Raw genomic sequence first — 57,671 nt, forward strand, 5'->3', positions numbered from 1 at the left:
GATACTTTTAATTTTATTCCTTGGCCTCGTCAAAGGTATGAAGCGGGGTTTCGTGTTACAGCTTTTTCATATCGTCGGGTTCATTGCAGCTTTTCTGACCGCTGTACTGTACTACGATGACCTTGCTTCAAAACTTACACTATGGGTTCCTTACCCGGAATTTCAGGAGAACGGGGCCTGGGCTATATTTACAGGGGACGTCCCTATGGAAGTGGCATTCTACAATGCAGTAGCTTTCATACTGATATTTGTGGCGGTGAACGTAGTCATACAGATTATCGCTTCGATGCTTGATTTTGTAGCGGAACTTCCGATACTGAAATCTCTCAACCATCTGCTGGGTGGTGCGCTCGGATTTGTGGAGAACTATTTAATTCTTTTCATATTCCTGTATATAGCCGCTTTAACTCCTATCATGTTCCTGCAGAACAGCCTGGATAATTCAGTGCTGGCCCCGCTGATCGTTGAATACACACCTATTATTTCCGGGGAGATAAAGTCACTCTGGATGAAGGAGTTTGCAGGGTTTTTCAAATAAGGAATCTCAGAAGAGCCGCCGTGATTATTAACTGTCATAGCGGCTTTTTATGTATAAAGGAGGAGAGTTTGAGTGAGTCAGATAAACAAAAAAAATGTTATAAAATTACTGGAGGACATAGCGGTGTACCTGGAACTGAAGGGAGAGAACCCGTTCAGGATATCCGCTTATACAAAAGCCGCTCAGGCTCTGGAACGTGATAACCGCTCCCTTACCGAGATTGATGACTTCACTAAAATCAAGGGAATAGGAAAAGGAACTTCCACAGTAATCGAAGAATATATTGAAACCGGAAAGTCTCCTGAACTCGAGGAATTACAGGAAGAAGTCCCTGAAGGGCTGATTCCGCTTCTGGATTTGCCGGGACTTGGTGGTAAGAAACTGGCAAAGCTCTATGAGCAGCTCGGAATCGTGGATAAAGCTACACTGCAGAAGGCATTGGAAGAGGGGGAGGTGGAAAAACTCGAGGGCTTCGGTCAGAAATCAGCTGAAAAAATGCTTCAGTCTCTCCGTGATTTCGGTACCCGGCCCGACAGGCTGCCTATCGCTTACATGCAGCCTTTTGCAAAAAAGGTGGAAGAATACCTGCATAAGCTGGAGACTATTGAACGGTTTTCACTTGCCGGTAGTATGCGGCGTGTGAAAGAAACGATTGGTGACCTCGATTTTATCATTTCCTCGAAAAGCCCCGGGAAGACGAGGGATGAACTGCTGAAGAATCCTGATATACGGGAAGTGATCGCTTCCGGAGAAACGAAAGTCTCTGTAGTGTTACGCGGAGACTGGGATGTGAATGTGGATTTCCGCATAGTGAAAGATAAGGAATTCGCTTCCACCCTGCATCATTTTACAGGTTCAAAAGATCATAATGTCTTAATGCGTCAAATTGCCAAATCCCAGGGAGAGAAGATAAGCGAGTATGGGGTCGAAAACAGTGATTCCGGAAAAATAAAGACTTTCAAAACCGAGAAAGCTTTTTACGAGCATTTCGGTCTTACCTACATTCCTCCGGAAGTAAGAGAGGGAAAAGAGGAAACAAAACTGTTCAGACAGCCTGTGCCGCTTCTTCAGCCTGAAGATATTAAATCTGATCTTCATATGCATACCACCTGGAGTGACGGAGCCCACTCTGTCGAAGAGATGGCCGAACGATGCAAAGAAAAAGGATATGAATATATAGTGATAACCGATCACTCAAAATATCTCAGGGTTGCGAACGGACTTAACGAATCAAGACTCCGGAAGCAGAGAGAGGAAATCGAAAGAGTGAATGATAAGATGACTGATTTTCACATTTTCTGCGGAGTGGAAATGGATATCCTTCCGGATGGAACTCTGGATTTCGATGACGACTTTCTGAAGGAAATGGATGTAGTGATAGCGTCCGTTCATTCCAGGTTTTCCCAGTCAGAAGAAGAAATAATGAAACGTATGAATGCAGCACTTGATAACCCGCACGTCGATATTATTGCTCATCCGACCGGCCGTCTGATCGGAAAAAGGCAAGGATACGCGGTTAATATCGAAAAACTCATTAAAAAAGCTGGAGAAACAGGTACCGTTCTTGAATTGAACGCCAATCCGAACCGTCTTGATTTAATGGCTGATAACATAGAGAAGGCTCAGGAAAACGGAGTAATGATAGCCATCAATACGGATGCTCACAATTTCCCTATGCTTGAGGATATGAAGACGGGCGTCGGTACTGCACGCCGGGGGTACATGAAGAAGGAAAACGTATTAAATACAAAATCTTTGAAAGAATTTAAGAAATGGCTTAACGATACTTCAAAATAAAGGGGCACTACTGCATGAACGAACGAATTTTGGGCGTGCTTGAGTTTGGAAAAATAATCGAAAAACTGACCGGTTATGCGGAGACTTCTCTTGGAAAGGATGCGGCTCAGCGTCTGAAACCTTCCACAGAATTGCCGGAAGTGGTGAAACTCCAAAACGAAACAGATGAAGCCCAGCAGGTACTCCGGCTGAAAGGGCATATTCCGTTCGGAGGCATCAGAAACATTAAACCGCATCTTAAACGCACCTCGATCGGAGGTGTACTCTCGGCGACCGAGTGTGTGGACGTGGCGACCACTATCTATGGCGGTAAAGAATTGAAACGCTTTGTAGAAGAAATGGAAGAGCCTGACATGCCTATTCTGAGAGAACTTGTCGACATCATTCATCCATTACCGATCCTTGAGAGAACGATCAGGAACAGTATCGACGATAACGGGGTGGTCATGGACGGGGCATCTGATACCCTCCGTTCGATCCGCAGCAGAATCAATACGTTAGAAAGCAGGCTCCGGGATAAAATGGAATCTTACACGAAGCAGCAGTCCGAAAAACTGTCGGACGCTATCGTAACGATAAGAAATGAACGGTACGTATTGCCTGTAAAGCAGGAGTATCGGGGAAGTATCAAAGGGATTGTTCATGATCAGTCGTCATCGGGAGCGACACTCTTTATAGAACCCCAGCCTGTAGTCGATATCAACAACGACCTGCAGGAGGCTAGGGTGCAGGAGAAAAGGGAAGTGGACAGGATTCTCGGAGAGCTGTCCGAGGCCATTGAAGAAGATCGTCCTATCCTTGCCGAGAATGTCCGGGTACTTGCTGGACTTGATTTCATTTTTGCGAGAGCAAAACTGGGCAGAAGTATGGGAGCAGCTATGCCCGCGATGAACAATGAAGGCAGAATATTGATGAAGCAGGCAAGACATCCGCTTATCTCAGAGGAAGAGGTAGTGCCGAACGACATCGAGCTTGGTACAGACTTCACTTCCATCATCATTACCGGCCCGAACACCGGAGGTAAAACGGTAACACTGAAACTGGTGGGTCTATGTACATTAATGGCACAGGCTGGACTGCAGATCCCTGCGATGGACGGCTGTGAACTTGCAGTATTCGACAACGTTTATGCGGACATCGGAGATGAGCAGTCCATTGAGCAGAGTCTCTCCACTTTCTCTTCCCACATGACTAATATCGTGGATATTCTGGATAAAGTGGATGACTCCACGCTCGTGCTTTTTGATGAGCTTGGAGCCGGTACGGACCCGCAGGAAGGTGCAGCTCTTGCTATGGCTATCCTGGATGAAGTGGTTGATAAAGACGCAAGGGTCATAGCTACGACCCACTATCCTGAGCTGAAGGCATACGGCTACAACAGGGAAAACGTCGTCAACGCTTCCGTAGAATTCAACATCGAAACGCTTGAGCCGACCTACCGGCTATTAATCGGAGTTCCGGGGAGAAGTAATGCCTTCGAAATATCGAGACGTCTCGGCTTACGGGAAGATGTAATCAGTGCCGCCAAAGAAAGAGTGGGAGTCGACTCGGAAAGTGTCGAATCCATGATAGCTTCTCTCGATGAAGCAAGGAGAGAGGCGGAAGCGGACTATGAGCGGGCTGAAGAGATAAGGCGGGAAGCGGAAGAAATTTACTCGGAGCTTAACAGCGAATGGAAACGGTTCGAGGATCAGAAGGAAAAACTGTATAAGAAAGCCGAAGAAAAAGCGAAACAGTCTGTTGATAAAGCACGGGAGGAAGCACAGGGCATCGTAGACGAACTGAAGCAGATGAAGAACTCCTCCGAACTGAAAGAACATGAGTGGATTGAAGCCAGGAAGATGTTCGATGAAGCTGAGCCGGAGCTTACGAAGAAAGAGAAACAGCCGAAGAACAAGCAGTCGAATGAAACAAAGGAACTTCAGGCAGGCGATGAAGTGAAACTTCTTACGCTGAATCAGCAGGGTGTAATTGTCGAGAAAGGAAGAAACGACGAGTATCAGGTACAGGTAGGATCCATGAAAGTAAAAGCGAAAAGGAAGGACCTCGAATTCGTCAAAACGAAAAAGCCGGAACGGGAGAAACAGATTGCACCGGTAAGAGGGAAAACTTCCCACGTGAAACCTGAGCTTGATCTTAGAGGGGAACGGTATGAAGATGCCTTGAACCGTCTTGAAAAATATCTTGATGATGCCCTTCTCGCTGGTTACCCTCAAGTTTCCATTATCCATGGAAAAGGGACAGGTGCCCTCAGACAGGGAGTCCAGTCGCTGGCAAAACGACACTCCAGAATCAGTACGGCGCGTTCCGGTGGTATGAAAGAAGGAGGAAGCGGCGTTACTGTACTTGAACTTAAATGATTATGCAGGGGGAGAGGTGAAACATGGAAGGGTTCTGGGAAATTTCGATCGTGGACACTGCAGCGAGATTCAGTGTGGTCGTGCTATGTATAGTCGTTTTCCTTGCTTTATTCGAGCTGGTTACTAAGTATGATAACTGGAAAGAAATTAAAGAAGGGAATCTGGCAGTAGCTATGGCCACCGGTGGAAAAATATTCGGTATATCCAACATTTTCCGTTTTTCCATTGAACATAATGATGCTCTGTTTCTCTCCATCGGCTGGGGAGTTTTCGGATTTCTGCTTCTCCTCATCGGTTATTTCATCTTTGAGTTTTTAACTCCATCTTTTCGCATAGATAAAGAGATTGAAGAGGGGAACCGGGCCGTCGGGCTTCTTTCCCTCATTATCTCAGTCGGTTTATCTTACGTAATCGGCGCTACAATTATATAAGGGGAGACAGTCATTGCGTACATTATCCATTGTAATGATCGTAGTAGCGGTATTGTTTATTGCTGCGGGTGTCATTTACTTAATCTGAGTTCCCGGTTATTTCCGTCTTCGCCCGTCTCGAACATGGCGGGGCGGGAAAAACGGGAATTTATTACTAGGTACATATTATTGAAATATTTGAAAAATCATTCATTTTTTCCCTTCCAGCCGTTATAATGGTAGTAACTCATTTTAAGGAGGGGAAGGAATGACCCAGTCCGAAAAGATATGGCATAAGCATTACCCGAACGAAATCGAGGTTGAGAAAGAGTATGAAGAAAAGCCATTGCATGAGTTTTTGAAGCAGAGTGCCCAATCGTACGCAAAAAAGAAAGCGCTTTATTTTATGGGGAAAGAAATGACGTACGAAATGGTTTATGAGGAAGCTTGTCATCTTGCGGGTTATCTGCAGCAGCTTGGAGTTGTGAAAGGAGACCGCGTTTCCATTATGCTGCCGAACACTCCTCAGTCTGTCATCAGTTATTACGCCGTATTAATGGCCGGAGGAATCGTCGTACAGACGAACCCGCTCTATACGGAAAGAGAACTTCAGTATCAGTTGAAGGATTCCGGCGCAAAAATGATTATATGTCTGGACACCCTCTATCCGAAAGCTGCTTCCGTCAAAAAACAGACAGATCTTGAACATATAGTAGTGACGGTGGTTCGGGACTATTTACCTTTTCCTAAAAACACGCTCTATCCTTTTGTCCAGAAGAAAGAATACAAAATGATTGTCAGTCCGGAACATAACGGTGAAACACATGTATGGAAAAACATATTCAAATCGGAAGTACCGGCCGTTACGGAGATCGATATAGATCCGAAAGAAGATCTGGCACTGCTGCAGTACACGGGAGGGACCACGGGTTATCCGAAAGGAGTAATGCTTACCCATTACAACCTTGTAGCCAATACCCGGATGTCCGTGGACTGGATGTATAAGAGCAAAAAAGGGGAAGAAGTCACCCTCGGGATGCTGCCGTTCTTTCATGTATACGGCATGACCTCGGTGATGAACCTATCCATTATGATGGGATTCAAAATTCTTCTTATTCCTAAATTCGAAGTGGAAGAAGTGCTTAAAACGATAGATAAAGAAAGACCTACGCTTTTTCCGGGAGCACCGACTATATATATCGGTCTTTTAAATCATCCGAATATAAATAAATACGATCTGTCATCCATCGATGCCTGTATCAGTGGGTCTGCGCCCCTCCCTGTAGAAGTGATGGAGCGTTTCGAAAACGTGACGGGAGGACGGCTCGTCGAAGGGTATGGTCTGACTGAAACGTCTCCGGTTACCCACTCCAATTTCCTGTGGGGAAGAAGAGTACCCGGAAGTATAGGCGTGCCATGGCCGAACACCGACTCCAAGATTATGGATCTGGCCGGAGAAGGAGAAGCTGAAGTCGGAAGCATAGGTGAAATAGCCGTTAAAGGTCCTCAAGTGATGAAAGGTTACTGGAACAAAGAAGAAGAGACGCGGGAAGTGCTGAGTCCGGACGGATGGTTCAGGACCGGGGATATCGGCTATATGGATGAAGAGGGCTATTTCTACATTGTCGACAGGAAAAAAGATATGATCATCGCCGGCGGATATAATATTTACCCGCGTGAAGTGGAAGAAATCCTTTATGAACACAGTCAGGTTCAGGAAGCCGTTGTAGCCGGAGTGCCGGATCCTTACAGAGGGGAAACGGTCAAAGCTTACGTCGTCCGAAAAGAAGGCAGCAGTCTTACGGAAGAAGAACTGAATGAATTCTGTAAACAGCATCTCGCAGTATACAAAGTTCCTAAACTTTATGAGTTCAGAGAAGAACTTCCGAAAACGGCCGTCGGTAAAATACTGAGGAGAAGTCTGGTGGAGGAAGAAAAAGAAAAGCAGAAGAAGCTCAGTTGACAGAATAAATTTTAGTGGGTAGAATAAGAGATGAATGATGGTTCATTCATTATTTCGAAGGCAGGAGAGCAGAGATGAAACAGACGAAGCCAAAATACAGACAAATCATTGATGCAGCGGTTGAAGTTATTGCCGAGAATGGATATCATTCATCTCAAGTTTCTAAAATAGCTAAACGGGCAGGAGTTGCGGACGGGACGATTTATCTCTATTTCAAGAATAAAGAAGATATCCTCGTTTCGCTCTTCCAGGAAAAAATGGGAGTCTTTATAGAAAGAATCGAAAGTGCAACTACTTCAAGACAGACTCCATCCGAGAAACTGCGTGTACTGGTGGAGACTCATTTCGAACAATTATCTGAAGATCACCATCTGGCTGTGGTGACGCAACTTGAATTGCGCCAATCCAATAAGATGCTCAGAATGAAAATCAATTCCGTACTGAAAAAATACTTAGACGTGATTGATGAGATAGTCGAGGAAGGTATCAGGGAAGAAGTTTTTCGCGATAATATAAATAGAAAACTGGTACGGCAATTGATTTTCGGTACTATCGATGAGGTAGTGACAAACTGGGTTATGAAAGAAGAACGCTATGATATCACTAAGCAGGCGAAAGAAGTACACGAGATGATTGTGGAAGGGCTGCTTAGACGTCCATAGCAGGGGGAGTGGATAGGATGGATACATTAACTTATGAAATCAAAGGTCAGGTGGCTGAGATCACTATAGAAAGTCCGCCTGCCAACGCTTTGTCCAGTACAATTCTGGCAGATCTCAACGAAATTCTGAATGAACTGGATGCAGAGAAGTCTCTTAAAGCTGTCATTTTAAAAGGCGAAGGAAAATTCTTTTCAGCCGGTGCTGACATAAAGGAATTTACTGAGTTTCAGGGCGGCAAAGAAAATATGTCTTTCAAAGGTCAGGCTGTTTTCGACAGAATTGAACAGTTTCACGCCCCTTTCATAGCGGCCATTCATGGAGCTGCATTGGGCGGAGGACTGGAACTTGCCCTTTCCTGTCACATGAGATTCGTTACGAAGAAAGCGAAACTCGGCCTTCCCGAACTGGGACTCGGAATCATACCGGGCTTCGGAGGGACTCAGCGTCTTCCTCGTTACGTAGGAGATGCCAAAGCTTATGAGATGATTTTGACGGCTGAGCCGGTAAGCGGTGAGGAAGCTGTCAAAATAGGGCTTGCCAACGGAGCGGTCGAGGAGGAGGAACTTCTTGATCACGTCAGGAAAGTGGCGGCATCCATAGCGGCTAAAAGCAAACCGTCTGTGGAGCACGTACTCAGACTTGTGCCGAACGTCTATGAATCCACACTGAATGCAGGATTGAAAGACGAAGCTGAACGCTTTGAAGAGGTTTTCCGCACAGATGACGCTGCAGAGGGTGTGCAGGCTTTTATCGAGAAAAGAAAACCCGAGTTCCGTGATAAATAGAAACTGGAGGGAAATGTAATGAATATTTATGTTTTGCTTAAAAGAACTTTTGATACAGAAGAAAAAATTTCTATCAGCAATGGAAAAATCGAAGACGAGGGTGCCGAATATATCATCAACCCTTATGACGAGTACGCTGTGGAAGAAGCTATCAACCTGAAAGATGCACACGGCGGGGAAGTGACCGTAGTTACAGTCGGTGATGAAGAGGCAGAGAAACAGCTTCGTACTGCTCTCGCGATGGGCGCTGACAAGAGTGTTCTCATTAATACCGAAGATGATCTCGAAGAGGGGGATCAGTATACGACGGTTAGAATTCTTGAGGCTTATTTCAAGGAAAACGAACCGGATATCATTTTGGCCGGTAACGTAGCAATCGACGAAGCGAGCGGTCAGGTCGGTCCGAGACTGGCTGAACGGCTGGATATACCATTCGTCACTACGATTACAGACATATCCATCGACGGAGAAACAGTCAATATCGAAAGGGACGTTGAAGGTGACGTGGAAAAAGTGGAAACAACACTCCCGCTTCTCGTTACATGTCAACAGGGCTTGAACGAGCCGAGATATCCTTCCCTTCCCGGGATTATGAAAGCGAAGAAGAAACCTCTCGAAGAAATTGAAATTGACGATCTTGATCTCGAAGAGGACGATGTGGAAGCAAAAACGAAAACACTCGAAATCTTCCTTCCTCCTGAAAAGCAGGCTGGAAAAATCATCGAAGGCGAACCGGATGAGCAGGTAAAAGAACTTGTAAGTCTTTTGAAGAACGAATCCAAGGTACTGTAATCGGACACAGGAAAGGAGAAGGTTAAGAAATGAGTAAAAATATATTAGTAATCGCAGAAGCGAAAGAAGGCGAACTGAGAAATGTCTCTTTTGAAGCTATAGCACTTGGCAAAACTCTCAGCGAAGGTGGAGAAGTCGTAGCCACAATCTGTGGAGAAGGCGATCTCAATTCGATGGCGGAAGAACTTATCAAATATGGAGCGGATCGTGCAGTTACCGTTGCAAACGCTGAATTGAAAACGTATACACCTGAAGGCTTCACTCAGGCGTACAAAGCGGTTATCGACCAGGAGAGTCCGGACGGGATCGTTATGGGGCATACGTCCATCGGTAAAGACGTAACTCCTAAACTGGCCAGCCAGCTTGAAACCGGTCTGATTTCCGATGTGACCGAGGTAGAAGAAGGTGATGACGGCTTTGTCTTCACACGCCCGATCTATTCCGGTAAAGCGTTCGAAAAGAAAGTGGTTACAGAAGGTATTACATTTGTGACGATACGCCCAAACAACATCGCTGCTCTTGAAAAAGATGACAGCAGAAGCGGAGATGTTTCTTCGTTGGACGTGGACGTACAAAATATCCGCACCATTATCAAAGAAGTGATCCGTAAAACTTCCGAAGGGGTGGATCTGTCCGAGGCGAAAGTAATCGTAGCCGGAGGCCGCGCTGTAAAAGGTCCGGAAGGGTTTGAACCGCTTCAGGAACTTGCCGATGAACTCGGCGGGGCTGTAGGGGCTTCCCGTGCAGCCTGTGACGCAGGTTATTGCGACTATTCACTTCAAATCGGTCAGACCGGTAAAGTTGTGACGCCTGACCTGTATATCGCCTGCGGTATCTCGGGCGCTATTCAGCACCTTGCCGGTATGTCAAACTCCAAGGTGATTGTAGCTATCAACAAAGATCCCGAGTCGAACATTTTCAGTATTGCCGATTACGGTCTTGTAGGTGACATTTTCGAAATCGTTCCTAAGCTTACGGAAGAAATCAGAAATATGAAAGTGAATGCGTAACATCTTATCCGGGGGCTCCTGTCCCCGGTTTATTTGTTTGCGGATAAGTCGTTTGCCGGCAGCGAAACCTCAGCATTTAGCCCCGCTGTGAAGAGTAGTGACATGACCGAAAAACAAAATATTAGTCACGTTCCGTACGCAATGATATACTCAGTACAAACATAAGTTGATAGGAGGATTTATTTATGGCAATTGTAAAAGCAAGTGATCAGAACTTTGAACAGGAAACAAATGACGGTCTGGTACTCGCAGACTTCTGGGCACCGTGGTGTGGCCCTTGTAAAATGATTGCACCGGTTCTTGAGGAAATTGATGAAGAGATGAGCGATGAAGTTAAAATCGTTAAGCTTGACGTTGACGAGAACCAGGAAACGGCAAGTAAATTCGGAGTAATGAGCATTCCGACTCTTCTTCTATTCAAAAATGGTGAAGTGGTCGACCAGATAGTCGGTTTCCAACCGAAAGAACAGCTTACAGAAGTTATCAGAAAACACGCGTAAATTATATAAGCCGTGCTGTGAATTGCAGCATGGCTTTTTTTGACCGGTAATCGCGAACCGTGAAAGCCGCAGTCAAAGCAGAATTGGAGTGAATGGGATGAATCATGTGATTAGTGAGAAATTAGCTGTTCTCCCTGATCAGCCCGGATGTTATTTAATGAAGGACCGGCACGGGACGATTATTTACGTCGGAAAATCAAAAGTGCTGAAAAACCGTGTGCGCTCCTATTTCACGGGAGCTCATGACGGGAAAACCCAGCGACTGGTCAGTGAGATAACAGATTTTGAATACATCGTGACTACGTCAGAAATAGAAGCACTTATTCTCGAAATGAACCTCATAAAAAAACACGATCCTAAATATAACGTACTGCTCAAGGACGATAAAACGTACCCTTATTTAAAAATCACAGCTGAAGAACACCCGAGGCTGCTCGTTACGAGAAAACTGAAAAAAGATAAGGGGAAGTATTTCGGTCCTTACCCGAACGTGGTATCGGCAAGAGAAACGAAAAAGTTGCTGGATCGACTTTATCCGCTCAGAAAATGTAATAAAATGCCGGAACGTGTCTGTCTGTATTATCATATGCACCAGTGTCTCGGACCATGCGAATTCCCCGTGTCCCGGGAACAGAACCGGGAAATCGTGCAGCAGATTTCCTCTTTCCTAAGCGGAGGTCACGGAGAAATCAAGAAAGATCTGCAAAACAAAATGTATGAGGCTTCGGAAAAAATGGATTTCGAACGTGCCAAAGAGCTGCGGGATCAGGTGAGCCACATAGAGTCGGTGATGGAACAGCAGAAAATGACGATGAATGACCAGGTGAACCGCGATGTGTTCGGTTATGCCTATGACAAAGGCTGGATGTGCGTGCAGGTGTTCTTCGTGCGTCAGGGGAAACTGATAGAAAGGGACGTTTCCATCTTTCCGTTTTTCGACGATCCCGAGGAGACTTTTCTCTCTTCGATTGCGAGTTTTTATCTGCATCAGAATCATCTTTATCCTAAACAGGTGCTTGTACCCCTCGGTACGGACACAAACGTGCTCGAAGGCGCTATTGACACGGACGTAAACGTTCCGATGAGGGGCCGCAAGAAAGAACTTGTGGAGCTGGCGGAGAAGAATGCCGAAATTGCGCTGGAAGAAAAATTCGCTCTCATTGAAAGAGATGAAGAACGAACGGTGAAAGCCGTGGACACCCTGGGTGAAGTGCTGAATATAGAAGCTCCCCTGCGGATCGAAGCTTTTGACAACTCCAACATACAGGGGACGGATCCTGTATCGGCAATGGTTACCTTTATAGACGGAAAACCGAGTAAAAAAGATTACCGGAAGTTTAAAGTGAAAGATGTAAAAGGGCCCGATGACTACGAAACGATGCGTGAAGTGATCAGGCGCCGGTATAAACGAGTGTTGAGGGAAGAGAAACCGCTCCCTGATCTTATACTGATCGACGGGGGCAGAGGACAGATGTCGGCAGCTCAGGACATTCTTGAAAATGAGCTCGGGCTGGATATACCGATGGCCGGTCTTGCGAAAAACGACAAGCATAAAACAAGTGAACTTCTTTATGGCGATCCACCCGGCCCGGTAGATCTGGACAGGCATTCCCAGGCGTTTTATCTCGTGCAGCGTATACAGGATGAAGTGCACAGATTCGCCATCTCCTTCCACCGACAGCTGCGTGGAAAAGGAGCACTTCAGTCCGAACTGGATGATGTCCCCGGCGTAGGAGAGAAGAGAAGGAAGTTGCTGCTGAAACATTTCAAGTCGATTCCCGCTATACAGGAAGCTGATATAAATGAAATAGTGAAACTCGGGATCCCCGAGCCGGTGGCGCGTACCGTCCAGATTAAATTGAATGAAAAAAAAGAAGAACCGGCAGAATACTGATGCCGGTTCTTCTGGGATTTTAATTATACCTTTTACAGTTTATAAGCGATCAGGGAGATGGAATGATTTTTTTCATTTATTTCATCCCTGCATTCAAATGTTTCGTTTTCCAAATTACTCAGACACTCGGCCAGGAATCCCGCTTCCAGTTTGGCGTTAATTTGAAATTCTTCCTGGGTGAGTCTCTGTTTTACCGCATCTCCGTGCAGGGAGAAGTGAATCTCATTTTTCCCGGATTTCTCTTTTTCAAGCTCTCCCCATCCAAACTCCCGGAAGAATGTGGTGACTTCCTCATTATTTTCATAAGCGGAGTTCCGCGCTATATTCCGTCCCATTATATATAAAATTTGTTCTGCGTCTTCACCGAGCATGTCGGGCAGGGCAAAGTAGCGAAGAATGTCGAATCCTGCTCCGGTGGTAACGAGCGGGGAAATATTGCCGGTGGTAATACGTGCCATGATGTACAGCCTCCTTTTTTTCTGTCTATTATTATCACTTGAAAATCAGGTTTGTGCAACAGCCCGGTGGAAAGATTTCCCTTGATCGGAACACTGCCTTCTTGACGGTGCTGACCTATCGCAGTACAATAAGTATGATACAAATTGTACGGTTCCGGATGATAGGAGGGTGACCCTCTCCTTACGTTTTTTTATATTTTAAAGCGCTTTATTATCCGGGGTTGTGTACATAATTTAATTTTTCATCATATTGAGGGGGGTAAATATGGCAGCAGGATCACGAGGCTATGTGAACAGAAGGTTACATTCATTACTGGGGGTAGTGCCTCTTGGAATATTTCTGTTCCAGCACTTAACTACAAACTTTTTTGCAACACGGGGGCCAGAGGCATTCAATACGGCGGCTCATTTCATAGAAGGATTGCCGTATCGGTATGTACTGGAAATTTTCGTCATCTTTTTACCATTACTTTTTCACGGAATTTACGGAGTTTATATTGCATTCCAGTCCAATTTCAACGTGAACAAGCACGGATACTTCCGTAACTGGATGTTTATGCTGCAGCGGGTCACTGGTGTTCTGACGCTAATATTCGTAGCGTGGCACATCTGGGAGACGAGAGTAGCTGTAGGTTTTGGATGGGAAGAGCTGAACTATCAGTTGATGGAAGATATACTGACACAGCCATTCTTTTTCTGGTTCTACATAGTCGGTGTATTATCAGTAACGTTCCACTTTGCTAACGGTCTATGGTCTTTCTTTGTAAGTTGGGGCATTACGGTTACACCGAAATCCCAGCGTATTATGACTTACGCTACCGTAGTTGTATTCTTAGCACTGGGTTATGTAGGCGTACGTACGCTGATTCAGTTCGCTTACGGCGTCTAGACAATAGATAAAAGCAGTGATTAAGGGAGTGAACATAAATAATGTCGAATAAAAATATAGTCATCATCGGGGGAGGCCTGGCCGGTCTGATGGCGACAATCAAAGCAGCAGAAGAAGGAGTACACGTAGATTTGTTGTCTCTTGTACCCGTAAAACGTTCCCACTCCGTCTGTGCCCAGGGCGGTATCAACGGAGCAGTGGATACGAAGGGTGAAGGAGATTCTCCATGGAAACACTTCGATGACACGGTGTACGGCGGAGACTTTCTAGCTAACCAGCCGCCTGTTAAAGCGATGTGTGATGCCGCGCCCGGAATTATCCACCTGCTTGACCGTATGGGGGTAATGTTCAACCGTACACCTGAAGGGCTGTTGGATTTCCGCCGTTTCGGAGGTACACAGCATCACCGTACAGCGTATGCAGGAGCTACGACCGGTCAGCAGTTGCTTTATGCACTTGATGAGCAGGTTCGCAGACATGAAGTGAACGGTCTTGTTACAAAATACGAAGGCTGGGAATTCCTCTCGGCTATCATTGACGACAAAGGAATAAGCCGTGGAGCAGTCGCTCAGGACATCCACAGTCATGAAATCAGAGACTTTCCTGCCGATGCGATGATCCTGGCAACCGGGGGACCGGGGATTATTTTCGGAAAATCCACGAACTCCATCATCAATACCGGATCTGCTGCCGGTGCTTTATACCAGCAGGGGGTTAAATACGCAAATGGTGAGTTCATCCAGATACACCCTACTGCTATTCCGGGCGATGACAAACTTCGTCTTATGAGTGAATCGGCACGCGGGGAAGGCGGCCGCGTATGGACATACAAAGACGGGGAACCATGGTACTTCCTCGAAGAGAAGTATCCTGCATACGGCAACCTCGTACCACGTGATATCGCGACCCGTGAAATATTCGACGTCTGTGTAAACCAGAAACTCGGAATAAACGGAGAAAACATGGTTTATCTCGATCTTTCTCATAAGGATGCCAAAGAGCTTGATGTCAAACTAGGCGGGATTATCGAGATTTACGAAAAATTCGTCGGTGAAGACCCTCGTAAAGTACCGATGAAAATATTCCCTGCTGTACACTATTCCATGGGCGGAATGTGGGTAGACATCAACCAGATGACTAACATCCCGGGCATTTTCGCAGCCGGAGAATGTGATTTCACGCAGCACGGAGGAAACCGTCTTGGCGCGAACTCTCTGCTATCTTCCATTTATGGAGGAATGGTAGCCGGTCCGAGTGCAGTAAGATATTCCGAAGGTCTTGATGAACATGTGGAAGATATGGACAGAGAAGTGTTCGATAAACACCTTCAAGTAGAACAGGATCGTTTCGAGGAAATTATGAAAATGGACGGAGATGAGAACGCCTACCAGATTCATAAAGAACTCGGCGAATGGATGACAGACTATGTGACTGTGGTCCGGGACAACGAAAACCTTCTGAAAACGGACGAAAAGATCAAAGAACTGATGGAACGTTATAAACGTATCAATATCAACGATACGTCCCGTTGGAGTAACCAGGGAGCCATGTTCACCCGTCAGCTTGATAATATGTTGCAACTGGCAAGAGTGATCACCCTTGGAGCTTATAACCGAAACGAAAGCCGCGGTGCGCACTTCAAACCTGAATTTCCGGACCGTAACGACGAAGATTTCCTCAAGACTACAATCGCAACATATGATAAGGAAAACAACGAGCCGATCATCAGCTATGAAGAGGTGGACACGTCATTAATCGAACCGCGTAAGCGCGATTATTCCAAGAGTTAATAAGGAGGTCCTTCATCGTGAGTGAAGAGAAGAATATTACATTTGTCGTCACAAGACAGGATGAACCTGAAAGTGAACCGTACAAAGAAACATTTGTCGTCCCATACCGCCAGAATATGAACGTCATCTCAGGGTTGATGGAAATCAGAAGAAATCCTGTTAATGCAGACGGAGAAGCTACTACTCCGATATTCTGGGAAATGGGTTGTCTGGAAGAAGTATGTGGTGCCTGTTCCATGATTATCAACGGAGAGCCGAGACAGTCCTGTACGGCACTCGTAGATCAGCTGGAACAGCCTATCCATCTCGAACCTATGAATACATTCCCGGTCACCCGTGACCTTGCCGTCGATCGTAGCCGCATGTTCGACTCTCTGAAGAAAGTCAAAGCATGGGTACCTATTGACGGAACATACGATCTTGGCCCGGGACCGCGGATTGCCGAAACAAAACGTCAGTGGGCGTATGAACTTTCCAAGTGTATGAGTTGCGGTGTATGCCTGGAAGCCTGCCCGAACGTGAACAGTAAGTCCGATTTCATCGGTCCTGCTGCTCTATCTCAGGTTCGCCTGTTCAATTCCCATCCTACCGGGGAGATGCACAAGAGTGAGCGTCTCCAGTCCATTATGGATGAAGAAGGTATCATGGGCTGCGGGAACGCGCAGAACTGCGTAGAGGTTTGTCCTAAGGGAATTCCTTTGACTACGTCACTGGCTGCCCTTTATCGTGACACGGCAGTCGAATCGTTCAAAAGCTTTTTCGGAAGCGATAAATAATTTTTTACTGGAGGCTGTGTCCGAAGTGGACACAGCTTTTCTGTTTTATTAAGATATTGGAAGGGAGGGATCAATGTGTGTAAGCGATGGATGTATTATATATTAGGGCTTGTTCTTATACTTGGCGTCACACTGATGGTTTCTTCGCTTTCCGGTGGATTCTCTACTCTCCCTGAAGAAAGGACGGGGGCGAGGGTTATATTCTATTCGGCTGTACCTTCGTCTTTTTACTATGTCTTTTTCTTTGTAATTATCCCCTCCCTGTATTTTGTGACTACCGTAATGATCAGTGCATTTATTCATCGCCGTATAACGGACACTTTTTCCATACGGTTGCTGATAGCTTTTCTTCTGACACTGGCGCTTGGTTACGTCAGCGCAGGCGGAGCAGTACAGGGACTCGCTTTCAGTACAATGGTAAACTCTTCGGCATTTATCAGTGCCCCGGTTATATTCATACACTTCCTGTATAAATACTTTGCAGAGATAAAAGTTTATTTTTTCACTAAAAGGATATATCAGACGGGCTACGTGGTGCTTTCCGTATCGCTTATGATGGATGTTTACCGGTTTGTGAACAGAGAGTCTTTTTTCTGGATAGATCAGGTCCAGTATTTCGTACTTCTGACTTTTTATATATTCATTTTTATTGTAGTCTGCAGAGGAGCTTTTCGACTTCGGACTTCCTCCTACAGGTCCTTCTTCAAGTACATAAGTTTCGGGGTAGCGCTTTCGTTCGCTCCCTACCTGATTTTTTATCTCATTCCTAAACTGTTTACAGGCATACCGATAATCGGAATTGAAATAGCTGTGTTTTTCCTTATAGCGCTTCCGATAACTTTTCTTTATTTATTATCGAAACAGAAATTGATCGATATTAACTTTATTATCCGCAGGTTGAGGCATCACGCCTTTCTTTCTCTGCTGCCGAGTCTTCTTATAGCTATCATGGCAAACCTTATAATAGACTGGACATTCTCCCTCGAACCCTTTCTGCAGCTTTTGTTCGCAGGAGTAGTGGTACTTACACTCATTATGACGTTTGCAGAGGTTATGGATTTCCGGATGCAGAGCGGGCTGTTTTCCGACAGAGGTAATTTCCAGGAAAGTCTGCACAAGCTGATGAAGAACTTCAAAGATCAATACAGCGTAGGTGACTTGATGAATGAAGTGTGCCATGAGATTACGAAAACGCTGAAATTAACTTATACCAACGCCTACTCCTATCACACGAAAGACGGCATGTTCTGTGTGAATGAACCGATTCCTGAAAATCTGCTCCGGCATCTGAAAAACAGCATGCATAACAGAAAGCTTGCAGTAGGAGAAATAGTGGAGACGAGGAGAGGGTTCGGTTTCGTAATAGCTGAGTCCCTTAACAAAGTAACCGTCATTTATAGTACCGGGAAACAGGATTTCACTTCTCTCAACCGGGAGGAAAGGGAGTATCTTCAAATCATTTCCATGAACGCGAATATAGCCATTGAAAACATGAGCCACATCGAAGAATTGATGAAGCAGCTGCAGAAGGTGAAAAGTAAGAATACCGATCAGTACCCGGCCTGGCTGTCGAGGCTTCTTTTTCAAATAGCCGAGGATCAGCGGGAACAGCTGTCTATCGATATTCACGATACCGTTTTGCAGGAATTGCTGTACCTGTATCGTCGTATGGATGAATTGCATACAAACAGGGAGGAACTGCCGCTTACTTTGCGCACCGAGCTATCCGTATATAAAGAACAGCTGCTCGACAGTATACATCTGACGAGGGAGACGTGCAGTGAACTGCGGCCGACCTTTTTGAAAGAAATCGGACTCATACAGTCTCTGGACAGTCTCATTCAGCAATATCAACTCCGTTCGAATTTCACCGTTTATTTTTGTGCAGAAGATTTTCATTCCGAACTCGATCAGGAAATGATCCTTACTACGTACCGTATCGTACAGGAGCTGCTGGCGAATGCTGTGAAGCACAGTGAAGCGAAGCATGTACATCTTTACTTAGCCGGAAACGAAGAAGACGTTACGTTGCGTTATGAAGATGATGGGGTGGGAATGGAAAATAAATACGAATGGGATGCCTTCACTCACATAGGACTTTCCGGTATAGAACACCGGGTGAATGGACTCGGGGGGTCTCTTCACATTGATACTGCTGAATACAGAGGTTTCAAAATGGAAGTTGGTTTTCCGTTGAAAGAAAAGGAGTGTAATGAATGACGAACGTTTTGATCGTCGATGATCATCCTGCGGTAGGGATGGGGACGAAAGCCATGATTGAACAGAACAGTGAAATGAACGTGGACGTAGTGGAAAACCCCGGGGAAGTCGAAAATATCGTTTTAAACAAAGATTACGACGTTCTGCTGATTGATTTATATATCCCGGGGATGAACGGTATTGAATTATCGAAACGTGTAAAACAGAAACGGCCCGATGTAACTGCCATCATCTATACAGGGTTCGACCTGAGTACACATTTTAACATGCTCGTGGAAGCGGAAGTGGAAGGATTCGTCAGTAAAACGGCTTCGCAGGAACAACTGCTGACGGCTATAAGATGCGCTATGAGGGATGAGGTTGTGATCCCTCTTCATCTGTTCAGACAGCTGCGCCGTACGGAAGCGAGCGTATCGCCGGTACGCATAAACAGAACGAAAGAAGAAGAAGCCCTTTTCCTTAATGAAAAGGAGCAGTCGATTTTGAAAGAAGTATCGAACGGGTTCACGAATAAAACTATTGCACAAAACCTTCACATGTCTCAAAGAAGTGTGGAATATACGCTTACGGGGATTTTCAACAAGCTGGACGTGCGTTCGCGTACGGAGGCGCTTTATAAAGCCCACGAACTCGGGCTGATCTCCAAAGCAAAATAATCCGTTCGCATTTCCCGGAGAGACTGCCGATGTTTTTACTATTTAAACAGGGGTGATGACACCTTTTGTCTTGATATTTTCACAGGAACCTTAGAGAATAGATGACATAGACTTTTGATTTTGTCAGGAGGAACCCACGTGTCCGATCAAATTATAGAAGATATGGAATTTTATTTGCGTTACGTAGCGGGAGGCGTAAAAGATAAGGGTAGAGAAATTCTGGAAAATTACGAAATAACTCCCCCTCAGTTCGTTGCGCTTCAGTGGGTTTCGGATGAGATGGGTATCACTATCGGAACTATATCCAGTAAAATGCATCTGGCCCACAGTACTACAACTGATATGATCGATCGTCTGGAAAAGCTCGGGGTCGTAGAACGAAAAAAAGATGAAACCGACCGGAGAGTGGTACGTGTGTACATATTGCCGGAAGGTGAGAAAGTCATACGGGAAGTGATAGATAAACGAAGAGCCTATCTTAAAGATTTGTTTCATGAAGTGGACGAAGAAGAACTGCAGGAGTTTCGAACCCTTATGAAGCATGTATATGAAAAAATGAGTAAATTGACAAATTAAAGAGAAAAGAAGAGGGATCAGCATGGATCGACCAATTGGAGTTATCGACTCGGGAGTCGGTGGAATGACGGTAGTAAAAGAACTTATGAGACAGTTGCCCAAGGAGTCCATCTATTACATAGGTGATACGAAACGCTGTCCATACGGCCCGCGGCCGGCAGAGGAAGTCCGTACGTTCACATGGGAAATGGTGGAACATCTGAAAAGATATGAAATCAAAATGCTCGTAGTCGCCTGTAATACGGCTACTGCCTTTACGCTGGAGGAGCTTCGGGAAAAGCTGACCATTCCGGTTCTCGGTGTAATTGAGCCGGGTGCAAGAGCAGCTATTTCGACGAGTGAAAACAAAAGGATCGGAGTCATCGGAACGGAAGGAACAATCGGCAGTGAATCCTACCCGCAGGCCCTGAAAGCGATCGATGCTTCCATCCGGGTGAATAGTCAGGCCTGCCCCGCCCTGGTGCCCCTTGTCGAACGGGGCGTGCTGGCAGGATATGAAGCCCATGCCATCGTCCGGACGGAACTCCAGCCTTTGAAAAACAAAAACGGTATCGACACTCTCATACTAGGCTGCACCCATTATCCTCTGATCAAAGGAGTGATTCAGCAGGAAATAGGAGGAGCCGTGAAAGTGATCAGTTCCGGTGAAGAGACGGCTCGTGAAGCCAGTCTTATTCTGTCTTATAATGATCTGCTGGTGCAGAGTGAACAGGAACCATCCTACCGGTTTTATACGACGGGGGATTTCGACAATTTCAAAATGATTGCAACGGAATGGTTTGAAGGACCTCTAGATACATTCGAAGTGATTGAACTTGACCCGGTTTCCATTTATTGAACATAAGAATTGGCGAGCCACTTTCAAAGTGGCTCTTTGTTTGAATGAGAAGCTGCCCCTTTTGTGTTATGATTGGCAGGAAATAACGGTAAGCCGAGGAGGAATTTTTATGCGTGCAGATGAAAGGAAAGTCAAAGACTTACGAGCTATTAAAATAGAAACGGACTATATCAAACATCCGGAAGGTTCCGTACTTATTGAATTCGGTGATACGAAAGTGATCTGTAATGCAAGCATCGAAGACAGAGTACCCCCGTTCCTGAGAGGTCAGGGTAAGGGATGGATTACCGCCGAGTACGCGATGCTTCCCCGCGCTACACAAACCCGTAATATACGTGAATCTTCGAAAGGGAAGGTATCCGGCCGGACGATGGAAATTCAAAGACTGATAGGAAGATCCCTGCGTTCGGTGATTGATTTGGGAATGATCGGGGAAAGAACGATATGGGTGGACTGTGATGTCATTCAGGCGGATGGCGGAACGAGAACCGCTTCCATTACCGGTGCATACATTGCTGTTGTCCACGCACTGGGAACGCTTCTGGAAAAAGGGAAAATTAAGGAATTGCCTGTTCAGGACTATTTGGCTGCGATATCTGTAGGCGTACTGGACGGCGAAGAAATCGTGGATCTCTGCTACGAAGAGGACAGTAACGCAGAAGTTGATATGAACGTTGTCATGACAGGTGACGGAGAGTTTGTCGAAATTCAGGGGACGGGCGAGGAAGCTACGTTTTCCATGAAACAGCTCACGACGATGCTTGAACTGGCTACAGAAGCGGTATCGGAACTGATGCTTCGTCAAAAAGAAGCTATCGGCACGTGGGCAAGTGCTATCGAAAACTATAAAGAAAGAGAGGAGGAAGGCCAGTGAAAGAAGTGATTATAGCTACATTTAATCAGGGAAAAGTAAAAGAATTTGAACAGATGTTTGGCGAATACGGAATTTCGGTGAAATCGCTGAAAGACTTTGAAGATCAGATAGATGTGGAAGAAACCGGAGAAACTTTCGAAGAGAACGCCCTTTTAAAAGCGGAAACGATCTCTAAACGATGGAATGTACCCGTTATTGCCGATGATTCGGGTCTTCAGGTCGATATTCTGGATGGCAGACCGGGCATTTACTCTGCAAGGTACGCCGGAGAGGATAAAAATGATAAAAAAAATTCCGAAAAGCTGCTGAAGGAGCTCGGACAGACGACGGTCAAAGACAGAACAGCCCGCTTCGTCTGTGTCATTGCAGTAGCAGTACCCGGGGAAGAATCTTTCACGAAACGCGGTACGTGTGAAGGAGCCATTGCTCTTCAGCCGAGAGGTGAACACGGATTCGGCTACGATCCTATTTTCATACCGGAGGGGTACAAGAAAACGATGGCCCAGCTGACTGCTGAAGAGAAGAACAGCATAAGTCACCGTCACCATGCTCTTTTGAAAATTGAAGAGTGGCTGAAGGAGAAAGGGGACTAATTCATGCCGAAGGCTTTAATAATCAGCGACAGTCACGGACTCACCGAAGAACTGCAGGAAGTGAAGGATCGCCACTCACAGGAAGTGGATGCTATGATTCACTGCGGAGATTCTGAACTTGCGACGGATGCTTCGGAGCTTGAAGGTTTTTATTATGCAAAAGGGAACTGTGACTTTGAAGCGGACATGGAAAATGAACAGATTATAGATGTCAAAGGAATACGGTTTTTCGTCGCTCACGGTCACCTGCTTCAAGTGAAACAGTCTCTGATGCCTATATATTATAGAGCCGAGGAATCAGGGGCGGACGTGGCCTGTTTTGGACACTCCCATACGATAGGTGCTGAGAAAGTGGGAGACAAACTGATTATGAACCCGGGAAGTTCCCGGCTGCCGAGAGACCGCAGTGAACCTACGTATGCAATTATTGAGTGGGAAGACGGCTCGAAAAAAATGACGGTTGCGTATTACCATATGGAGGGGAATAAAATGGAAGAGTTAGAAGTGCAATTTGACTTGAATAGCGGGAAGTAATTTTTCTTCCTGCTACCATTGACTTTTTACTGTGAAACAAGTATACTTTTTCATGTCGTCGCAATACATACAACAATTTCATAGACGCGGGTGTAGTTTAGTGGTAAAACCTCAGCCTTCCAAGCTGATGACGGGAGTTCGATTCTCCTCACCCGCTCCATTGTCCCAGTAGCTCAGCTGGATAGAGCAACAGCCTTCTAAGCTGTGGGTCGCAGGTTCGAATCCTGCCTGGGACACTAACTATAAAAACGCTGTACTCCTTACCACGAAAGGGGTGCAGCGTTTTTGTAATCAGCCAGTAAATATAAGAGTACCCCTTAGAAAGGGGTAGTGGGAGAGAAATGGGAGAGGGTTTTATTTATAAGTGTTTTCTTTCCCAAAAAAGACATCGAAATGTTCAGCTGCAACGGTATCTGCTTCCTGGATATGATGGCCGTAAATATCCATCGTTGTCCCGATTTTTTTATGGCGAACACGACTACTGATAACTTTCGGTTGAACATTTTGCTGAATCAAATAAGTCACGGAGAAGTGACGTAGATCATGGAAGCGAACCCCCTCGATATTATTCTTTTTTCTGAATCTAGCCCACCACTGGCTAATAGAATCAGGGCGGTAGGGTTTTCCGGTTTCATTTGAAAATAAAAAAACTCTTTGCGGATCCCACCAGGTATCTCTTATTTGTAGATAGGCTCGTTTCTTTTCGTGTTTAAGTTTTTTAATCATATCCATCAGCCCCTTAGGGATAGCAACAACACCTTCGACTCCATTCTTGATTTCTTTGATCTGGAATGCTCCATCTTTTAACTGGGAGACGGATTGTTCAAATCGAATAGCACATTCCTCCTCAAGAATATGTTTCTCTTCTAGTCCTACCAATTCTCCTTCACGACATCCGCAGACAAATGTAACCCAAAACATCACTTGTTTTTCGTATGACTCTAATTCTATTGCTTTCACAAGGGTCTCTACCACTTCTGTATTATAATTAGTTTTGCTTTTTCGCTGTACTTTAGGAAGTTTTACGTTTTCAGCTGGGTTATCTTTGATAACGCCCAACTCCTTTGCGGTCTTCAGGAGGCTGTTGAGGGCCTTGAAATTATTCCGAATAGTAGAGGCCGATAAGGTATCTTCCCTTCCATTTTGACGTGTCTGTGGCTCTTGGAGCTCAGTGATGAAAGTAACGCAGTGAATAGGTTTGATATCTGTCATCTTCATGTGGCCGAATCTCGGTAAAATTCTATCATGTATAATTCCTACATATTCATTTTTTGTTCGCTCGCTCAAGTTTCTATTCGCATGCAATTGCAACCATTGATGGTAGAAATCACTGAGCCTGGTATGATTGGGTTTTGTGTAATCTCCAGCAAGCACCTCAGCTTCAAATGAAACAAGTTTTTTCTTGGCTTCCGTAGCATTTTTAGCTTTTACAGATATTCGCTCCATAACTGCTTTACCTTTGTCATTGTACCCCGTAACTACATTGAGTCTGAACGAGTTTTTCCCGCGTTTTTCAATATATCCCATACTTTATTCCTCCTTTTCAAAATCATACCGTTAACCAAGACGTCAAGGTGGTACGAATTCAATAATTATTAAAAACACTTGTTGAAAACCTCAGTTAAAACTTTTAATTTTATTATCGATTTGTACCAAGCGTTTTTCAGCTGCACTCTCTGGAACATTGAACGCTCGTGCCACTACTTGTTTAGCTGAGGGGATATCATTAGGTAGTCTGACTTTTTTTAATAAATATATAGGCATACAAAAGTGAAGAGCGAAATTCTCTGCCTGCGCCTCCTGGAGCGCAAAAAAAGTCCATCGGTAAAAATAGTTGGTTGCCAGCGTGTCTTTGGATATGACAAAGTTCATGAGCAAAGGCAAACCATAATTCAGCTGGTGGTAGGTTTATATTTAAACAGATGGTAGTCCCTTCGAAGTGAGTATGAGTATCGGAGAAGATTAGATCTATTCCTAACCGAGGAGCGATGATGAAGATATCTAGTTGGGAGGGGTGGACAATTCCGATGCTTTTCAGTAGGGCATTTACTGCGTCTTCCAAATGAGTTGTAGTGTAGTTCATGATATGTACCTCCAATAAGGAACATATGTTCGATTAATGTATATAATAAAAGAGTACAACTTTGTGTACTCTTATTGCAAGACTTTTAAGTAATCTTCAGGTCTTCCGTAATCTAAATTTTTTGAAAAAAACATATATTCAATACCTTTATATCTGTTTTGGGCAGAATAGTTCAGGTAGTATTCTCTAAACTCTAAATTGGAATAAAGTTGTTTAATTTTAGGGTGATTATCATAAGTAACAATCCATTTTCTGTTTCTTAAGTCCTTCTTTATTTTTTTGGCCAATTCTTCATGGTTTTTTTCATTATAGAACTTCGTGTATAGAGAAGGGCCTTTTTCAAAGTAAGGAGGATCAAAGAAGGTGAAAGATTTTCTTGTTTTTTTGATAACTTTATCAATAAAGTCGTACCCATCCATATTATATAGTTCAATACTATCTCTTCGATCAGCAATCTCCCGTATCTTTTGGATTATTTGTGGTTTTTTATAGCGACAGTCCATCTTGTAGTTACCTGATTGATCTTTTCCACCGATAACTCCACCTTTAATTATCCCAGAGCGATTAGTACGGTTTAAAAATAAAGTTGAAAAACCAAGGTCAAGTAAATCTGCGGTGTCTTTATAGTTTTGCACCCTTTTTTGAACATACCATTCCTCTATGCGAATTTCTGTATTATTAATCTTATGAATTAATTGTTCAGTTCTATAAAGTACACTATACCAGAAAGCATAGATACTTCGGTCGTAGTCATTTATAATAATTTTCTTCACGTCACTGTTAAGTAAGAGGTTGATAGCAACAGCTGCTCCGCCTGCAAAAGGCTCAACATAGGTCGTAATGTTATTTTGGGCTACCAAATTCTTAATAAAACTACATGTGTTATTTTTTCCCCCAGGATATCTGAGCGGGGATTTAGTGAAAGGCATTTTATACCTCCTGACAACTTCTTCATTTTACAATAACAATTATTATAGGTTTTGGCCAGAAAAAGCTTCTTTCTCTTCAATGCTTTTTATTAAATCATCGTTGATAATAATTTCATCAAAAAGGTTGGATTTTGCGACGAAATCATGAGCGAATTTAAACTCTCTGAGGAAGCTCACTACAGTTTCTTGATGATCATCAAGCCAGAACCAAATTAATTGATTCATTTCAAGCTCGTGATCCTTGAACCACTCTTTAAAATTTTCCCTTTGATGCTTACTTGTATAGTTTGCTGAATTGGGCCCATTATCGATGAAGGAAGTTTTTTTAAATGAAATGCCTTTGGGATTATCAGCATAAAAAGGATGTCCCTCCGGAAGATCTAAGGCGTAATCCCATAAGAGTTTTTCAGGAGACTCGCCTCCGGGAAGTTTTATAATATTGTATGTTTTGCCATCAGAAGGCGAGTAGTTTGTTACTACTCCTCTTAACTCTTTTCTAATGTCATCATCTTCCACATCCCCATCTAATAAAGTGAGGTTTTTAGAGAAATAGTTAAAATCACCTCTTAGAAGTTTTAGAAGTTGGTTTTTCCCCAAAGAGACTGAAACGTGTTCTAGTTTGTTTGAAGAGAACTTGATAAAATTCTTTTGTTTGCAATAACCAATTAGTTCGTCAAAGAACCATCTTGCCTCATTATCTTCTGAATAAATTTTTATTTCGTTCTTTTTATTAAATGAGTAAGTATTTAACAAATCAGATTTAATATCTTGCACATTTAAATCTGTATGAACTTTCATAGACCCATGGTCTGTACTTAAATAATTCAATTCAATCGATTTTAAAGGTCTATTTTCACTCTCATGGTAATGATTTATTTGATCAATATTTTTATCTATGTGTTCTAGTAATGAAAGACTGTGAGTAGTGAAAATTATTTGAATGTCATAGGTTTTTGAAAAATCTGACAAGAAATCAAATAATCTATTTTGAGCTATTGGATGAAGAGTGGCATCAACTTCGTCTATTAGAAGGAGCCCTCCTACCCAATCTTCTCCCATATTTTTCTTCAACCTTTTAAAGGATAGTAGTGATAACAAAATTTGACCAAGGTTATCTTGTCCTGCAGAGTTAGACAAAGCATCGTATTGCTCAGTTTCAATACCAAATCCTGTTTTTTTTGTGTTTTTAAGATTAACTGAATGTGAAGATTTATAACTATCATTATTGGCTAGAATCCATTTGTGATTATCGTGAACAAAGTTTTTCTCCTCATCAGTCAGTGATTTAATTCTGTCAGGATTTACATTTTTATCATCAACTTCTCCGATAGGGTATAGGCGAGACATTCCTAGATATAGCGTGGGAAATTTATATTTTCTTACTGTATGCCTTTCCTCAGTAGGCATTGGGAGTAGGCGGTATCTTTTATTGTTTTCTTTTCCTTTTTTTTGCCAAGTTGCTCGGAAGGAGATAGATTCTAAATATGGTTCTTGAGTTATATTTGGGAGATCAGTAAATTCCAGAGTACATTTTTGGGAGCCAGAAGGGTCAAATTCCTCACTGAATTTCATTATTTCTTTTAAGTCTGCTCTAAAGGCACCTCCATTTATAGTGGTACCAGTTTTTTTGTTCAATTCAGATGAATTGGCGAGAATACCCAAAATTGTAGATTTTCCGACTGCATTATGGCCAGAGATACAGGTGAGTTTTTTTCCGAATTTAACTTCATTATTTTTGAACTTACGAAACTCATGAATTTTTAACTTCGTAACTCTCATTGTGGTTCCTCCTACTGTTTTTTATGAATCTGCATCTATTAGTAAAGTTTGATTGAAGTATAAGATATGATTATAATAAACACTTATACCTCCAAAAAATACAAAATTCGCCAACAGTATTTAAAATAAATACACGTCTTTCGACGTGTTACTTATTCTCTTTGTTTCTCTCTCGTGCCCGATGCAATACATACTCGAAATGCTTCTTCACATCCTCAATATCCTCACGAGAAAGTTGTTTCCATTTCTCTATGTCATAAAAGCCCAGGTCCGTACCTTGCATATTGTTCTCTATCATAAACTGTTTGAGTTCTTCCAATGGATCAAAGTTTTCATCTTCGTTCTGGTTAGGATCGTCTGAACGACCGAGAAGGTAGTCGGCAGTAACATTAAAATAGTCCGCAATTTTTTGAAGTGTTTCATAGTCAGGGTTTCTTTTCCCTTGCTCATACATTCCATAGGTCGTCCGGGCAACTCCTAAAATCTTTGCGAGTTCCTCTTGTTTTAAATTATGTTCTTTCCTCAGTAGGGACAATCGTTTATTTAACATAATATCCCCTCTCAATTTATTAATATATAATATATTATAACGTCACGTAGAGTGGCATTTAAACAAAAGCCACGAAAAGTGTATTAAACTATTGGAATTCCATAATAAGTGGCATATACTTTTAATTAACAAGCCACACAACGTGGAATTAGGAGGTGAAAAGATTGAGGGACTGGCTATTAGAAATTAGAACAACCAAAGGATTAAATCAAGCTGAAGTAGCCAGACAAGCAAAAATCAATTGTTCCATTTTTAGGTGAATGATAGCATACCAATGGGAAATCTTTTCTTAAATACTCCCGAAGTTGAAATGATGATCGAAAATTCCCACATAGAAGGAAGGTGAGTAAATGAGTTTATCGTTTGAAAAAGAAGTAGTACAGTTTAAATCAGAGATTCAATGTCAGGATGTATTTTTGGGCAGGATGATAACATACAATCTATAAAAAACAATAAATGTTTAGATTAATGGTCATACTTAATGTGTTTAACAGGATTAAAATCCCGGCATAAATAGTACGAAGAACCTTTTCATAAATGAAAGAGTTTAACGTTCGTAAAAATATAAGCGAGAATCGTGTAATGGAGGGTTTTTATGTTTTGTTCGAATTGTGGAGAAAAAGTTAAAAAAGAAGATACGTATTGTAGCAATTGCGGAGCGTATCAAGAAGAAAAGTTGTATGAAGAAGCAGTATCTTCGTCTGAAAATAAATCAGGTAGATTTCAAGAACAAGTGAGAGGCACATTTATGCAAGCGACGGAAAAAGTCAATCGCATGGTAGGTGAAGAAGGTAGTATTGATGTCAATTTGAAGAATGTGTTTTCAGATGTGTTTCAAAAGCATACAAAAGATGAAGCTGAAGAACTGTTTATTGTTGGCACAAAAGCGACAACGCCAGCAGAACGGGACATTTCGACTTCTTGGCCCAAACCATGGTTGTTTAGTAGAGTTTTTCTTGTCTTAGCTTTTACTTTTGCTCTTTTATTTATTGCAATAGATACGTTTGAAAATACAAATGCATTTCCTGGTACAATCATTATAGGATCATTCGCTGCACCGGTCTCTATATTAATTCTGTTTTGGGAAATGAATGCTCCTCGAAATATTAGTTTCTATGAAGTAGGAAAGATGTTCTTTATCGGGGGAGCAGCTGCTATAGTGGCTACCTTAATTATACATGGAATTTTCCCGGTCAATGATTTAGATTTTACAGGTGCTATTACTGTGGGAGTAGTGGAAGAAGTAGCTAAATTAGCTATTATTTTATATTTTATTCGAAAGATGAATCCTAAATATATTTTAAACGGTTTATTAATTGGTGCTACGATAGGAGCAGGATTTGCTGCTTTCGAATCTGCTGGATATGCATATACGTCTGCAGTTTTATTTGGTCAAAGTGAAATGCTCAATATCATTTTTACAAGAGGATGGATGTCGGTTGGTACGCATGTTGCTTGGAGTGCAATTGCTGGAGCAGCTGTAGTGTATGTAAAACGTGAGCAAATTTTAGAAAAGGATCATATTTTACAGGCAGATTTCTTAAAACTGTTTGCTGTGCCGATTATCTTACATGCCGTTTGGGATATGCCTCTGGGTGGCTTAAATACTTTATATGTTTTGTTCATTGTTTTAATTATCATTGCTTGGATTTTTATCCTTTCATTTATTAACGCAGGGCTCAAGCAAATCGTTGGTTTAAACAATAATCAATAAAACAATAGGATCGTTTATGAAGTAAATTTAATGAAGTTGTTGTTAATGCAATTACTGGATATATTGATATCAATACTGCAAATAAAATCACTGATAAAGTTTTATAGTAATCAGCATGTTGAAAAGTGAACTTCTTTAGGTGGAACTCGGCACAAACTATTCAACTTCATCATTTATTTAGTGTATTAAATCCTGTCACATCGATGTTTGTTAGGTTTAATATCTTGCCTTCCTTCGTGGAGGTCATGACTGGCAACCACAAGAGTGTTGTTTTAAGCTAATGTGTAAAATAAACTACATAGGTTCCACTTTCCTTCCATTGTATATGTGAAATAAAAAAGCGAGAAATATATTTTTTTCAATTAATCATCACATAACAATTTGAACTAAAGTATTGGTAAAAGTGCGGGAGTAGGATTGGTTATTTATTCCTATTTTAAATTGCTTCTACATTTATAAATTAGTTACAGAGTCGGTTTGATAGGATTTGAATGGCTATTGTTAGTGGGAGATTAGGCTTCTAAGCTGTGGGTCGCAGGTTCGAAGCCTGCCTGGGACATTATTTGCAAAAGCTGCATTCCTTATCTTGTGAGGAATGCAGCTTTTTTATTTGCAGGAAATACTCATGCCAAAGTTGTCTGATTAACAAGTTGACTTTGCAATCGGGCGTTAGATAGAATAATTCTAAAGAATCAATTTATTTCGGCTTATCCGTCTGAACCGGTATAAACATTAGTTTGTTGAAATAATCGATGGCCAGAATCTTCGGAGAATAAGACCTATATAAAACTCGGATTGAGGAGTGAACAACTTGGAGGAAACATTGTTAGTAATTACAGTAACTCTGATCGGGCTTGCCATTCTTATCCCGTTAATTTTAGCTCTCTGGCTTTATATTCATGATGAAAGGCAAAACGAACATTCTGTATTGAAAAATTATCCACTATTAGGGAGGTTCCGTTACATCGTCGAGAAAACGGGACCTGAATTCCGTCAATACTTGTTTCACAATGATAGGGAAGGAAAACCGTTCAATCGTAAAGAGTTCGAATATGTCAATAAAGCAGGAAAGTACAATACCCGAATGATGGGGTACGGAGCGGAGCGGGATTTTACTGAGGACGGCTGGTATTTAGTGAACGACATGTTCCCGGTCCAGGCGGAAGAGTTACGAATCGATCAGAGTGAGCCGATTAAGACGAAACTGTACGACATCGACAAAGAACAGCTTTTTAAACGTAAAGAGCACCGGTTCGATTCAGAGCTTGACCCCGTTTACTTACATGACGATGATTGTGTAATACTCGGGAAACATACCGTCGATCATCCTTTTCGTCTGAAAGGTCTGATCGGACAATCTGCGATGAGTTTCGGATCCCTTGGCGACCATGCGATCACAGCATTATCAAAAGGGCTCGGGCGTGCGGGCGGCACATGGATGAACACCGGTGAAGGCAGTGTCTCTCCTTACCACTTAAAGGGTGACGTCGACATCATCATGCAGATCAGTCCCGGACTGTTCGGTGTCCGGACAAAAGACGGTGAGTTCTCCTGGGAGGCCTTTCGTGATCAGGCCTCCCGAGAGCAGATTAAAGCGTTCGAATTGAAACTTGCGCAGGGCGCCAAAACCCGCGGAGGCCACGTAGATGGAAAAAAGGTTACGGAGGAAATTGCCGAAATACGTAAAGTCGAACCGGGTAAAGATATAGACAGCCCGAACCGTTTCCCCGGCATCGATACACCTGCCCAGCTGCTTCACTTCCTTTCTGACCTGAGAGCTTCCGGCGGCAAACCTGTCGGAATGAAGATAGTAGCAGGTAATGAACAGCAGGTGGAGCGGCTTGTTTCGGCAATGGTGGAAGAGGATATTGTTCCCGACTTTCTTACGGTAGATGGAGGAGAAGGAGGAACGGGAGCTTCTTATTATGCCCTCGCCTATTCCGTAGGACTCCCGGCTTTTTCAGCTATACCGATGGTGGATGAGATGCTGAAGAAATATGGTATACGTAGACGCACTAAGATTATCGCCTCGGGCAAATTGCTCACGCCTGATAAAATTGCAATGGCACTGGCTCTCGGGGCAGATCTGATCAATATTGCACGCGGGTTCATGATGAGTGTCGGTTGTATCATGTCACAGGTCTGTCATAAAAACACCTGCCCGGTAGGAGTCGCAACGACCGACGCTGAATTACAGCAGGCACTCGTTATCGAAGAAAAAAATTACCGCGTTACGAACTATCTGATTGCCTTACGCCAGGGTTTATTCGATTTAGCGGCCGTAGCCGGGCTGGATTCACCGACGAAATTCACAAGAGAACATATCGTTTATCACTCTGACTTTCGTAAAGTAATTAATGAGGAAGATGGCGCAGGCAGATAACTGGATGGTATCATACGCGAAAAAAAGTTCGAGTGGAAAGGCAGTTTGAGGAGATCACGTATAAAACTCTTCGGTTATCAGTTCGAAGAGTTTTATTTTTGCCTCTTCAAGGGAATAATCACAGGTAATCAGGGTAATTCAAGCGGATTTCTTCTTTTGAAATACATGTTTGATATAATGAATAAAGTACATACTTAAAACGGTTAGGAAGGGTGCGTTATGGAAAACAGCAAAGGAGAAGTTGTTCTTTTTCCGAAATGGAGGGAGAAGCTGCGGGAGAAAGGACTGGAAGCGGTCCGTCATCAGCAGTACGAAGAAGCTATCGAATCACTGGAACCTTTGTTCCATTACCGGGAAGCTGACGATGAAGTGATTACCGGTCTGTTAATTTCCTGGGTAGGCACGGGAGAATACGTGCAGGCGGAAGAAGTTTGCCTGAATCGCATGAAGGTCAGTGAATCCGCTTATTTTCAATATCTACATATTTATATAACGATTCTATTCCATGAGGGAAAATACAGGGAACTGATGACGCTGGTGGAAGAAGTGCTTGAACAGGAGGATCTCCCTGGTGAAGTAAGGACACAGCTGTGGCAGATGTATAACGTAAGTAAAGACATCGAAGACTCCCATCAAAAAGAAGAACAAGAGTATTTGATGGAGGAATGGCAGGAAGCTATAAACGGGCAGCAAATAGAAAAACAGTATAGTATTCTTATGAAATTGAAAAGCTTCGATCCGGTGCCCTCGATGGAGACATTCCGTGGATATTTGACGGATGAAGAAACGCATCCGGTAATAAAAACAGCCATTATACTATGGTTCCAGTCGCACGGGGTGGAAGAGAGCACATCTATACATAAATTTGGTAAAACCATATCCATCGTCCCTGTCGAAATAGGTTCACCTTCCACACACTACATAGTAAAGCATTTAGAGTTACGTCTTACTCATATTGAGCAGGAACATCCGATAATGTACGATATCATCGTAACGATGCTTCATCGTTACATTTATATCCGGTACCCTTTCCTTCCTACGGAAAATGAAGTGACTTACATAATAGAAGCATTGAAAATGCTCGGGAATGAGTATTTGCAATTAGAAGAAACACCTATTAGAATGGGACCGGAAACTGAATCCTATAAGAAGGATATTGAAGTCGCAAATCAACAATACAGGGCGATTACAGGAGAATAAGCATAATAACCCCTCTATTGTTGAAAGAGAACAGCATTATGTTATAATATAGTGGTTGTAAATTAGATTCGTACACATGTCTGTAACAGATCCATGTAAAAATGAAAATATGACGTTGGAGGGACTTTTTATGTCAGCAAATTGGGAAAAGAAAGAAGGAAATCAGGGGACCCTTACAGTAGAGGTATCACCTGAAGAATTCGATAAAGCGCTCGATCAGGCGTTTAACAAAGTAGTGAAAGAAGTGCAGGTACCTGGATTCCGTAAAGGAAAAGTACCGCGTAAAATCTTCGAAGGCCGTTTCGGTGTTGAATCTCTTTATCAGGATGCACTTGATATCATTCTTCCACAGGCTTATTCAGATGCTGTACAGGAAACGGGCATTGAGCCGGTAGACCAGCCTGAAGTGGATGTGGAACAGATTGAGAAAGGCGAACCGCTTATTTTCAAAGCGGATGTTACTGTTAAGCCTGAAGTAGAACTCGGCGAATACAAAGGTCTTGAAGTAGAAGAGGCAGATACTGAAGTAACCGATGAAGACGTAGAGGAAGAACTTAAGCGTCAACAGGAAAACCAGGCTGAGCTCGTAGTTAAAGAAGAAGGCGAAGTCGAAGAAGGCGACACAGTTGCTATGGACTTCGAAGGTTTCGTTGACGGAGAAGCGTTTGAAGGCGGTCAAGCCGAAAACTATTCTCTTGAAATAGGCTCCGGCACGTTCATCCCAGGTTTTGAAGAACAGCTCGTCGGTAAGAAAGCCGGAGAAGAGCCTGATGTGAACATTACCTTCCCGGAAGATTACCACGCTGAAGAGCTGGCCGGAAAAGAAGCGACATTCAAAGTTAAAATTCATGAAGTGAAAGCCAAGGAACTTCCTGAGCTTGATGATGAATTTGCTAAAGATGTAGACGAAGACGTTGAGACAATGGATGAACTGAAGAAGAAAACCCGTGAAAACCTGGAACAGCAGAAACAGCAGGAGGCTGAGAACCAGAAACGCGAATCACTCGTCAACCAGGCGAGCGACAATGCTTCCGTGGAAATTCCACAGGCCATGGTCGACTCCGAGCTGGATCGTATGATAAGCGAATTCGAACAGCGTCTGCAAATGCAGGGAATGACGAAGGAAATGTACTTCCAGTTCACCGGTCAGGACGACAACCAGCTTCGTGAGCAGATGAAAGAAGATGCTGAAAAGCGCGTGAAGACGAACATGACGCTTGAGGCGATTGCTCAGGCTGAAAACGTCGAAGTAACCGAAGAAGATGTGAATAAGGAACTTGAAAATATGTCCGCTATGTATCAGACGGACGTTGAGAATCTGAAGCAGATGCTTGGAGGAAATACAGACATGGTCAAAGATGATCTGAAAATCCAAAAAGCGATTGAAGTACTTGAGCAGAACAGCAAAACAGTATAATGAGTGATGACAAAAACAAGGCGAGGAATATCCCCGCCTTGTTTTCTCATATTATTTGCAATTTGTCATTAATAAGTCATATCATTATGATAGTCAATCGTATCTATACATAATAAGAATTACTAAGCGTTTGACCTGCATGTACAGTCTCTGCATAATATTATGTGATGTCGTCAGCAGGAAGGGCAGCCTTTTACTTTTTAAATATCGATTTATTTGGTATGATAAGCGAAAGATAGTGCGGGTTAGCCTTGGCATCATTTTGGAAAGGGTGAAAGTAATGTTTAAATTTAATGAAGAAAAAGGGCAGCTCAAGTGCTCGTTTTGCGGTAAAAGCCAGGATCAGGTACGAAAGCTTGTAGCAGGTCCGGGTGTATATATTTGTGATGAGTGTATTGAACTGTGTACAGAGATAGTCGAAGAAGAACTGGGTAATGAAGAAGAAACGGAATTCAAAGAAGTTCCGAAGCCTGAAGAAATCCACAATATCCTGGGCGATTACGTCATTGGTCAGGAGCAGGCGAAGAAGAACTTATCCGTTGCGGTTTATAACCACTACAAACGTGTGAATACGACAACTGCGAAGAATGATGAAGTGGAGCTTGCGAAGAGTAACATTCTTATGCTTGGGCCTACTGGTAGCGGGAAGACGTTGTTGGCTCAGACACTGGCCCGTATTCTCAATGTACCGTTTGCCATTGCCGATGCAACTTCCCTTACGGAAGCCGGGTACGTTGGCGAGGACGTAGAGAATATTATCCTTAAACTGATTCAGGCAGCAGATTATGATGTAGAGAAAGCCGAAAAAGGTATTATCTATATTGATGAGATCGATAAAGTCGCCCGTAAGTCCGAGAACCCGTCCATCACACGTGATGTTTCCGGAGAAGGTGTGCAACAGGCCCTTCTGAAAATTCTCGAAGGAACTCAGGCGAGCGTGCCTCCGCAAGGGGGACGTAAGCATCCTCATCAGGAATTTATCCAGATTGATACTACGAATATCCTGTTTATCGTTGGCGGTGCATTCGATGGTATCGATCAGATCATTAAACGTCGTCTCGGACGAAAAGTGATCGGTTTTGGGTCCGAACAGGCGCAGCCGGATTCCGAGAAACAGGAACTGCTTACGAAAGTGCTTCCTGAAGACCTGCTGAGTTACGGACTTATTCCGGAATTCATAGGTCGTCTTCCGGTGATTGGAAGCCTTGAGCAGCTCGATGAAGATGCGCTTGTAGAAATCCTCACTCAGCCGAAAAACGCTCTCGTGAAACAGTATCAGAAACTCCTTCAGATCGATGATGTCGAACTTGAATTTGAAGAAGATGCTCTTCGCGAAATTTCCAGATTAGCTATCGAACGGAAAACAGGTGCGCGTGGACTGCGGTCTATCATTGAAGGGATCATGCTCGATGTAATGTTCGACCTGCCTTCAAGGGATGATATCGAGAAATGTGTCATCACGAAAGAAACGGTGAAAATGGAAGGTGGCCGTCCTCGTCTTATATTGACCGATGGTACGGTGGAAGAACCGAAAAGTCCAAAAAGCGCCTGAGCACTTCAGGCGGAATAAAGCTTAGCCGCGCTAGTTTAAGCGCGGCTTCTCTTTTCTGTTTTTTTGATTTGTATTCTTTCTTTACATAATTCTTCCGGACAAATATGGAATGAAAATAATATCAGGAGGTGTAACGAATGACTGAAAGTAAAACATACCCTCTACTTCCGCTGAGAGGATTGCTCGTCTATCCTTCAATGGTGCTTCACCTGGATGTCGGTCGTGAGAAATCAGTGAAAGCTTTAGAAGAAGCTATGATCGATGACAGTCACGTTATGTTGATTGCACAAAAAGAAACAAGCGTGGATGAGCCTGAAAGTGACGACCTTTACGAGGTAGGTACAGTAGCTTTCGTGAAACAGATGGTGAAACTGCCGAATGGTACGCACCGCGTCCTCGTCGAAGGCGTGGAGCGGGCAAAAGTAAAAGAAATAAAGGAAAAAGAAGAACATTTCGAAACGACCGTCACTGCGTTACAGGAAGTGCAGGGGGATCGGAATGAAGAAGAAGCTTTGACACGTACGCTCATGGAACAATTCGAACAGTACGTAAAAATATCGAAAAAAGTAACGAAAGAAACTTACGACACTTTGGCCGATATCGATGACCCTTCCCATCTTGCCGATATGGTAGCGTCTCACCTTCCGATTAAAATCAAGGAAAAGCAGGGAGTTCTTGAAACTTCAGAAGTAAAAGAGAGACTGAAACGTGTCATTGACATTATAGGCAACGAACGTGAAGTTCTGCAGATAGAACAGAAAATCGGACAGCGTGTAAAAAAATCGATGGAAAATACCCAAAAAGAGTATTACCTTCGGGAACAGATGAAAGCTATCCAGAACGAACTGGGCGATAAAGATGGAAAGTCCGGGGAAGTTGCGGAGCTGAAAGAAAAAATTGAAAATGCAAATATGCCTGAGCGGATTGAACTGGTAGCTCTTAAAGAGCTGGGGAGGTACGAAAAAGTTCCTCAAAGTTCAGCCGAGAGCTCCGTCATACGTAATTATATTGAGTGGCTCGTCGTACTGCCCTGGACGACCGAAACGGAAGATAATCTGGATGTGCCGCACGCGGAAGAGATTCTCGAGGAGGACCATTACGGTCTTGATAAAGTAAAAGAACGTATATTGGAGTATTTGGCTGTGCAACAGCTGACCCAATCCATTAAAGGACCGATTCTTTGTCTCGTCGGTCCCCCGGGCGTCGGGAAAACGTCTCTCGCAAAGTCCATAGCGCGGGCGATCAACCGTAAATTCGTAAGGATATCTGTCGGCGGTATAAGAGATGAGGCTGAGGTTCGTGGACACCGGCGTACTTATATTGGAGCTATGCCGGGGAGAATTATTCAGGGTATGAAACGTGCAGAGACTGTCAACCCGGTCTTCCTGCTGGATGAGATAGATAAAATGGCCAGTGATTTCCGGGGCGACCCGTCTTCTGCGATGCTTGAAGTTCTCGATCCTGAACAGAACGCAACGTTCAGTGACCACTATATTGAAGAAGATTATGATCTTTCGAACGTTCTGTTCGTAGCTACAGCCAATACAATGTCCACAATCCCCGGTCCGCTCATGGACAGGATGGAAGTGATTCAGATTGCTGGATATACCGAGGTCGAAAAACTTCACATTGCAAAAGAACATCTTTTAGGTAAACAGATTACAGAGAACGGGCTGACGAGGAATCAGCTTCAGTTCCGGGATGACGCTCTTATGAAACTTATCAGACGTTATACACGGGAAGCGGGTGTGCGCGGACTTGAACGTGAAATCGCCAACGTCTGCCGGAAAGCTGCTAAAATAATCGTTTCCGGAGAGAAGAAGCGGGTAATTGTTACGGAGAAAATGATAGAAGAACTCATCGGCCGCCCTAAATTCCGGTATGGTCAGGCAGAACTTGAAGATCAGGTAGGGGCAGCCACCGGCCTTGCCTATACAGCAGCCGGCGGTGATACGTTGTCCATTGAAGTTTCCGTCTCCCCGGGTAAAGGCAATCTCACACTTACCGGGAAATTAGGTGACGTGATGAAAGAGTCGGCCCAGGCCGCTTTCAGCTATATTCGCACCAGGGCGGATGAGCTGAATATCTCTTCCGACTTCGTAGAGAAAAATGATATCCACATTCACGTGCCGGAAGGAGCCACGCCTAAAGATGGTCCTTCAGCAGGTATCACGATGGCTACTGCTCTCGTCTCCGCACTTACAGGTCGTGCTGTGTCGAAAGAGGTGGGGATGACCGGGGAGATTACACTGAGAGGCCGCGTCCTTCCTATCGGCGGGCTGAAACAGAAAGCTCTCAGTGCTCATCGGGCCGGACTGACAAGGATAATTATCCCCTTTGAAAACAAAAAGGATTTAGACGACATCCCGGAAAGTGTCCGGAACGATTTGACATTCATTCCTGTGAAGCATCTTGATGAGGTGCTCGAGCAGGCATTGACGGGTGAGAAAAATGAGAGTAAATGAAGCGGAAATAGTTATCAGTGCTGTAAGTAAGACCCAGTATCCGAGCGATCCGATTCCGGAGATTGCGCTTGCGGGGCGTTCCAACGTAGGGAAATCATCGTTCATCAATACGATGATCCAGCGTAAAAATCTGGCCCGCACTTCAGGGAAGCCGGGGAAGACGCAGACGCTCAATTTCTACATCATCAATAAATCTTTTCACTTCGTGGATGTACCCGGGTACGGGTATGCGAAAGTCTCCAAAGCGGAAAGAACACGCTGGGGAAAGATGATGGATGAATATTTCGGGGAACGGGAACAGCTCGTTTCGGCAGTTCTTGTCGTGGACTTACGGCATGAACCGACCGATGAAGACTGTATGATGTACGATTATTTTAAATATCACGACCTTCCGGTAACGATTATCGCTACGAAAATGGATAAGGTTAAGAAAGGGAAGCGCCCGGCTCAGAAGAAGCTTATACGTGAGGTGCTGGAAGTTGATGAAAAGGATCCGCTCATCCTTTTCTCTGCGGAAACCTCCGAAGGTAAAGATGAAGCCTGGAAGTCCCTGCGCTCCCATCTGAAAATGTAGAAGACCGGTGGTCAGATAAAAACACTGATATTACAGAACCAGGGAGGCCCGTTCGATTCGCAGAATCGTTCGGGCCTTTCTTACTTATTGGCTGGTGAAGGTGAGCTCTTTCCTTTTCAGGCGTTCCGTGATATTTTTAGTGAAAACCGTTAATGCTGGGAGAGGTGAAAATGAACGAAGTTATTGATGTACAGGCTTTGAATAAGTCATTTGGAGAACTGCAAGTACTGAAAGATATTCATTTCAACGTGAAGGAAGGGGAAGTTGTCGTAATTATCGGAGCAAGCGGTTCCGGTAAAAGTACATTACTGCGCTGTCTGAATTTTTTGGAGATGAAAGACAGTGGAGAAATTTCACTTCACGGAAAGCGTGTGGACGAACGGAAGGACAAGCTGAACGAAATCAGGCAGAACATAGGGATGGTCTTCCAGCAGTTCAATCTTTTTCCTCATAAAACGGTTCTGGAGAACGTGATGGAAGCTCCTCTTCAGGTTAGGAAAATGGAAAAAGATAAGGCAGCACATAAAGCCCGTGAGCTGCTTAATAAGGTGGGACTCAGCGACAAGGAAGATGTCTTCCCGAACCGTCTCTCCGGGGGGCAGAAGCAGCGTGTAGCTATAGCCAGGGCATTAGCTATGAACCCCTTGATTATGCTTTTCGATGAACCTACTTCGGCTCTTGATCCCGAACTGATCGGGGAAGTTCTGCAAACGATGAAGGATCTTGCCAAGGAGGGGATGACGATGGTTGCCGTAACGCACGAGATGCGTTTTGCCAGAGAAGCAGCGGACAGAGTCGTCTATATGCATGACGGCCGTATCGTGGAGGAAGGGACGCCGGAGGAGATATTCGAGCATCCGCAAAACGACAGGACGAAACAGTTTCTTCAGTCTATATACGTCTAAAAGTTCAAAGACAGAAGCCGCGATCCCGGGAAACAGGAACCGTGGCTTCTGTTTATTTCTGTTTGTAAAAGTAATATCCCCCGAGCAGCAGGAAAAGGATACTGAAGTACATTTTTATGTATGTCACTACAGGCGGCACCCAGAAAAAAAGCGACTCGATGGCTGGAACGAGGAGAATGCCGAGTCCGACAGCAAGAGGCAGCAACCCGATTTTCACTTTTCTGCTTAACATAAGTGCAATACCGATATAAACGATGTACATACTCCAATGCTCAGGCCACACAGCTATATTCGTTTCGGCGAAAAGCTGCCACAGGATAAGCAGGACCATGGCCTGGAAAAACAGCAGCGGCGTCTCCCGTACGCGTCTGGCGTGAATGAAAAGAGCGACTGTCAGGAAGGCGAACAGGGACACACCTCCAAACGGAGTGCCGATAAAAGGGATAGGAAACTGTTTAAAGAGAAAGAAAACGCCGATAGCTGTTAAAACCATTGCAATCAGAAAGTAGTATTTTTTCATAAACGAAAGAACCTCCGGGATGTAATTTTCTTGTGGAATGAACAAGCTTTTGATATATTATTAATAGCTCTTATTTAAATTAATTCTAATCTGGTAAAGAATTTTTAGAATCTTTCTTATATCGTATCATAAGACTTTCATATTCTGTCCATAAGTTATTCTAACAGAGGTAAAAATTCATGTTACAATGGTAAATATGAGTTGTGATAAGGTACGGACACATGATGGGGGTATATGTCATGCATATTTTAGCTGTAAGTATTAATTACCGAACCGCCCCTCTTGCTATCAGGGAGAAGCTCGCGTTTTCCGAAGCTGATCATGCAGAAGCGATGAAAACTTTAAATGCTCAGAAAAGCATTATGGAAAACGTGATATTGTCCACGTGCAACCGCACAGAACTGTACGTAGTGGCGGATCAGATACATACTGGCCGTTACTACATTAAAGATTTTCTGGAAAAGTGGTTCAATATTGAAAAGCAGGAGTTTTCGCCTCACTTGATTGTATATGAAGCGGACGGGGCAATCGAACATCTGATGAGAGTCTCGGCAGGACTCGATTCTATGGTTCTGGGAGAAACGCAGATTCTCGGCCAGGTGAAACAGGCGTTTCAACTTTCTCAAGGCTCAGGCACGACCGGTACAGTTTTCAATCAGCTGTTCAAGCAGGCAGTCACTGTAGCGAAGAAAGGCCATAAGGAAACAGCGATCGGAGAGAACGCCGCATCTGTAAGTTACGCTGCGGTGGAGCTTTCCAAAAAAGTGTTCGGAGAGTTGAAAGATAAACACATCGCTATCATCGGTGCCGGTAAAATGGGAGAACTGGCAGCCAAGAACCTTTTCGGTTTTGGCGTCGGTAAGGTGACAGTACTTAACCGGACATTGCAAAAAGCCGAAGCAGTAGCTTCTCAGTTCTCCGGAGAGGCTACTACTCTGGAGGACCGTGAGCGAATTCTTGAAGAGGCGGATATCGTCATCAGCTCTACGGGGTCTGATGAATACGTCATTACGAAAGATATGGTTGCACGGGCTCACAGAAAGAGAAAAGGGAATCCTTTGTTCTTCGTCGATATCGCTGTACCGAGAGATCTTGATCCAGGTATCGCCGATCTTGAAGGCATGTTTCTTTATGACATTGACGACTTGCAGGGAATCGTGGACGAAAACCTTTCGGAGCGGAAGAAAGCGGCAGAAGAGATCGAGCTTATGATTGAAGCCGAAATCGTTGAATTCAATGAATGGCTGCGGACGCTTGGAGTGGTTCCGGTCATTTCTGCGCTGCGTCAGAAAGCTCTCGGCATTCAGGCGGAAACGATGGAAAGTATCGAGAGGAAGCTGCCTGAACTGAGCGCCCGCGAAAGGAAAGTACTGAACAAACACACGAAAAGCATTGTGAACCAGATGCTGAAAGAACCGATTACCCAGGCAAAAGAACTCGCCAATGAACCTGGTGCAGAAGAATCGCTGCAGCTGCTCACTCAAATCTTCGGCATTGAAGAAGAAGTGCAGGAACAGGTGAAAATTCAGGAACAAAAAAATAACCACGCTGTTAAGGTCGATGATAAAGGGATATTGACGTTCCCTGCGTTACAGAACATGACTCAGGCTTAAAAGGTGGACAACCTATGGTACTTGACCTTAAGTGGATTTATGAAATCATCATTTTATTTTATGGTCTCAGCCTTACCGGCTATTTTATAGATTTCATCCAGGGGGACCGGAGAGCGAACAAGATCGCTTTCTGGTTACTCGGGATAGTCTGGACGCTGCAAACGGTTTTTCTTTTATCCCAAATCTTCATAAAAGATGATTTTCCCGTCACGACCGTTTATGACGGTCTTTATTTTTATGCCTGGATCCTTGTGACTTTCTCTTTAGTGCTGAACCGGCTGTTCCGGGTGGATTTTATTATTTTCTTCACGAACGTCATCGGTTTTTCGGTGATGATTATTCATCTGATGACCCGGGCCCAGAGGGACATGGGGGAAGGCGGAGTGGAGCTTGTAAACGAAATGCTGGTAGTACATGTGACGCTGGCTATCATCTCCTACGGGTTCTTCACCCTCTCTTTCATATTTTCAGTACTTTACCTGTTACAATATCGCTGGCTGAAAAGTAAAAAGTGGCGGAACCGTCTCGCAAGGCTCGGGGATTTGGCTAAACTGGAGCGGTTATCTTACTTATTTATTGTTCTTGCCGTGCCCGTCCTTCTGATAGCGATTGTGCTCGGGGTCGTCTGGGGCTACATTTCCGAAGACGTATTCTACTGGATGGACTTTAAAACAGTAGGTTCGATTATAGTTGTATTTGTTTATATGATCTGGCTGTTTCTAAAGGTTGTACGGGGATTTCAGGGAAGACTCATTTCAACCTATAATATAGGGGCTTTTCTTCTCTTACTCATCAACTTCTTTCTGTTCAGTTCATTATCAAACTTTCATTTTTAATTATTAGGAGGAACTATTGTGCGTAAAATTGTTATCGGGTCAAGAAAAAGTGACTTGGCTATAAGCCAGACAGAGTGGGTAATAGACCAGTTGAAACAGATCGATCCTTCCTATGAATTCGAAATCAAAAGAATCTCCACTCGTGGGGATGAAATATTGAACGTCACCCTTTCGAAAGTCGGAGGGAAAGGGTTATTCATTAAAGAAATCGAGGACTCCATGTACAGCAAAGAAATTGACATGGCCGTACACAGTATGAAAGATATGCCTTCGGTAGTGACGGAAGGTCTTTCTCTCTCCTCGGTTCCGGTGCGTGAAGATCACAGAGACGCTTTCGTGTCGAAGGACAATACGACTCTGAAAGATCTTCCGGAAGGAGCAATAGTTGGTACGAGCAGCCTCCGTCGTTCTGCCCAGATAAAAGCGGTAAGGCCGGATGTGGAAGTGAAATGGATCCGCGGTAATATAGGTACCCGTCTAAGAAAGTTGAAAGAAGAAGATTTTGATGCCATCGTTCTTGCTGCTGCCGGTCTGAAACGGATGGGCTGGACAGAAGAAGTCGTCACTGAATTTCTCGATCCGGAAGTTTGTGTACCTGCAATCGGACAGGGGGCGCTTGCTATCCAGTGTCGTGATGATGACGATGAACTGAGAGAGCTTCTGGCTAAATTAAATCATGAATATACGGCAGCGACCGTCAGCGCTGAACGTAAATTTCTTCATGATTTGGACGGCGGCTGTCAGGTGCCGATTGGAGGATATGCATATCGCGAAGGGGACCAGTATACACTATCTGCACTGGTGGGAACACCTGATGGAGAGACGATTCTTCACGAAATCGTGACCGGCACCGATCCTGTAGCTGTAGGTAAAGAGGCTGCCGATCTTCTGAGAGACCGCGGTGCTGCAAAAATTATCGAAGACGCCAAAGAGGAGTTTGAGCAGTAATGTCTTCTCTTTCGGGAAAAGAAGTCCTGATTACAAGGGCCAGGCATCAGGCCGATACGTTAAAGGAACGTCTTGAAAGCAGAGGGGCCGGTGTGACTGCTGTCCCTCTGCTTTCTTTTGTTAAAAGGGACAGTGAAGAAAACGTCCGCCTTCTTAAGAATCTGGCTTCCTACGACTGGGTGCTCCTCACGAGCACGAACGGAGTATGGTTTTTCAATGAGTTGATTAGGGAACATCTGGAATCAGCTCCGGAAGGAATTAAATATGCGGCAGTGGGCCCAAAGACGAAATTGGCGCTCGAAGAGGAAGGAAGAACCGTTTCCTTTCTTCCTTCCTCTTATTCTGCGGAATTTTTAGTGAAAGAATGGGTGCCGATGCTCGGAAGTAATGAGCGGGTACTATACGTACGGGGCAACCTTTCGAGGGAAACGGTACGGGAAGGCCTTAAGGAACATCACATTTCTTTTGATTCGATGACTGCTTATGATACGTTAATATTGAAAGAGAAAGCGTCAGAGTTACAGGAGAGGCTTGGAAATGAAAGCTGGGATGCCCTTACTTTTTTCAGTCCTTCCGCTGTAACAGCGTTTTGTGAGCTTTCGGGGACGCTTTGCAACAGGGCACTTGATCTTCCTTGTTTCTGCATCGGTCCTACTACAGAAAGACAGGCCGCGAACGTCGGATTTACAAATATACAAAGCCCTGCGACTTTCACAGCGGAAGCGCTTATTGAAAAGATGGAGAAGTATTTTAACGAGAAAGGATGAAACGGATGGCTAATGAATTTAAAAGACATAGAAGATTGAGACAGTCGGCTTCTCTTCGGTCGATGGTGCGGGAGACCCACCTGCATCCTGAAGATTTTATATTTCCTTTATTTGTTGTTGAAGGGGCGACAGAAAATAACGATGTAGGGTCCATGCCCGGGGTTTATCAGGTCTCCTATAACAACCTGAAGAAAGAGCTCGACGAAATTATAGAGCTTGGACTTACTTCCGTCATCATTTTCGGAGTTCCGGAGGTGAAGGATCCTTACGGGAAAGAAGCCTATAACGATGATGGCATCGTCCAGAAATCGATACGCTTCATCAAAGACTATGCTCCACAGCTGACAGTAGTCGCAGACACCTGTCTTTGTCAGTATACCGATCACGGACACTGTGGAGTCGTGAACGGCGGAGTGATCGAGAATGATACCTCTCTTGAACTTCTTGCTAAAACGGCGGTGACTCAGGCTGAAGCGGGAGCAGACATTATCGCGCCTTCTAACATGATGGACGGTTTCGTGACGTATATCAGGAAAGCTCTGGATGAGTCCGGCTTCCCTCAAACACCGATTATGTCATACGCAGTTAAGTACTCTTCTGCTTTCTACGGCCCTTTTCGGGATGCTGCCCACAGCACGCCGCAGTTCGGGGACAGGGATACGTATCAGATGGACCCTGCGAACCGGCTGGAAGCAAAACGGGAAGTCAAGTCGGATCTTGAAGAAGGAGCCGATTTTCTCATTATAAAACCTGCCCTCAGCTATATGGATATACTGAGAGATACTAGAGAAGAGACGGATGTTCCACTTGTTGCATATAATGTGAGCGGAGAATATTCCATGATCAAAGCAGCTGCAAGCCAGGGATGGGTTGATGAGAAAGCTATCGTAACGGAGAAGCTCTTATCCATGAAACGGGCCGGAGCCGATCTTATCGTAACGTATCACGCCAAAGATATGGCAAGATGGCTGAAAGAATAAGTGAAGGAAGGTGTCATAATGAAAAAGTTTGGTAACTCTATTTCTGAATTCAAAACAGCGAAAGAGATAATGCCGGGAGGGGTTAACTCTCCTGTACGTGCCTTTAATTCCGTGAACATGGACGCCCTGTTCATGGAAGAAGGGAAAGGGTCTAAAATTACCGATATTGATGGTAATGAATATATCGATTATGTACTCAGCTGGGGCCCTCTGATTCTCGGCCACGCCAACGAGCAGGTAGTGAACGAACTGAAGAAGATGGTTGCGAAAGGTACCAGTTTCGGTACTCCCACGGTTATTGAGAACAAGCTTGCAGAGCTGGTCATCGACCGGGTACCTTCCATTGAGATGATGCGTATGGTCAACTCCGGCACAGAAGCTACTATGAGTGCTTTGCGAGCGGCGAGAGGTTATACGGGTAGAGATAAAATACTTAAATTCGAAGGGAACTACCATGGTCACGGAGATTCCTTATTGATTAAGGCGGGTTCGGGGGTAGCGACTCTCGGCCTTCCTGATTCCCCCGGAGTTCCTAAATCCGTAGCCGAAAATACGATTACCGTTCCGTACAACGATCTTGAAAGCGTGCGTTATGCATTCGAACAGTACGGGGACGAACTTGCCGCTGTAATCGTGGAACCTGTGTCCGGCAATATGGGAGTCGTACCGCCGGAGAATGGTTTCCTCCAGGGGTTGCGTGAAATTACGGAGGAGCATGGAACAGTGCTTATCTTCGACGAAGTCATGAGCGGTTTCCGCGTAGGTTATAATAGTGCTCAGGGACACTTCGGTGTAACACCGGATATGACCTGTCTCGGAAAAGTGATCGGCGGCGGCCTGCCGGTCGGGGCTTATGGAGGTAAACGTGAAATCATGGAAACGATAGCTCCTGTCGGAAAAGTATATCAGGCAGGTACGCTCTCCGGTAACCCGCTTGCGATGACGGCCGGTTATGAGACACTTCGTCAAATGACTGAAGAGACCTACGGAACGATCGAACAGAAAGTGGATCGTCTGGTCGAAGGTTTCCGTGAGGCGGCGGACGAAAACGATATACCGCTTGCCATCAACCGTGCCGGTTCTATGGTTGGAGTATTTTTCAACGATAACGCTGTCACTAATTTTGAAACAGCGGGTAATTCCGATACGGAACGTTTTGCGAAGTATTACCGCGGGATGATCGAAGAAGGTATTTTCCTTCCTCCTTCCCAGTTCGAAGGCCTCTTTTTATCAGCGGCCCACACGGACGAGGACATTGAGAAGACGATCAGCGCAGTGAAAAAGGTATTCAAAACACTATAATCATTTGATCGGGGCAGTCTCTGCGGAGGCTGCCCCGTTTATTGTAACAGAGTGGATATGAATCAGAAGTCGGTCCGGTCCATGGATATTTTCGTTGACGGCATGGAAGCTGTTCTATACAATTAAAAGAGAAAAAGGATAAAGAAACTGCCATGATGGAGAAGAGTACGTCTATACGTTTTAAGAGAGGAAAACAAACGCTGAAAGTTTTCTAAACCACTGTAGACAGAAGGTAGCTCTATTAGCAGCTTTTCTGAACTTGATCCAGTAGGAAAAGCCGGACGCGGACCGTTATATCCGAACGAAGAGTACAGAATATATCTGTAAATTAAGGTGGTACCACGGAAAAGACCCTTTCGTCCTTAGCTGGAGGAAAGGGTCTTTTGTATGGAGAAGAGGAGGATGAATAATGAAAGATATTGAAATGTCGACTAAATATGACCCGACGGAAGTGGAGAAAGACCGCTATCAGTTCTGGCTCGAAGGAAAATACTTCGAAGCGGAAGGAACGGGGGAAAAGGAACCGTATACAGTCGTAATTCCACCGCCGAACGTTACCGGTAAATTACACCTTGGGCACGCCTGGGACACGACGCTGCAGGATATTATCACCCGGGTGAAAAGAATGCAGGGCTACGACGTTTTATGGCTGCCCGGAATGGACCACGCCGGAATAGCCACCCAGGCAAAAGTGGAAGCGAAACTGAAAGAACAGGGTACTTCCCGCTATGATCTCGGCCGGGAAAAGTTTCTCGAGAAGTCCTGGGAATGGAAGGGGGAGTATGCTGATTTTATCCGGTCCCAGTGGGAAAAGATGGGACTTGGTCTCGATTACTCCCGTGAACGTTTCACCCTGGACAGCGGACTTTCGGATGCGGTGAAGGAAGTGTTTGTACGTCTCTATGAAAAGGATCTGATTTACAGGGGAGAGTATATCATCAACTGGGACCCTGCTACCCAGACGGCTTTATCCGATATAGAGGTGGAATATAAAGAGGTGCAGGGAGCGTTCTACCACATGAGCTATCCGTTGAAGGGCGAAGAGGGATCGATTTCCATTGCTACGACACGGCCGGAAACGATGCTTGGCGATACGGCGATCGCTGTACACCCGGAAGATGAGCGTTACGCGCATCTTATCGGGAAGAAAGCGGTCCTCCCGATCATCGGAAGGGAACTGGAGATTGTGGCGGACGATTATGTAGACAGAGAGTTCGGTTCCGGGGCTGTTAAGATCACCCCTGCCCACGATCCGAATGATTTTGAAATCGGCAACCGTCATAACCTCGAACGTGTTCTGATTATGAATGAAGACGGGACGATGAACGAAAAAGCCGGAGTCTATGAAGGGATGGACCGGTTCGACTGCCGTAAACAGCTGGTGAAAGATCTGCAGGAGCAGGGTGTGTTGACTGAAATTGAAGAGCATATGCATTCGGTCGGTCACTCCGAGCGGAGCGGTGCTGTCGTGGAACCTTATTTATCCACACAGTGGTTCGTCGACATGGGACCGCTCGCAGAAGCCGCAGTGGCGCAGCAAAAGACAGATGATAAAGTCAACTTCGTACCGGATCGGTTTGAAAAAACGTATTTGAACTGGATGGAGAATATCAGAGACTGGTGTATTTCCCGTCAGCTGTGGTGGGGTCACCGGATTCCCGCATGGTACCATAAAGAGACCGGGGAAATTTATGTAGGGAAAGAAGCTCCGGAGAATGAAGGAGAATGGGAACAGGACGCGGATGTCCTTGATACATGGTTTTCTTCTGCGTTGTGGCCTTTTTCCACTATGGGTTGGCCGGATGAAGAGAGCGAAGACTTTAAGCGCTATTTCCCTACGAACGCCCTCGTAACCGGTTATGACATCATTTTCTTCTGGGTCAGCCGCATGATTTTCCAGTCGATCGAGTTCACAGACCGGCGTCCTTTTGAAGATGTCCTTATCCACGGCCTCGTCCGTGACGGAGAAGGACGTAAGATGAGTAAATCTCTCGGAAACGGCGTGGATCCGATGGATGTTATTGATAAGTATGGAGCGGATTCACTCCGTTACCTCCTTTCCACCAGCTCTTCCCCGGGACAGGACATGCGTTTCACCTGGGAAAAAGTGGAGTCCACCTGGAACTTTGCGAATAAAATATGGAACGCTTCACGCTTTGCGCTGATGAATATGGGTGACCTGCGCGTGGAGGACATCGATATTACGAAAAACAGGACAGTCGCGGACGAATGGATTTTGACCAGACTCAACGAAACCATCGAGAAGGTGACGAAAAACGTGGACGGGTACGATTTCGGTGAAGCAGGGCGGCACCTTTACAACTTTATCTGGGATGATTTCTGCGACTGGTATATCGAAATGGCCAAACTACCTCTCTACAGTGAGAATGAAGAGCGGATTCACACCACCCGTTCGGTCCTGGCATACACACTTGACCGTATTATGCGCATGCTTCATCCATTCATGCCTTTTATCACGGAAGAGATTTGGCAGCACCTTCCTCATGAAGGACCTTCCATCACGGTGAGTGAATGGCCGCAGGCTGATGAATCATTAAATAATCGTCAGGCTGTTACAGAAATGGAGAGGCTCGTATCCATCATCCGGGCAGTACGCAACATTCGCGCGGAAGTGGACACTCCGATGTCGAAACAGATTAAATTGCTTATTCAGGCGGAGAGCCGGGAAGTCGTCGGAGAGCTTGAAATGAACCGTGATTATCTGGAGAAATTCTGTAATCCGAGCGAGCTTACCATCGATACTGAAGTCGAAGCTCCCGGTAAGGCAATGTCTGCTGTCGTTACAGGTGCTTCTCTTTACCTTCCTCTCGAAGGCCTGATGAATATAGAGGATGAAATTGCCCGTCTTGAGAAAGAACGGAAAAAGTGGGAAGAAGAAGTAAAACGCGTGCAAGGGAAGCTGGCCAACGAGAAATTCGTTTCCAAAGCTCCGGCTCACGTAGTGGAGGCCGAGAAAGAAAAAGAAGCGGACTATCTGGATAAGCGTGCCAAAGTGGAAGCACGTATCGAAGAACTTAAAGCTTAGAAGGGAAAAGGGGCACCGCCAGGCAGGTGCCTTTTTTCATGAAAAGTTACACGGTTGCAGGTGAGGTGTAAAAATGAATAAAGAAGAAGCACTGGAATGGATCCATGGCCGGAGCAAGTTCAAAATCAAGCCCGGACTGGAAAGGATGGAATGGCTGGCGGAAAAACTGGGGCACCCCGAGAAAGCTGTGCCGGTCGTACACATAGCAGGAACAAACGGGAAAGGATCGACAACATCATTTTTAAAATATCTATTGATCGAACAGGGGTATTCCGTAGGTACGTTCACTTCCCCCTATATCACTCATTTTAATGAAAGGATAAGTCTGAACGGAGAAGCGATCAACAATGAGGAGCTGATCCGTCTTATATATAAAGTGAAACCGCTTGTGGAAGAGGCGTCCTCTTTACCGGGAGGGGAACCTACAGAGTTTGAAGTTATAACGGTCATGAGCTTTTTATACTTTCAGGAAAAAAATGTCGATATAGCTATTATTGAAACAGGTCTCGGGGGGCTTTACGATTCGACGAACATTGTAGCCCCTCTTCTGTCTGTCATTACGAATATCGGGTTGGATCATCAGGATATACTCGGGCACAGTTACGGGGAAATTGCCGCCCAGAAAGCAGGAATCATTAAAAGTCACGTCCCCGTAGTCAGCGGGGTGAGGAATCAGGAGGCGAAAAAAGTAATTAAAGAAACCTCACTGAAGCTTCATGCACCTTTATATGAACTGGAAAAAGATTTCTCTGTGGTACAGAAAGAAGCGGAGCATCAGTTTATATATAATTTCCGGCATGAAGACACGTATGAGCTGTCGATGCTCGGAGCGCACCAGAAAAGAAATGCAGCTCTCGCCGTTACGACGGTGGAAGTGTTGAAGGAGCTCGGATGGAAGATAAGCCGCAGTCTATACGAGAAAGCGCTGAAAGAAACGACATGGCCCGGAAGAATGGAAATCGTCTCCCGGAATCCATTGACGCTTCTCGATGGTGCCCATAATTACGAAGGAACAGAAGCTCTGGTGGAAACGGTGGAGGAGCTGTATAAAGATAGAAGAATACATGTTATATATGGAGCCGTTGAAGGGAAACCGGCTGCAGAAATGCTCGGGATGCTGAAGAAAACAGCGGCTTCCCTCGCCACCGTTTCTTTCGATTTTCCGAAATCATTGAAGAAAGAAGATTATCGTAATATGAACAGCGACATCCCCTACTTTATGAATCCGGAAGAGGCGTACCGGAGTGTATTGAATTCGGCAGATGCCGGGGATGTGATCCTCTGGACCGGTTCGCTTTATTTTATATCGGAAGTAAGGAAAATGTATACGTAAGGAAGAACCGGGGAGGGAGATGAATCTCTCCCCGGTTCATACATATAACAGTGGACGAGTGACGGAAGGTTCCCTATACTGGGTATAGCACTTGAAATTTTTGAAAATTCATTCAAGAATGACCGGGATGCTGAATACAGATGGAAGAAAGGTGAATACATGACGGCTGTCTTTTTCGTTTTAGGTCTGGTTTTTGGTTCATTTTTTAATGTAGTCGGATTGCGTGCCCCCGCAAAGTCCCTGTTTGCACACTCACGTTCCTACTGCCCGCATTGCTGTAAAGATCTGCATTGGTATGAACTGATACCGCTGTTGTCCTGGCTGTTTTTACGGGGAAAATGCAGCGGCTGCCGGGCCCACATCTCCCTGATGTATCCTGCAATGGAGCTTTTCTCGGGTGCGTACTTCTCTTTCGCTTTTCTGTACCACGGTTTCACTCCCCCTCTTATTTATTCCCTCTTACTCGGTGCTCTCACGCACATTTTCATCGTTTCGGATATAACCAGCATGATACTTCCCTCCTCTGTTCTGATTACATTCTCTCTCTGCTACATGCTTTATTTCCTCATAGACCCTCCCCTCTCATACTGGTCGCAGGTAATAGGCGGAGGAGTCGGAGCAGGTGTTACGGCCGGGGTCATTCTCCTCAGCAGAGGGGGGATGGGCGGAGGCGACATGAAATTATTCGGTCTGCTCGGTTTCATGATGGGCGTGGAGAAACTTTTCCTTATATTCCTGATCTCCTCTTCACTTGGAGCGCTTACAGGCGGATTGCTGATTATAACGAAAGTGATTTCCGGCAGACAGCCTGTACCGTTTGCTCCTTTTATTCTGGCGGGTGCCTGTGTGACCAACTTTTACGGAACACCATTAATAGAATGGTATCTTGGACACTTTTGAGCCACGTACATGGAAATTGCTGGTCGTATCCAAAAAAATCGTGATAAAAAGCTAAATGTAGATAAGTTTTGTATATCCTCTGCCTGCCGGTAAAATAATAGTCATTTCATCTGATCTTTTTTCAATTTTTCAGGAATAGGCTTCGGATTATTTCATTTACGGTTCTTTTCCTGAAAATGCACGCTCGGGTATAATGACGATACTTAGCCGTGCACGGATAAGAATTGTCCTAAAGGAGAACTGATTTGGAAAAAGTTATTCATACGAGAGAGCAGGGGTCAAGAGAAAAGATGCTTATGTACGGAGCAGAAAGGCTGACAGTAAGAGAACTGCTGGCTGTGCTGCTTTCCAAAGGAACAAAAGGGATGCCGATAGAAAGTCTGTCAAGAGAAATTCTCGTGTCTCTGCAGGGTGTGGACGGACTCCGGGAAGCGACTGTGGAAGATCTGACGGCTATCAGGGGCATTGGGGCTGCGAAAGCGATGCAGGTCATCGCAGCTATCGAGTTGGGGAACAGAGTGTATCGTGAAAAAAGGGAGGAAGGTTATCTGATCCGGAGTCCGGAAGATGGAGCAGAATATGTAATGGAAGAAATGAAACATTTAAAACAGGAACATTTCGTAGCCCTTTTTCTCGATGTCAAAAACCGCGTCCTGGCCAGGCGAACGGTATTCGTCGGGAGCCTCAACAGCTCCATAGTTCACCCGCGGGAGGTATTCAAAGAAGCGGTGAAGAGATCGGCTGCTTCTATTGTATGCGTACACAACCACCCCTCCGGCGATCCTGCACCTTCAAGAGAAGATATACAGGTAACTAAACGGATAGCTGAGTGCGGTAAAATCATCGGAATAGAAATGCTTGATCACTTAATAATAGGAGATGGCACGTTTATTTCTTTAAAAGAAAAAGGCTATCTATGACCGCCAACCTCTATCTATTTTATTCGATTTCTCTTATAATTAAATAAGCGTGAAACGAGAAGCGCCATAATGTAAGGTTCCCTTACATCTGGCGCTTGTTCTTATCCATGGTGTTACAGAAAGGAAGATAGTATTGGGTTTTTTTGGACTTTCCAAAGATATAGGTATTGATCTCGGCACGGCTAATACTCTCGTTTTTATGAAAAATAAAGGAGTAGTAATGCGTGAACCTTCCGTAGTAGCTAAAAATATACGAACCGGCAGTATAGAAGCGATCGGGCAGGAAGCCCATGTCATGATAGGCCGGACCCCTGAAAACATTAAAGTTATACGGCCGATGAGGGGCGGGGTGATTGCAGACTATGAAACGACCACGGAGATGGTAAAGTATTATATGCAGAAATCTTTGAAAAACGGTTCTTCGTTTGCGGGCAAGCCCAATGTAATAATTTGTGTTCCTTATGGAATCACTTCGGTAGAGGAACGTGCTGTTATCGATGCCACAAAGCAGGCGGGCGCAAAAGACGCTTTTACAATCGAAGAGCCTTTTGCGGCAGCCATCGGTGCAGGCCTGCCGGTATGGGATCCTACCGGCAGTATGATCGTCGACATAGGCGGAGGAACGACGGAGGTTGCGGTTATTTCTCTGGGTGGTATAGTAACCAGCCAGTCCATAAGAATCGCCGGGGATGAAATGGATGCAGCAATCACAAATTACATCCGCAAAACTCATAACCTGATGGTGGGAGAGCGAACGGCCGAGGAAATTAAATTCACTATCGGTGCAGCTATGAACCTTGGAGAGACAGAAGGGATGGAGATCAGAGGCAGGGATCTGCTGACCGGCTTCCCGAGAACCATTTCCGTGTACCCGGAAGAAATTTCGGAGGCGCTCTCCGGAACGATTTCTTCCATCGGTGAAGCCGTGCGGGCTACGCTGGAGAAAACTCCCCCGGAACTGGCTGCCGACATAATGGAACGGGGAATCGTCCTTACCGGAGGCGGAGCCCTGCTCAAAGGGTTTGACAGAGTGCTCAGCGAAGAAACGGGATTGCCCGTCTTCATAGCTGATGAGCCTCTGGATTGTGTAGCTATAGGCACCGGACATTCCCTGGACTATATGAAACATTTCAAATCCCGTCCGAACGTCGCAGACCAAAGTCTAAGAGATTAGGAATGAGAGCCCATGCCTTCATTTTTTAGAAGAAAAATACTTATACTGGTACTTGTAGCATTTATTATTTTTGTAACACTGATCGGCTTTTCTATAAGGGAAAGGGAAAATATTTCGGCCCCCGAGAGGTTTATACTCGATACCACAGGAGTGCTGCAGTCCATAATCCACACACCGGTGGAGTGGGTGGATAACTCCATTGAAACGTTCCAGGATGTGCTCCGGGTATACGAACAGAACGAAGTGCTGAAAGAAAGACTTGCAGAGTACGAAGGACTGATTGTAGAGAATCAGGAATTGGAAGAAGAAGTCGAAGAGCTTCGGGGAACAATGGAACGGGCGGAAGGTCTTGAGAAATATTCACCGGTTCAGGCAAGCGTCATCGCGAGAAGTCCGGAAAAATGGTTTGAGCAGGTTACGATCAATCGCGGTTCCAAGCATGGAGTCGAGAAAGATATGGCCGTAATCACGAAGGAAGGTCTTATCGGAAAAGTACAATCTACAGCTGCTTTTCACTCAACCGTGAAATTGTTGAGCGGGTTCGATACGTCGAACAAAATCTCTTCCTGGGTAGTGAAGAAAAATGGAGATAATGTGTTCGGTCTTGTAGAGGGTTATGATGAAGAGTCAGGACGACTCCTGCTCGGTGGCATAAACCTTGACGTTAAGCTGAAAAAAGGGGAGAAAGTCATCTCCACCGGTCTTGGCGGGGTCTTTCCGAGCAGACTTCAAATCGGCACGGTGGATGAAGTGAAGAATGATGAATATGGTTTGACAAAAACCGCTTATATTGAGCCTGCAGCTGATCTTTATGAAATCAACCAGGTGATTATCGCCAGACGTTCCGTTCAGCAAGGTAAAGCCAGCAAGGAAGAAAATTCATGAAAACTGTAAAACTTTCAATCTTTATTCTGCTGTTTATCGTTCTGGAAGGAACCATCGTAAATATTTTTTCCGAATCTCTTATACGGGGGGAGACTGTTATGACCCCGCAGTGGACTCTCGTCTTCCTTCTTCTTATGAGTCTTTTCTATGATTCCAATGATACTTACCGGACGCTCTGGTACGCTCTGGGGGCGGGACTGTTTATGGATGTAGCCTACACCGGACTCATCGGAGTACATATGCTCGTCTACGCAGTAGTGGTTTATACCATACACGGACTGAATAAACTTTTCCACACCAATTTTCCGGTCGTGACGCTGCTTGTTCTTGCAGGTGTTTCATTTGCATATACTCTTTTGTACGTGTTCTACTCTGCACTCGAGGTCGCTGAGGGTCATTTTCTGCAGTTTATACTTCAACGACTCGGTCCTACGTTACTTGTGAATCTGATAGTATTCGTGCTCCTTTACCTGCTTTTCAAAAACACGCTGATGAAATGGCGGAAGTATTCTTAATAGATAAGGGGGAGGATCGGTGCAGCAGGCTTACGATTTTCGGACGTAGATCCCATCGTTTTTCATTGATTTTATACTTCCGGTTTAGTAAAATTTACTGCGGGCTTGAAAGAGAGCCCGCAACAGTAACAGCCGTCGTTCAGATGATTGATTGACATGGGGTTTCCGGTTGTGATAACATTAGTTTGTTAATCTTGTAGCACTTCACTGCTACAACCGCTCAGGACAGGTCATAAACCATGAATATGGTACCTGGATGGCGAGTCTTAGTTTAATGAGGAGGTGCACGTATGTACGCAATTATTGAAACTGGTGGAAAACAGGTGAAAGTAGAAGAAGGTCAGGAAGTCTACGTTGAGAAACTGGACGCTGCCGATGGTGAATCCGTAACTTTCGACAAAGTATTGTTCGTCGGCGGAGACAATTCCAAAGTAGGCGCTCCATTTGTGGATGGTGCTTCTGTAACGGCTAAAGTAGCCAAGCATGGTCTTCAGAAAAAGATTACCGTGTTCAAATACAAGCCGAAGAAGAACTACAAGCGTAAACAGGGTCATCGTCAGCCTTATACAAAAGTCGTTATCGACAAAATCGACGCGTAAGGGTTGAACATATGATTACAGCTAAAATTCTTTCCGCGGATCAGCGTATTCTTGGATTTGAAATTTCCGGTCATGCAGAGAGCGGTCCTTATGGACATGATCTTGTATGTGCTGCAGTATCGGCTGTTTCTTTCGGTGCAGCCAATGCATTGATGGAAGTGGCAGGCTGCGAACCGGAAATAGTCCAGGGCGGTGAAGGTGGCTACCTTAAAGTCATTCTTACCGGGAAAGATAAAGAAGAGGAAAAAGCATTGACTCTCCTGGAGGGGCTGCTTATTTCCCTGAGAACTATCGAACAGGATTATTCTCAATATATTACAATCATAAACTGAAGGAGGTGGAATTCATGCTACGTCTAGATTTGCAATTTTTCTCCCAGAAAAAAGGTCAGGGAAGCTCTAAAAACGGACGCGACTCCGAGAGTAAGCGTCTTGGAGCTAAGCGTGCTGACGGCCAGTCAGTAACGAGCGGTTCCATTCTTTACCGTCAACGCGGCACTAAAATTTACCCGGGTACAAACGTGGGTATCGGTGGCGATGACACACTTTTCGCTAAAGCAGACGGGGTTGTAAAATTCGAACGTTACGGTCGCGATCGTAAAAAAGTCAGCGTATACCCTGCAGCACAAGAAGCGTAAATTGCTATATGAAGATGAAGCCACGCCGTGCTTTTTGCATGGACGTGGTTTTTTCTTTATCAGTAATGAACAGCGACCGGTGTCAGCACCGCATAGAATCATAAAGTTAATTCTGCTATAATTCTTAATAATATTTAAAGGTGCAGATGAAGAAAGCCGCTTTCTTCACTGTCACGGTAATGGGTGAATCAAGTTCAATTTCCGAACGAAAACATGCTCAAGAAATAATT

52 protein-coding genes, 2 tRNA genes and 2 other annotated features (1 of these 56 running past the window's edge) are annotated in these 57,671 nt (G+C 44.6%); of the genes, 47 read left to right on the forward strand and 7 right to left on the reverse strand.

Annotated elements, in window-relative coordinates:
- From AAV35_RS04865 to uvrC, 11 genes are all read left to right on the forward strand, one after another.
- A protein-coding gene (locus tag AAV35_RS04865; RefSeq protein WP_008588612.1) for a CvpA family protein crosses the window boundary here: on the forward strand, window positions 1–538 show its 3' portion. 17 nt of this gene lie to the left of the window's left edge; only the last 538 of its 555 coding nucleotides appear in the window; the start codon falls outside the window, past its left edge; the stop codon is at window positions 536–538.
- A gap of 81 nt (window positions 539–619) precedes the next feature.
- Window positions 620–2,335 (forward strand): DNA polymerase/3'-5' exonuclease PolX, encoded by a 1,716-nt coding sequence (polX, locus tag AAV35_RS04870; protein WP_040609208.1) that lies wholly within the window; start codon window positions 620–622, stop codon window positions 2,333–2,335.
- Window positions 2,336–2,349: 14 nt separating this feature from the next.
- Window positions 2,350–4,695 (forward strand): endonuclease MutS2, encoded by a 2,346-nt coding sequence (locus tag AAV35_RS04875; protein WP_008588614.1) that lies wholly within the window; start codon window positions 2,350–2,352, stop codon window positions 4,693–4,695.
- Window positions 4,696–4,718: 23 nt separating this feature from the next.
- Window positions 4,719–5,126, forward strand: coding sequence for a DUF350 domain-containing protein (locus AAV35_RS04880; RefSeq protein WP_008588615.1), 408 nt, complete (start codon window positions 4,719–4,721; stop codon window positions 5,124–5,126).
- Between the two features lie 247 nt (window positions 5,127–5,373).
- Window positions 5,374–7,068 (forward strand): long-chain-fatty-acid--CoA ligase, encoded by a 1,695-nt coding sequence (locus AAV35_RS04885; protein ID WP_008588616.1) that lies wholly within the window; start codon window positions 5,374–5,376, stop codon window positions 7,066–7,068.
- Between the two features lie 74 nt (window positions 7,069–7,142).
- On the forward strand, window positions 7,143–7,730 hold the full coding sequence (locus tag AAV35_RS04890; protein WP_008588617.1) for a fatty acid metabolism transcriptional regulator FadR: 588 nt from the start codon (window positions 7,143–7,145) through the stop codon (window positions 7,728–7,730).
- A gap of 17 nt (window positions 7,731–7,747) precedes the next feature.
- The gene (locus AAV35_RS04895; RefSeq protein WP_008588618.1) at window positions 7,748–8,515 is read left to right on the forward strand and encodes an enoyl-CoA hydratase; all 768 of its coding nucleotides are present in this window, start codon (window positions 7,748–7,750) and stop codon (window positions 8,513–8,515) included.
- A gap of 18 nt (window positions 8,516–8,533) precedes the next feature.
- Window positions 8,534–9,307 (forward strand): electron transfer flavoprotein subunit beta/FixA family protein, encoded by a 774-nt coding sequence (locus AAV35_RS04900; RefSeq protein WP_008588619.1) that lies wholly within the window; start codon window positions 8,534–8,536, stop codon window positions 9,305–9,307.
- Window positions 9,308–9,336: 29 nt separating this feature from the next.
- Window positions 9,337–10,317: an electron transfer flavoprotein subunit alpha/FixB family protein gene (locus AAV35_RS04905; protein WP_008588620.1), complete on the forward strand. Its 981-nt coding sequence runs from the start codon at window positions 9,337–9,339 to the stop codon at window positions 10,315–10,317.
- Between the two features lie 185 nt (window positions 10,318–10,502).
- Complete coding sequence (gene trxA, locus AAV35_RS04910; protein ID WP_008588621.1) at window positions 10,503–10,817, forward strand: thioredoxin; 315 nt, start codon at window positions 10,503–10,505, stop codon at window positions 10,815–10,817.
- 97 nt (window positions 10,818–10,914) lie between these two features.
- Entirely contained in the window at window positions 10,915–12,711 is a 1,797-nt protein-coding gene (gene uvrC / locus AAV35_RS04915; protein ID WP_008588622.1) for an excinuclease ABC subunit UvrC, read from the forward strand.
- 32 nt (window positions 12,712–12,743) lie between these two features.
- Here the strand turns inward: uvrC and AAV35_RS04920 are convergent, their stop codons facing one another.
- A complete protein-coding gene (locus tag AAV35_RS04920; protein ID WP_008588623.1) occupies window positions 12,744–13,169 on the reverse strand; it encodes a DUF2507 domain-containing protein in 426 nt (141 codons plus the stop codon).
- Window positions 13,170–13,434: 265 nt separating this feature from the next.
- Here AAV35_RS04920 and AAV35_RS04925 point away from each other — a divergent pair, with 265 nt between their 5' ends.
- From AAV35_RS04925 to AAV35_RS04980, 12 genes are all read left to right on the forward strand, one after another.
- The gene (locus AAV35_RS04925; protein WP_008588624.1) at window positions 13,435–14,058 is read left to right on the forward strand and encodes a succinate dehydrogenase cytochrome b558 subunit; all 624 of its coding nucleotides are present in this window, start codon (window positions 13,435–13,437) and stop codon (window positions 14,056–14,058) included.
- Window positions 14,059–14,099: 41 nt separating this feature from the next.
- A complete protein-coding gene (sdhA, locus tag AAV35_RS04930) occupies window positions 14,100–15,848 on the forward strand; it encodes a succinate dehydrogenase flavoprotein subunit (protein WP_008588625.1) in 1,749 nt (582 codons plus the stop codon).
- Window positions 15,849–15,865: 17 nt separating this feature from the next.
- Entirely contained in the window at window positions 15,866–16,624 is a 759-nt protein-coding gene (gene sdhB, locus AAV35_RS04935) for a succinate dehydrogenase iron-sulfur subunit (protein ID WP_008588626.1), read from the forward strand.
- A gap of 75 nt (window positions 16,625–16,699) precedes the next feature.
- On the forward strand, window positions 16,700–18,844 hold the full coding sequence (locus AAV35_RS04940) for an ATP-binding protein (protein WP_008588627.1): 2,145 nt from the start codon (window positions 16,700–16,702) through the stop codon (window positions 18,842–18,844).
- Window positions 18,841–19,500: a response regulator transcription factor gene (locus AAV35_RS04945; protein WP_008588628.1), complete on the forward strand. Its 660-nt coding sequence runs from the start codon at window positions 18,841–18,843 to the stop codon at window positions 19,498–19,500. The genes AAV35_RS04940 and AAV35_RS04945 overlap by 4 nt, the downstream gene beginning before the upstream one ends.
- A gap of 162 nt (window positions 19,501–19,662) precedes the next feature.
- On the forward strand, window positions 19,663–20,076 hold the full coding sequence (locus AAV35_RS04950; RefSeq protein ID WP_052034739.1) for a MarR family winged helix-turn-helix transcriptional regulator: 414 nt from the start codon (window positions 19,663–19,665) through the stop codon (window positions 20,074–20,076).
- A gap of 22 nt (window positions 20,077–20,098) precedes the next feature.
- Window positions 20,099–20,914, forward strand: coding sequence for a glutamate racemase (gene racE / locus AAV35_RS04955; protein ID WP_040609187.1), 816 nt, complete (start codon window positions 20,099–20,101; stop codon window positions 20,912–20,914).
- A gap of 109 nt (window positions 20,915–21,023) precedes the next feature.
- Window positions 21,024–21,788, forward strand: a complete 765-nt coding sequence (gene rph, locus AAV35_RS04960) for a ribonuclease PH (RefSeq protein ID WP_008588631.1) — start codon at window positions 21,024–21,026, stop codon at window positions 21,786–21,788.
- Window positions 21,785–22,381, forward strand: coding sequence for an XTP/dITP diphosphatase (locus AAV35_RS04965; RefSeq protein ID WP_008588632.1), 597 nt, complete (start codon window positions 21,785–21,787; stop codon window positions 22,379–22,381). Before rph ends, AAV35_RS04965 begins: the two co-directional genes overlap by 4 nt.
- Window positions 22,382–22,384: 3 nt before the next feature.
- Complete coding sequence (locus AAV35_RS04970; protein ID WP_008588633.1) at window positions 22,385–22,915, forward strand: metallophosphoesterase; 531 nt, start codon at window positions 22,385–22,387, stop codon at window positions 22,913–22,915.
- A gap of 86 nt (window positions 22,916–23,001) precedes the next feature.
- A tRNA-Gly gene (locus AAV35_RS04975) sits at window positions 23,002–23,075 on the forward strand.
- Window positions 23,076–23,077: 2 nt separating this feature from the next.
- Window positions 23,078–23,151, forward strand: a tRNA-Arg gene (locus tag AAV35_RS04980).
- Window positions 23,152–23,269: 118 nt separating this feature from the next.
- Here AAV35_RS04980 and AAV35_RS04985 read toward each other — a convergent pair.
- The 5 genes from AAV35_RS04985 to AAV35_RS05005 form a co-directional block, all read right to left on the reverse strand.
- Window positions 23,270–24,442, reverse strand: a complete 1,173-nt coding sequence (locus tag AAV35_RS04985; RefSeq protein WP_008588634.1) for a tyrosine-type recombinase/integrase — start codon at window positions 24,440–24,442, stop codon at window positions 23,270–23,272.
- 199 nt (window positions 24,443–24,641) lie between these two features.
- Window positions 24,642–24,998, reverse strand: coding sequence for an ImmA/IrrE family metallo-endopeptidase (locus AAV35_RS04990; protein ID WP_008588635.1), 357 nt, complete (start codon window positions 24,996–24,998; stop codon window positions 24,642–24,644).
- 71 nt (window positions 24,999–25,069) lie between these two features.
- The gene (locus tag AAV35_RS04995; protein ID WP_008588636.1) at window positions 25,070–25,927 is read right to left on the reverse strand and encodes a DNA adenine methylase; all 858 of its coding nucleotides are present in this window, start codon (window positions 25,925–25,927) and stop codon (window positions 25,070–25,072) included.
- A 42-nt stretch (window positions 25,928–25,969) separates the two neighbouring features.
- Window positions 25,970–27,706, reverse strand: coding sequence for an ATP-dependent nuclease (locus AAV35_RS05000; protein WP_008588637.1), 1,737 nt, complete (start codon window positions 27,704–27,706; stop codon window positions 25,970–25,972).
- A gap of 148 nt (window positions 27,707–27,854) precedes the next feature.
- The gene (locus AAV35_RS05005) at window positions 27,855–28,256 is read right to left on the reverse strand and encodes a helix-turn-helix domain-containing protein (protein WP_008588638.1); all 402 of its coding nucleotides are present in this window, start codon (window positions 28,254–28,256) and stop codon (window positions 27,855–27,857) included.
- 595 nt (window positions 28,257–28,851) lie between these two features.
- Between AAV35_RS05005 and AAV35_RS05010 the strand changes: the two genes are divergently transcribed.
- The 8 genes from AAV35_RS05010 to AAV35_RS05045 all read left to right on the forward strand — a co-directional run bounded on the left by AAV35_RS05010 (window position 28,852) and on the right by AAV35_RS05045 (window position 40,466).
- Window positions 28,852–29,970 carry a PrsW family glutamic-type intramembrane protease gene (locus AAV35_RS05010; RefSeq protein ID WP_008588639.1) on the forward strand — a complete coding sequence of 373 codons (1,119 nt, stop codon included), beginning with the start codon at window positions 28,852–28,854 and terminating at the stop codon, window positions 29,968–29,970.
- Between the two features lie 811 nt (window positions 29,971–30,781).
- Window positions 30,782–32,353: an FMN-binding glutamate synthase family protein gene (locus AAV35_RS05015; protein WP_008588640.1), complete on the forward strand. Its 1,572-nt coding sequence runs from the start codon at window positions 30,782–30,784 to the stop codon at window positions 32,351–32,353.
- A gap of 219 nt (window positions 32,354–32,572) precedes the next feature.
- Window positions 32,573–33,553: a hypothetical protein gene (locus AAV35_RS05020; protein WP_008588641.1), complete on the forward strand. Its 981-nt coding sequence runs from the start codon at window positions 32,573–32,575 to the stop codon at window positions 33,551–33,553.
- 130 nt (window positions 33,554–33,683) lie between these two features.
- A complete protein-coding gene (tig, locus tag AAV35_RS05025) occupies window positions 33,684–34,970 on the forward strand; it encodes a trigger factor (protein ID WP_008588642.1) in 1,287 nt (428 codons plus the stop codon).
- A 280-nt stretch (window positions 34,971–35,250) separates the two neighbouring features.
- Complete coding sequence (gene clpX / locus AAV35_RS05030) at window positions 35,251–36,522, forward strand: ATP-dependent protease ATP-binding subunit ClpX (RefSeq protein ID WP_008588643.1); 1,272 nt, start codon at window positions 35,251–35,253, stop codon at window positions 36,520–36,522.
- A 137-nt stretch (window positions 36,523–36,659) separates the two neighbouring features.
- A complete protein-coding gene (gene lon, locus AAV35_RS05035) occupies window positions 36,660–38,987 on the forward strand; it encodes an endopeptidase La (protein WP_008588644.1) in 2,328 nt (775 codons plus the stop codon).
- Entirely contained in the window at window positions 38,974–39,561 is a 588-nt protein-coding gene (gene yihA, locus AAV35_RS05040; RefSeq protein ID WP_008588645.1) for a ribosome biogenesis GTP-binding protein YihA/YsxC, read from the forward strand. The genes lon and yihA overlap by 14 nt, the downstream gene beginning before the upstream one ends.
- Window positions 39,562–39,731: 170 nt before the next feature.
- Window positions 39,732–40,466 (forward strand): amino acid ABC transporter ATP-binding protein, encoded by a 735-nt coding sequence (locus AAV35_RS05045; protein WP_008588646.1) that lies wholly within the window; start codon window positions 39,732–39,734, stop codon window positions 40,464–40,466.
- Between the two features lie 52 nt (window positions 40,467–40,518).
- Here AAV35_RS05045 and AAV35_RS05050 read toward each other — a convergent pair whose 3' ends face one another.
- Window positions 40,519–40,986, reverse strand: a complete 468-nt coding sequence (locus AAV35_RS05050; protein ID WP_008588647.1) for a hypothetical protein — start codon at window positions 40,984–40,986, stop codon at window positions 40,519–40,521.
- A gap of 239 nt (window positions 40,987–41,225) precedes the next feature.
- Between AAV35_RS05050 and hemA the strand changes: the two genes are divergently transcribed.
- The 16 genes from hemA to rpmA all read left to right on the forward strand — a co-directional run bounded on the left by hemA (window position 41,226) and on the right by rpmA (window position 57,441).
- Window positions 41,226–42,599, forward strand: coding sequence for a glutamyl-tRNA reductase (hemA, locus tag AAV35_RS05055; protein WP_008588648.1), 1,374 nt, complete (start codon window positions 41,226–41,228; stop codon window positions 42,597–42,599).
- Between the two features lie 14 nt (window positions 42,600–42,613).
- Window positions 42,614–43,435 carry a cytochrome C assembly family protein gene (locus AAV35_RS05060; protein ID WP_008588649.1) on the forward strand — a complete coding sequence of 274 codons (822 nt, stop codon included), beginning with the start codon at window positions 42,614–42,616 and terminating at the stop codon, window positions 43,433–43,435.
- Window positions 43,436–43,453: 18 nt separating this feature from the next.
- Window positions 43,454–44,383, forward strand: coding sequence for a hydroxymethylbilane synthase (gene hemC / locus AAV35_RS05065; RefSeq protein ID WP_008588650.1), 930 nt, complete (start codon window positions 43,454–43,456; stop codon window positions 44,381–44,383).
- Entirely contained in the window at window positions 44,383–45,150 is a 768-nt protein-coding gene (locus AAV35_RS05070; RefSeq protein ID WP_008588651.1) for a uroporphyrinogen-III synthase, read from the forward strand. Before hemC ends, AAV35_RS05070 begins: the two co-directional genes overlap by 1 nt.
- Before the next feature lie 5 nt (window positions 45,151–45,155).
- Window positions 45,156–46,130, forward strand: a complete 975-nt coding sequence (gene hemB / locus AAV35_RS05075; protein WP_008588652.1) for a porphobilinogen synthase — start codon at window positions 45,156–45,158, stop codon at window positions 46,128–46,130.
- A gap of 18 nt (window positions 46,131–46,148) precedes the next feature.
- The gene (gene hemL / locus AAV35_RS05080; RefSeq protein WP_008588653.1) at window positions 46,149–47,432 is read left to right on the forward strand and encodes a glutamate-1-semialdehyde 2,1-aminomutase; all 1,284 of its coding nucleotides are present in this window, start codon (window positions 46,149–46,151) and stop codon (window positions 47,430–47,432) included.
- Between the two features lie 143 nt (window positions 47,433–47,575).
- Window positions 47,576–47,799 (forward strand) — a binding site (T-box leader).
- 42 nt (window positions 47,800–47,841) lie between these two features.
- Window positions 47,842–50,478, forward strand: a complete 2,637-nt coding sequence (locus AAV35_RS05085) for a valine--tRNA ligase (protein WP_008588654.1) — start codon at window positions 47,842–47,844, stop codon at window positions 50,476–50,478.
- 73 nt (window positions 50,479–50,551) lie between these two features.
- Complete coding sequence (locus AAV35_RS05090) at window positions 50,552–51,811, forward strand: bifunctional folylpolyglutamate synthase/dihydrofolate synthase (RefSeq protein WP_008588655.1); 1,260 nt, start codon at window positions 50,552–50,554, stop codon at window positions 51,809–51,811.
- A 159-nt stretch (window positions 51,812–51,970) separates the two neighbouring features.
- Entirely contained in the window at window positions 51,971–52,711 is a 741-nt protein-coding gene (locus AAV35_RS05095; RefSeq protein WP_008588656.1) for a prepilin peptidase, read from the forward strand.
- 290 nt (window positions 52,712–53,001) lie between these two features.
- Window positions 53,002–53,631 (forward strand): RadC family protein, encoded by a 630-nt coding sequence (radC, locus tag AAV35_RS05100; RefSeq protein ID WP_052034740.1) that lies wholly within the window; start codon window positions 53,002–53,004, stop codon window positions 53,629–53,631.
- 133 nt (window positions 53,632–53,764) lie between these two features.
- A complete protein-coding gene (locus AAV35_RS05105) occupies window positions 53,765–54,805 on the forward strand; it encodes a rod shape-determining protein (protein WP_008588658.1) in 1,041 nt (346 codons plus the stop codon).
- 12 nt (window positions 54,806–54,817) lie between these two features.
- Window positions 54,818–55,690 carry a rod shape-determining protein MreC gene (gene mreC, locus AAV35_RS05110; RefSeq protein WP_008588659.1) on the forward strand — a complete coding sequence of 291 codons (873 nt, stop codon included), beginning with the start codon at window positions 54,818–54,820 and terminating at the stop codon, window positions 55,688–55,690.
- A complete protein-coding gene (gene mreD, locus AAV35_RS05115) occupies window positions 55,687–56,205 on the forward strand; it encodes a rod shape-determining protein MreD (protein ID WP_008588660.1) in 519 nt (172 codons plus the stop codon). Before mreC ends, mreD begins: the two co-directional genes overlap by 4 nt.
- Window positions 56,206–56,409: 204 nt before the next feature.
- Window positions 56,410–56,482, forward strand: a sequence feature (ribosomal protein L21 leader region).
- 13 nt (window positions 56,483–56,495) lie between these two features.
- Window positions 56,496–56,804: a 50S ribosomal protein L21 gene (gene rplU / locus AAV35_RS05120; RefSeq protein WP_008588661.1), complete on the forward strand. Its 309-nt coding sequence runs from the start codon at window positions 56,496–56,498 to the stop codon at window positions 56,802–56,804.
- Window positions 56,805–56,815: 11 nt separating this feature from the next.
- Entirely contained in the window at window positions 56,816–57,136 is a 321-nt protein-coding gene (locus AAV35_RS05125) for a ribosomal-processing cysteine protease Prp (protein WP_008588662.1), read from the forward strand.
- Window positions 57,137–57,150: 14 nt separating this feature from the next.
- Window positions 57,151–57,441, forward strand: a complete 291-nt coding sequence (gene rpmA, locus AAV35_RS05130; RefSeq protein ID WP_008588663.1) for a 50S ribosomal protein L27 — start codon at window positions 57,151–57,153, stop codon at window positions 57,439–57,441.
- The last annotated feature ends 230 nt before the right edge of the window (window positions 57,442–57,671 follow it).

It is taken from the genome of Salimicrobium jeotgali, assembly GCF_001685435.2.
In the GTDB taxonomy this organism is placed as follows: Bacteria; Bacillota; Bacilli; order Bacillales; family Halobacillaceae; genus Salimicrobium; species Salimicrobium album.

What these genes read in the sequence shown, in the direction of transcription:
- AAV35_RS05095 (WP_008588656.1), top strand. Translation starts at nt 51,971, where the DNA reads ATGACGGCTGTCTTTTTCGTTTTAGGTCTGGTTTTTGGTTCATTTTTT.
- AAV35_RS04875 (WP_008588614.1), top strand. Translation starts at nt 2,350, where the DNA reads ATGAACGAACGAATTTTGGGCGTGCTTGAGTTTGGAAAAATAATCGAA.
- AAV35_RS05090 (WP_008588655.1), top strand. Translation starts at nt 50,552, where the DNA reads ATGAATAAAGAAGAAGCACTGGAATGGATCCATGGCCGGAGCAAGTTC.
- AAV35_RS04905 (WP_008588620.1), top strand. Translation starts at nt 9,337, where the DNA reads ATGAGTAAAAATATATTAGTAATCGCAGAAGCGAAAGAAGGCGAACTG.
- AAV35_RS04885 (WP_008588616.1), top strand. Translation starts at nt 5,374, where the DNA reads ATGACCCAGTCCGAAAAGATATGGCATAAGCATTACCCGAACGAAATC.
- rpmA (WP_008588663.1), top strand. Translation starts at nt 57,151, where the DNA reads ATGCTACGTCTAGATTTGCAATTTTTCTCCCAGAAAAAAGGTCAGGGA.
- hemB (WP_008588652.1), top strand. Translation starts at nt 45,156, where the DNA reads ATGGCTAATGAATTTAAAAGACATAGAAGATTGAGACAGTCGGCTTCT.
- AAV35_RS05020 (WP_008588641.1), top strand. Translation starts at nt 32,573, where the DNA reads ATGGAAAACAGCAAAGGAGAAGTTGTTCTTTTTCCGAAATGGAGGGAG.
- clpX (WP_008588643.1), top strand. Translation starts at nt 35,251, where the DNA reads ATGTTTAAATTTAATGAAGAAAAAGGGCAGCTCAAGTGCTCGTTTTGC.
- AAV35_RS05070 (WP_008588651.1), top strand. Translation starts at nt 44,383, where the DNA reads ATGTCTTCTCTTTCGGGAAAAGAAGTCCTGATTACAAGGGCCAGGCAT.
- AAV35_RS04880 (WP_008588615.1), top strand. Translation starts at nt 4,719, where the DNA reads ATGGAAGGGTTCTGGGAAATTTCGATCGTGGACACTGCAGCGAGATTC.
- hemL (WP_008588653.1), top strand. Translation starts at nt 46,149, where the DNA reads ATGAAAAAGTTTGGTAACTCTATTTCTGAATTCAAAACAGCGAAAGAG.
- AAV35_RS04950 (WP_052034739.1), top strand. Translation starts at nt 19,663, where the DNA reads ATGGAATTTTATTTGCGTTACGTAGCGGGAGGCGTAAAAGATAAGGGT.
- AAV35_RS04900 (WP_008588619.1), top strand. Translation starts at nt 8,534, where the DNA reads ATGAATATTTATGTTTTGCTTAAAAGAACTTTTGATACAGAAGAAAAA.
- AAV35_RS04925 (WP_008588624.1), top strand. Translation starts at nt 13,435, where the DNA reads ATGGCAGCAGGATCACGAGGCTATGTGAACAGAAGGTTACATTCATTA.
- rph (WP_008588631.1), top strand. Translation starts at nt 21,024, where the DNA reads ATGCGTGCAGATGAAAGGAAAGTCAAAGACTTACGAGCTATTAAAATA.
- mreD (WP_008588660.1), top strand. Translation starts at nt 55,687, where the DNA reads ATGAAAACTGTAAAACTTTCAATCTTTATTCTGCTGTTTATCGTTCTG.
- rplU (WP_008588661.1), top strand. Translation starts at nt 56,496, where the DNA reads ATGTACGCAATTATTGAAACTGGTGGAAAACAGGTGAAAGTAGAAGAA.
- AAV35_RS04990 (WP_008588635.1), bottom strand. Translation starts at nt 24,998, where the DNA reads ATGAACTACACTACAACTCATTTGGAAGACGCAGTAAATGCCCTACTG.
- AAV35_RS04890 (WP_008588617.1), top strand. Translation starts at nt 7,143, where the DNA reads ATGAAACAGACGAAGCCAAAATACAGACAAATCATTGATGCAGCGGTT.
- AAV35_RS05050 (WP_008588647.1), bottom strand. Translation starts at nt 40,986, where the DNA reads ATGAAAAAATACTACTTTCTGATTGCAATGGTTTTAACAGCTATCGGC.
- tig (WP_008588642.1), top strand. Translation starts at nt 33,684, where the DNA reads ATGTCAGCAAATTGGGAAAAGAAAGAAGGAAATCAGGGGACCCTTACA.
- radC (WP_052034740.1), top strand. Translation starts at nt 53,002, where the DNA reads ATGCTTATGTACGGAGCAGAAAGGCTGACAGTAAGAGAACTGCTGGCT.
- hemA (WP_008588648.1), top strand. Translation starts at nt 41,226, where the DNA reads ATGCATATTTTAGCTGTAAGTATTAATTACCGAACCGCCCCTCTTGCT.
- AAV35_RS04985 (WP_008588634.1), bottom strand. Translation starts at nt 24,442, where the DNA reads ATGGGATATATTGAAAAACGCGGGAAAAACTCGTTCAGACTCAATGTA.
- AAV35_RS05045 (WP_008588646.1), top strand. Translation starts at nt 39,732, where the DNA reads ATGAACGAAGTTATTGATGTACAGGCTTTGAATAAGTCATTTGGAGAA.
- yihA (WP_008588645.1), top strand. Translation starts at nt 38,974, where the DNA reads ATGAGAGTAAATGAAGCGGAAATAGTTATCAGTGCTGTAAGTAAGACC.
- AAV35_RS04945 (WP_008588628.1), top strand. Translation starts at nt 18,841, where the DNA reads ATGACGAACGTTTTGATCGTCGATGATCATCCTGCGGTAGGGATGGGG.
- AAV35_RS05010 (WP_008588639.1), top strand. Translation starts at nt 28,852, where the DNA reads ATGTTTTGTTCGAATTGTGGAGAAAAAGTTAAAAAAGAAGATACGTAT.
- mreC (WP_008588659.1), top strand. Translation starts at nt 54,818, where the DNA reads ATGCCTTCATTTTTTAGAAGAAAAATACTTATACTGGTACTTGTAGCA.
- AAV35_RS04970 (WP_008588633.1), top strand. Translation starts at nt 22,385, where the DNA reads ATGCCGAAGGCTTTAATAATCAGCGACAGTCACGGACTCACCGAAGAA.
- AAV35_RS04895 (WP_008588618.1), top strand. Translation starts at nt 7,748, where the DNA reads ATGGATACATTAACTTATGAAATCAAAGGTCAGGTGGCTGAGATCACT.
- AAV35_RS05000 (WP_008588637.1), bottom strand. Translation starts at nt 27,706, where the DNA reads ATGAGAGTTACGAAGTTAAAAATTCATGAGTTTCGTAAGTTCAAAAAT.
- racE (WP_040609187.1), top strand. Translation starts at nt 20,099, where the DNA reads ATGGATCGACCAATTGGAGTTATCGACTCGGGAGTCGGTGGAATGACG.
- uvrC (WP_008588622.1), top strand. Translation starts at nt 10,915, where the DNA reads ATGAATCATGTGATTAGTGAGAAATTAGCTGTTCTCCCTGATCAGCCC.
- AAV35_RS04920 (WP_008588623.1), bottom strand. Translation starts at nt 13,169, where the DNA reads ATGGCACGTATTACCACCGGCAATATTTCCCCGCTCGTTACCACCGGA.
- AAV35_RS05005 (WP_008588638.1), bottom strand. Translation starts at nt 28,256, where the DNA reads ATGTTAAATAAACGATTGTCCCTACTGAGGAAAGAACATAATTTAAAA.
- AAV35_RS05085 (WP_008588654.1), top strand. Translation starts at nt 47,842, where the DNA reads ATGAAAGATATTGAAATGTCGACTAAATATGACCCGACGGAAGTGGAG.
- sdhA (WP_008588625.1), top strand. Translation starts at nt 14,100, where the DNA reads ATGTCGAATAAAAATATAGTCATCATCGGGGGAGGCCTGGCCGGTCTG.
- AAV35_RS04995 (WP_008588636.1), bottom strand. Translation starts at nt 25,927, where the DNA reads ATGCCTTTCACTAAATCCCCGCTCAGATATCCTGGGGGAAAAAATAAC.
- AAV35_RS05125 (WP_008588662.1), top strand. Translation starts at nt 56,816, where the DNA reads ATGATTACAGCTAAAATTCTTTCCGCGGATCAGCGTATTCTTGGATTT.
- lon (WP_008588644.1), top strand. Translation starts at nt 36,660, where the DNA reads ATGACTGAAAGTAAAACATACCCTCTACTTCCGCTGAGAGGATTGCTC.
- trxA (WP_008588621.1), top strand. Translation starts at nt 10,503, where the DNA reads ATGGCAATTGTAAAAGCAAGTGATCAGAACTTTGAACAGGAAACAAAT.
- AAV35_RS05060 (WP_008588649.1), top strand. Translation starts at nt 42,614, where the DNA reads ATGGTACTTGACCTTAAGTGGATTTATGAAATCATCATTTTATTTTAT.